The 56786-nt window shown below is 72.2% G+C and carries 51 protein-coding genes and 1 tRNA gene (2 of these 52 cut by a window edge); 12 read left to right on the top strand and 40 right to left on the bottom strand.

What is annotated here, in order from left to right:
* Nucleotides 1-63: the final stretch of an AIM24 family protein gene (locus tag ACIRYZ_RS12335; RefSeq protein ID WP_402942678.1), read on the top strand. The gene continues 738 nt to the left of window position 1, outside the view; 63 of the gene's 801 nt are visible here — the last part of the coding sequence; its start codon lies beyond the left edge, outside the window; the stop codon is at nt 61-63.
* A 40-nt stretch (nt 64-103) separates the two neighbouring features.
* Nucleotides 104-619 (top strand): MarR family winged helix-turn-helix transcriptional regulator, encoded by a 516-nt coding sequence (locus ACIRYZ_RS12330; protein WP_402942574.1) that lies wholly within the window; start codon nt 104-106, stop codon nt 617-619.
* A gap of 382 nt (nt 620-1001) precedes the next feature.
* Here ACIRYZ_RS12330 and meaB read toward each other — a convergent pair whose 3' ends face one another.
* Both meaB and ACIRYZ_RS12320 read right to left on the bottom strand, forming a co-directional pair.
* The gene (meaB, locus tag ACIRYZ_RS12325; protein WP_402942572.1) at nt 1002-1958 is read right to left on the bottom strand and encodes a methylmalonyl Co-A mutase-associated GTPase MeaB; all 957 of its coding nucleotides are present in this window, start codon (nt 1956-1958) and stop codon (nt 1002-1004) included.
* Between the two features lie 438 nt (nt 1959-2396).
* Nucleotides 2397-3590 (bottom strand): acetyl-CoA C-acetyltransferase, encoded by a 1194-nt coding sequence (locus tag ACIRYZ_RS12320; protein WP_402942569.1) that lies wholly within the window; start codon nt 3588-3590, stop codon nt 2397-2399.
* Between the two features lie 246 nt (nt 3591-3836).
* Here ACIRYZ_RS12320 and mce point away from each other — a divergent pair, with 246 nt between their 5' ends.
* The 3 genes from mce (at nt 3837) to ACIRYZ_RS12305 (ending at nt 10760) form a co-directional block, all read left to right on the top strand.
* Entirely contained in the window at nt 3837-4280 is a 444-nt protein-coding gene (gene mce, locus ACIRYZ_RS12315) for a methylmalonyl-CoA epimerase (RefSeq protein ID WP_387617270.1), read from the top strand.
* Nucleotides 4281-4820: 540 nt separating this feature from the next.
* The gene (locus tag ACIRYZ_RS12310; protein ID WP_402942566.1) at nt 4821-9713 is read left to right on the top strand and encodes a hypothetical protein; all 4893 of its coding nucleotides are present in this window, start codon (nt 4821-4823) and stop codon (nt 9711-9713) included.
* A 117-nt stretch (nt 9714-9830) separates the two neighbouring features.
* Nucleotides 9831-10760 (top strand): cellulose-binding protein, encoded by a 930-nt coding sequence (locus ACIRYZ_RS12305; protein WP_387617155.1) that lies wholly within the window; start codon nt 9831-9833, stop codon nt 10758-10760.
* 89 nt (nt 10761-10849) lie between these two features.
* On the opposite strand, the gene ACIRYZ_RS12300 is transcribed toward ACIRYZ_RS12305, so the two are convergent.
* Both ACIRYZ_RS12300 and ACIRYZ_RS12295 read right to left on the bottom strand, forming a co-directional pair.
* Nucleotides 10850-11161, bottom strand: a complete 312-nt coding sequence (locus ACIRYZ_RS12300; protein WP_387617157.1) for a hypothetical protein — start codon at nt 11159-11161, stop codon at nt 10850-10852.
* Complete coding sequence (locus ACIRYZ_RS12295) at nt 11158-11955, bottom strand: alpha/beta fold hydrolase (protein WP_402942563.1); 798 nt, start codon at nt 11953-11955, stop codon at nt 11158-11160. Before ACIRYZ_RS12295 ends, ACIRYZ_RS12300 begins: the two co-directional genes overlap by 4 nt.
* A 144-nt stretch (nt 11956-12099) precedes the next feature.
* Here ACIRYZ_RS12295 and ACIRYZ_RS12290 point away from each other — a divergent pair, with 144 nt between their 5' ends.
* Both ACIRYZ_RS12290 and ACIRYZ_RS12285 read left to right on the top strand, forming a co-directional pair.
* Nucleotides 12100-13104: an ABC transporter ATP-binding protein gene (locus ACIRYZ_RS12290; protein WP_402942560.1), complete on the top strand. Its 1005-nt coding sequence runs from the start codon at nt 12100-12102 to the stop codon at nt 13102-13104.
* A 1-nt stretch (nt 13105) separates the two neighbouring features.
* The gene (locus ACIRYZ_RS12285) at nt 13106-13873 is read left to right on the top strand and encodes an ABC transporter permease subunit (RefSeq protein ID WP_402942558.1); all 768 of its coding nucleotides are present in this window, start codon (nt 13106-13108) and stop codon (nt 13871-13873) included.
* 25 nt (nt 13874-13898) lie between these two features.
* On the opposite strand, the gene ACIRYZ_RS12280 is transcribed toward ACIRYZ_RS12285, so the two are convergent.
* Complete coding sequence (locus tag ACIRYZ_RS12280; protein WP_402942555.1) at nt 13899-14219, bottom strand: ATP/GTP-binding protein; 321 nt, start codon at nt 14217-14219, stop codon at nt 13899-13901.
* A 272-nt stretch (nt 14220-14491) separates the two neighbouring features.
* Here ACIRYZ_RS12280 and ACIRYZ_RS12275 point away from each other — a divergent pair, with 272 nt between their 5' ends.
* Nucleotides 14492-15802, top strand: coding sequence for an LLM class flavin-dependent oxidoreductase (locus ACIRYZ_RS12275; protein ID WP_402942552.1), 1311 nt, complete (start codon nt 14492-14494; stop codon nt 15800-15802).
* 64 nt (nt 15803-15866) lie between these two features.
* Here ACIRYZ_RS12275 and ACIRYZ_RS12270 read toward each other — a convergent pair whose 3' ends face one another.
* On the bottom strand, nt 15867-16259 hold the full coding sequence (locus tag ACIRYZ_RS12270) for an SCO5389 family protein (protein WP_350504362.1): 393 nt from the start codon (nt 16257-16259) through the stop codon (nt 15867-15869).
* A 480-nt stretch (nt 16260-16739) separates the two neighbouring features.
* Here ACIRYZ_RS12270 and nucS point away from each other — a divergent pair, with 480 nt between their 5' ends.
* Nucleotides 16740-17399, top strand: coding sequence for an endonuclease NucS (gene nucS, locus ACIRYZ_RS12265; RefSeq protein ID WP_393031579.1), 660 nt, complete (start codon nt 16740-16742; stop codon nt 17397-17399).
* 4 nt (nt 17400-17403) lie between these two features.
* Here the strand turns inward: nucS and ACIRYZ_RS12260 are convergent, their stop codons facing one another.
* The 5 genes from ACIRYZ_RS12260 to ACIRYZ_RS12240 form a co-directional block, all read right to left on the bottom strand.
* Entirely contained in the window at nt 17404-19740 is a 2337-nt protein-coding gene (locus tag ACIRYZ_RS12260) for an ATP-binding protein (protein WP_402942549.1), read from the bottom strand.
* Between the two features lie 163 nt (nt 19741-19903).
* A complete protein-coding gene (locus ACIRYZ_RS12255) occupies nt 19904-20221 on the bottom strand; it encodes an STAS domain-containing protein (RefSeq protein WP_380611563.1) in 318 nt (105 codons plus the stop codon).
* Nucleotides 20222-20602: 381 nt separating this feature from the next.
* Nucleotides 20603-21472 carry a 3-hydroxyacyl-CoA dehydrogenase family protein gene (locus ACIRYZ_RS12250; RefSeq protein WP_387617172.1) on the bottom strand — a complete coding sequence of 290 codons (870 nt, stop codon included), beginning with the start codon at nt 21470-21472 and terminating at the stop codon, nt 20603-20605.
* A gap of 235 nt (nt 21473-21707) precedes the next feature.
* Nucleotides 21708-22358 (bottom strand): response regulator, encoded by a 651-nt coding sequence (locus tag ACIRYZ_RS12245; RefSeq protein WP_387617174.1) that lies wholly within the window; start codon nt 22356-22358, stop codon nt 21708-21710.
* Nucleotides 22355-23557 (bottom strand): sensor histidine kinase, encoded by a 1203-nt coding sequence (locus ACIRYZ_RS12240; protein ID WP_402942545.1) that lies wholly within the window; start codon nt 23555-23557, stop codon nt 22355-22357. Before ACIRYZ_RS12240 ends, ACIRYZ_RS12245 begins: the two co-directional genes overlap by 4 nt.
* 157 nt (nt 23558-23714) lie before the next feature.
* Here ACIRYZ_RS12240 and ACIRYZ_RS12235 point away from each other — a divergent pair, with 157 nt between their 5' ends.
* On the top strand, nt 23715-24308 hold the full coding sequence (locus tag ACIRYZ_RS12235) for a hypothetical protein (RefSeq protein WP_402942542.1): 594 nt from the start codon (nt 23715-23717) through the stop codon (nt 24306-24308).
* Between the two features lie 3 nt (nt 24309-24311).
* On the opposite strand, the gene ACIRYZ_RS12230 is transcribed toward ACIRYZ_RS12235, so the two are convergent.
* The 26 genes from ACIRYZ_RS12230 to ACIRYZ_RS12105 all read right to left on the bottom strand — a co-directional run bounded on the left by ACIRYZ_RS12230 (nt 24312) and on the right by ACIRYZ_RS12105 (nt 52240).
* Nucleotides 24312-24884, bottom strand: a complete 573-nt coding sequence (locus tag ACIRYZ_RS12230) for a cob(I)yrinic acid a,c-diamide adenosyltransferase (RefSeq protein WP_393031564.1) — start codon at nt 24882-24884, stop codon at nt 24312-24314.
* A gap of 22 nt (nt 24885-24906) precedes the next feature.
* Complete coding sequence (locus ACIRYZ_RS12225; protein ID WP_030057523.1) at nt 24907-25407, bottom strand: DUF2550 domain-containing protein; 501 nt, start codon at nt 25405-25407, stop codon at nt 24907-24909.
* 148 nt (nt 25408-25555) lie between these two features.
* Nucleotides 25556-25939 carry a F0F1 ATP synthase subunit epsilon gene (locus tag ACIRYZ_RS12220; protein ID WP_316526266.1) on the bottom strand — a complete coding sequence of 128 codons (384 nt, stop codon included), beginning with the start codon at nt 25937-25939 and terminating at the stop codon, nt 25556-25558.
* A 184-nt stretch (nt 25940-26123) separates the two neighbouring features.
* A complete protein-coding gene (atpD, locus tag ACIRYZ_RS12215; protein WP_402942537.1) occupies nt 26124-27569 on the bottom strand; it encodes a F0F1 ATP synthase subunit beta in 1446 nt (481 codons plus the stop codon).
* A gap of 2 nt (nt 27570-27571) precedes the next feature.
* Nucleotides 27572-28486 (bottom strand): F0F1 ATP synthase subunit gamma, encoded by a 915-nt coding sequence (locus ACIRYZ_RS12210; RefSeq protein ID WP_402942535.1) that lies wholly within the window; start codon nt 28484-28486, stop codon nt 27572-27574.
* A gap of 32 nt (nt 28487-28518) precedes the next feature.
* Complete coding sequence (gene atpA / locus ACIRYZ_RS12205; protein WP_393031552.1) at nt 28519-30093, bottom strand: F0F1 ATP synthase subunit alpha; 1575 nt, start codon at nt 30091-30093, stop codon at nt 28519-28521.
* Between the two features lie 156 nt (nt 30094-30249).
* Entirely contained in the window at nt 30250-31065 is an 816-nt protein-coding gene (locus ACIRYZ_RS12200; protein ID WP_402942531.1) for a F0F1 ATP synthase subunit delta, read from the bottom strand.
* Nucleotides 31062-31619: a F0F1 ATP synthase subunit B gene (locus tag ACIRYZ_RS12195; protein ID WP_402942528.1), complete on the bottom strand. Its 558-nt coding sequence runs from the start codon at nt 31617-31619 to the stop codon at nt 31062-31064. Before ACIRYZ_RS12195 ends, ACIRYZ_RS12200 begins: the two co-directional genes overlap by 4 nt.
* Nucleotides 31620-31654: 35 nt before the next feature.
* Nucleotides 31655-31885, bottom strand: coding sequence for an ATP synthase F0 subunit C (gene atpE / locus ACIRYZ_RS12190; protein ID WP_402942525.1), 231 nt, complete (start codon nt 31883-31885; stop codon nt 31655-31657).
* Nucleotides 31886-31994: 109 nt separating this feature from the next.
* Nucleotides 31995-32810: a F0F1 ATP synthase subunit A gene (gene atpB / locus ACIRYZ_RS12185; protein ID WP_402942675.1), complete on the bottom strand. Its 816-nt coding sequence runs from the start codon at nt 32808-32810 to the stop codon at nt 31995-31997.
* Between the two features lie 300 nt (nt 32811-33110).
* Entirely contained in the window at nt 33111-33611 is a 501-nt protein-coding gene (locus tag ACIRYZ_RS12180) for a hypothetical protein (RefSeq protein ID WP_402942522.1), read from the bottom strand.
* 255 nt (nt 33612-33866) lie between these two features.
* A complete protein-coding gene (locus ACIRYZ_RS12175; protein ID WP_402942520.1) occupies nt 33867-35204 on the bottom strand; it encodes an MraY family glycosyltransferase in 1338 nt (445 codons plus the stop codon).
* A 207-nt stretch (nt 35205-35411) separates the two neighbouring features.
* Nucleotides 35412-36692, bottom strand: a complete 1281-nt coding sequence (glyA, locus tag ACIRYZ_RS12170) for a serine hydroxymethyltransferase (RefSeq protein ID WP_402942517.1) — start codon at nt 36690-36692, stop codon at nt 35412-35414.
* Nucleotides 36693-36786: 94 nt separating this feature from the next.
* The gene (locus ACIRYZ_RS12165; RefSeq protein ID WP_393025155.1) at nt 36787-37464 is read right to left on the bottom strand and encodes a protein-tyrosine-phosphatase; all 678 of its coding nucleotides are present in this window, start codon (nt 37462-37464) and stop codon (nt 36787-36789) included.
* Nucleotides 37461-38108 carry an L-threonylcarbamoyladenylate synthase gene (locus tag ACIRYZ_RS12160; protein ID WP_393025152.1) on the bottom strand — a complete coding sequence of 216 codons (648 nt, stop codon included), beginning with the start codon at nt 38106-38108 and terminating at the stop codon, nt 37461-37463. Before ACIRYZ_RS12160 ends, ACIRYZ_RS12165 begins: the two co-directional genes overlap by 4 nt.
* A 119-nt stretch (nt 38109-38227) precedes the next feature.
* Nucleotides 38228-39094, bottom strand: coding sequence for a peptide chain release factor N(5)-glutamine methyltransferase (prmC, locus tag ACIRYZ_RS12155; RefSeq protein ID WP_188302982.1), 867 nt, complete (start codon nt 39092-39094; stop codon nt 38228-38230).
* 63 nt (nt 39095-39157) lie between these two features.
* Nucleotides 39158-40234 carry a peptide chain release factor 1 gene (gene prfA, locus ACIRYZ_RS12150; RefSeq protein WP_402942512.1) on the bottom strand — a complete coding sequence of 359 codons (1077 nt, stop codon included), beginning with the start codon at nt 40232-40234 and terminating at the stop codon, nt 39158-39160.
* Nucleotides 40235-40376: 142 nt separating this feature from the next.
* Nucleotides 40377-40598 carry a 50S ribosomal protein L31 gene (rpmE, locus tag ACIRYZ_RS12145; protein ID WP_030235761.1) on the bottom strand — a complete coding sequence of 74 codons (222 nt, stop codon included), beginning with the start codon at nt 40596-40598 and terminating at the stop codon, nt 40377-40379.
* A gap of 148 nt (nt 40599-40746) precedes the next feature.
* Nucleotides 40747-41895, bottom strand: coding sequence for an LCP family protein (locus ACIRYZ_RS12140; RefSeq protein WP_402942509.1), 1149 nt, complete (start codon nt 41893-41895; stop codon nt 40747-40749).
* A 157-nt stretch (nt 41896-42052) separates the two neighbouring features.
* Nucleotides 42053-44140 carry a transcription termination factor Rho gene (gene rho / locus ACIRYZ_RS12135; RefSeq protein WP_402942506.1) on the bottom strand — a complete coding sequence of 696 codons (2088 nt, stop codon included), beginning with the start codon at nt 44138-44140 and terminating at the stop codon, nt 42053-42055.
* A gap of 579 nt (nt 44141-44719) precedes the next feature.
* The gene (gene thrB, locus ACIRYZ_RS12130; RefSeq protein WP_402942504.1) at nt 44720-45658 is read right to left on the bottom strand and encodes a homoserine kinase; all 939 of its coding nucleotides are present in this window, start codon (nt 45656-45658) and stop codon (nt 44720-44722) included.
* A gap of 368 nt (nt 45659-46026) precedes the next feature.
* Nucleotides 46027-47130 carry a threonine synthase gene (gene thrC / locus ACIRYZ_RS12125; protein WP_387617214.1) on the bottom strand — a complete coding sequence of 368 codons (1104 nt, stop codon included), beginning with the start codon at nt 47128-47130 and terminating at the stop codon, nt 46027-46029.
* Nucleotides 47131-47140: 10 nt separating this feature from the next.
* Nucleotides 47141-48433, bottom strand: a complete 1293-nt coding sequence (locus tag ACIRYZ_RS12120) for a homoserine dehydrogenase (protein WP_402942501.1) — start codon at nt 48431-48433, stop codon at nt 47141-47143.
* 137 nt (nt 48434-48570) lie between these two features.
* Entirely contained in the window at nt 48571-49962 is a 1392-nt protein-coding gene (lysA, locus tag ACIRYZ_RS12115) for a diaminopimelate decarboxylase (RefSeq protein ID WP_402942498.1), read from the bottom strand.
* 91 nt (nt 49963-50053) lie between these two features.
* Nucleotides 50054-51715, bottom strand: coding sequence for an arginine--tRNA ligase (gene argS / locus ACIRYZ_RS12110; RefSeq protein WP_402942496.1), 1662 nt, complete (start codon nt 51713-51715; stop codon nt 50054-50056).
* Nucleotides 51716-51820: 105 nt separating this feature from the next.
* Complete coding sequence (locus ACIRYZ_RS12105; protein ID WP_380611605.1) at nt 51821-52240, bottom strand: PleD family two-component system response regulator; 420 nt, start codon at nt 52238-52240, stop codon at nt 51821-51823.
* Nucleotides 52241-52411: 171 nt separating this feature from the next.
* On the opposite strand from ACIRYZ_RS12105, the gene ACIRYZ_RS12100 reads away from it, so the two are divergent.
* A tRNA-Arg gene (locus tag ACIRYZ_RS12100) sits at nt 52412-52483 on the top strand.
* A gap of 181 nt (nt 52484-52664) precedes the next feature.
* On the opposite strand, the gene ACIRYZ_RS12095 is transcribed toward ACIRYZ_RS12100, so the two are convergent.
* The 3 genes from ACIRYZ_RS12095 to ACIRYZ_RS12085 form a co-directional block, all read right to left on the bottom strand.
* Entirely contained in the window at nt 52665-53663 is a 999-nt protein-coding gene (locus tag ACIRYZ_RS12095) for a trypsin-like peptidase domain-containing protein (RefSeq protein WP_402942493.1), read from the bottom strand.
* A 104-nt stretch (nt 53664-53767) separates the two neighbouring features.
* Nucleotides 53768-54685: a carbohydrate kinase family protein gene (locus ACIRYZ_RS12090; RefSeq protein ID WP_402942490.1), complete on the bottom strand. Its 918-nt coding sequence runs from the start codon at nt 54683-54685 to the stop codon at nt 53768-53770.
* Nucleotides 54686-54877: 192 nt separating this feature from the next.
* Nucleotides 54878-56584, bottom strand: coding sequence for a DUF885 domain-containing protein (locus tag ACIRYZ_RS12085; RefSeq protein ID WP_402942487.1), 1707 nt, complete (start codon nt 56582-56584; stop codon nt 54878-54880).
* A 164-nt stretch (nt 56585-56748) separates the two neighbouring features.
* Here ACIRYZ_RS12085 and ACIRYZ_RS12080 point away from each other — a divergent pair, with 164 nt between their 5' ends.
* Nucleotides 56749-56786, top strand: partial view of a TetR/AcrR family transcriptional regulator gene (locus ACIRYZ_RS12080; RefSeq protein ID WP_402942485.1) — the 5' portion only. Its footprint extends 718 nt past the window's final position; 38 of the gene's 756 nt are visible here — the first part of the coding sequence; it begins with the start codon at nt 56749-56751; its stop codon lies beyond the right edge, outside the window.

Below are 56786 nucleotides of genomic sequence, written 5' to 3'. Positions count from 1 at the left end.
GGCAACCCCAACGTGCCCGGCCTCGGTAACCTGGGCGAACTCGGACGGCGTTTCGGCCTGTAAACTTGTACAAGATTGAACTAAATCGGCTATGCTGGGTCCCATGGATACGCACACGATCGACACTGCGGACACCCCTCCGCCTCAGCCCGGGGAGGAGACTCCCTGGCTGACCGCCAGGGAGCAGCGGATGTGGCGCGCCCATCTGGAGGTCGCCAAGCTGCTGGACTACCAGCTCAGCCGCGAACTCCAGCCCCACAACCTGGCCATCAACGACTACGAGATCCTGGTCGTCCTCTCCGAGGCCCCCGACCACCGGATGCGGATGACCGACCTCGCGACCGCCACCCTCCAGTCGAAGAGCCGGCTCTCCCACCAGATCACCCGGATGGAGAACGCCGGCCTGGTCCTGCGCCAGGAGTGCCCCGGCGACCGCCGCGGCCTCTACGCCCACCTCACCGAGCAGGGCTGGGAAACCATGCAGCGAGTCGCCCCGGACCACGTACGCAGCGTCCGGGCCCACTTCATCGACCGCTTCACCCCCGAGCAGCTCGACGCCATGTACGAGGCCCTCGCCCCCGTCGCCGAACACCTCCGCGGCCTCCGCGGCCGCTCGTAGGCCCTTCGACCCTCGGCCTCCCGCACAACGACCGGGAAACCACAGGCACGCACAGCCTTTTCTCCGCCCCGCCGCGATCACGATCACGGCGGGGCGGAACACGTTTCCGGGCCACCCTGGAACGGCCCGCGGGCCCGCCCCAAAGAGCTCTGGCCATCCCCCCCACCCACGGAAGATCTGTGCCTTGGTGATCAGACCACTACCCGGTCCTCTTCCTCTGTCCCTGAACTCAGGCTACGGGTGCAGGGTGGACCTCTTGGGGCGGCGGTTTTTGGCGGGCCCGTGTCCGAGGACACGGGCCCTGAGCAAGCCGGTTCAATCGCAGAATTCCCTCGCCGCTTCGACCCTGCCGAAGCCACGAGGGAAACGGCGGGGGGCGAACTCAGCCGGTGGTCAGGCCCGCGACCAGTTCGTCGGCCGCGCCGTACGGGTCCAGCTCGCCGGCGACGACGCGCTCGGCGAGGCCGGCCAGGTGGCGGTCGCCGGAGAGGTCGCCGATCCGGGCGCGCAGCTCGGCGAGTGCGATCGCCTCGATCTCCTGCGCCGCCCGCCGGCGACGACGCGCCGCCAGTTCGCCGTGCTCCTCCAGCCAGGCGCGGTGCTTCTCCAGCGCCTCGACCACCTCGTCCACGCCCTCGCCGCGGGCCGCGACGGTCTTGACGATCGGCGGGCGCCAGTCCCCCGCCTCGCGGGCCTCGCCGAGGCCCAGCATGTGGTTGAGCTCGCGGGCGGTGGCGTCGGCGCCGTCCCGGTCGGCCTTGTTGACCACGAAGAGGTCGCCGATCTCCAGGATGCCCGCCTTGGCGGCCTGGATGCCGTCGCCCATCCCGGGGGCCAGCAGCACCACGGCGGTGTCGGCCTGGGCGGCGATCTCCACCTCGGACTGGCCGACGCCCACGGTCTCGACCAGGATCACCTCGCAGCCGGCCGCGTCCAGCACCCGCAGCGCCTGCGGCGCCGCCCAGGAGAGCCCACCCAGGTGGCCGCGGGTGGCCATCGAGCGGATGAACACCTCGGGGTCGGTCGCGTGGTCCTGCATCCGGACCCGGTCACCCAGCAGCGCCCCGCCGGAGAACGGTGAGGACGGGTCGACGGCCAGCACCCCGACCCGCTTGCCGAGCCGCCGGTAGGCGGAGACCAGCGCCGAGGTGGTGGTGGACTTGCCGACCCCCGGCGAGCCGGTCAGGCCCACCGTGTAGGCCTGCCCGGTGTACGGCGCGAGCGCGGCCATCGCCTCCCGCAGCTGCGGGGCGGCGTTCTCGACCAGCGTGATCAGCCGGGCGACCGCCCGCGGCCGGCCCTCCCGGGCCTGCTCGACCAGCGTGGCGACATCGATCATTTAATGCCTCCGAGTAGACCCCCGACTTCGCCGGGGGGAGAGAATCGGACCTCCTGCAGAGCGGGTCCTGAACCGGCCTTCCGCCGACGAGGCGGAGCACCGTCCCCGCTCCAATGGGGGGGTTACTCGTCGTGACAGCTCGGCTACGCCGGGTCGGAAACGATAGCCAAGTTCCGGGTCGGCCTACCGCCGGGCTGGCGGGAAGTCAGGTCTGTGGAGCTGATGTAAGACCGATGGGCGGCACGCCGTCCCTCCGCTGGTAACCCCAGGTCGGCAACCGGCTGCGCAGCAGAAAGCCCGACCCGCGAGGGCCGGAATCCTCCGACGCCAGCCGGAGGAGGATGTCAAGGGGATCTCCTTGCGCAGATCCAAATCCCGATGCCGAAAGGGCTGCGGACCACTTGTGGCGGTCCGCAGCCCCGGAAGTCAGGTCAGCGATCAGGCCTTCGGCACGCGCACGATCAGCGCGTCGCCCTGGCCGCCGCCGCCGCACAGCGCGGCCGCGCCGACGCCGCCGCCGCGGCGCTGCAGCTCCAGCGCCAGGGTCAGCACCACGCGGGCGCCGGACATGCCGATCGGGTGGCCGAGTGCGATCGCGCCACCGTTGACGTTGACGATGTCGGAGGAGACGCCCAGGTCCTTCATCGACTGGTGGGCGACGGCCGCGAAGGCCTCGTTGATCTCGATCAGGTCGAGGTCGGAGACCTCCAGACCCTCCTTGGACAGCGCGTGCTGGATCGCGTTGGACGGCTGCGACTGCAGCGAGTTGTCCGGGCCGGCCACGTTGCCGTGGGCGCCGATCTCGGCGATCCAGGTCAGGCCCAGCTCCTCGGCCTTGGCCTTGCTCATCACGACCACGGCGGCGGCGCCGTCGGAGATCTGCGAGGAGGTGCCGGCGGTGATCGTGCCGTCCTTGGCGAAGGCCGGGCGCAGCTTGGCCAGGCCCTCGACGGTGGTGTCGGCGCGGATGCCCTCGTCCTGGCTGAACAGCACCGGCTCGCCCTTGCGCTGCGGGATGGCGACCGGGACGATCTCGGCGTCGAAGACGCCGTCGGCCTGCGCCTTGGCGGCCCGCTGGTGGGAGGCGGCGGCGATCTCGTCCTGCACCTCGCGGGCGATGCCCAGGCGGGTGTTGTGCTTCTCGGTGGACTCGCCCATCGGGATGTTCTCGTAGGCGTCGGTCAGGCCGTCGTAGGCCATCGCGTCGAGCATCTCGATCGCGCCGTACTTGAAGCCCTCGCGGGACTTCGGCAGCAGGTGCGGGGCGTTGGTCATCGACTCCTGGCCGCCGGCCACGATGACGTCGAACTCGCCGGCGCGGATCAGCTGGTCGGCCAACGCGATGGCGTCCAGGCCGGAGAGGCAGACCTTGTTGATGGTCAGCGCCGGGACGTTCATCGGGATGCCGGCCTTGACGGCGGCCTGGCGGGCGGGGATCTGGCCGGCGCCTGCCTGCAGCACCTGGCCCATGATCACGTACTGGACCTGCTCACCCGTGATCCCGGCCCGCTCCAGCGCGCCCTTGATCGCGAAGCCGCCGAGCTCGGCGCCGGAGAAGCCCTTGAGGGAACCGAGCAAGCGTCCCATCGGGGTCCGCGCACCGGCAACGATCACAGAGGTGGTGTTGGTCATGGGACGGGCCCCTTCGCACGTCGTGGCCAGGTGAGGATGCGCTCAATGTACTGACCTGTTTTCCGCCCGTCACCGGAGCGACGGTGTGATCGAGCGCACTGGCACCATCCAGTCAACACCGTGTCAACGCACTCCGGGTGAACCCTGCGCCGTGTGAGCAGGCTCGCACGTCCGGCACTGGCGCCCCTGAAGGGCCGTACGCTGCACTGGGTGCCACCTTCTTCCCTACCGGCCCCGGAGGTCGCCGTGCTGACCCGTATCGACCACATCGGCATCGCCTGCCGTGACCTCGACAAGACGGTCGAGTTCTACCGCGCCACCTACGGCTTCGAGGTGTTCCACAGCGAGGTCAACGAGGAGCAGGGCGTCCGCGAGGCCATGCTCCGGATCAACGGGACGGACGACGGCGGCGCCTCGTACCTCCAGCTGCTGGAGCCCACCCGGCCGGACTCCACCGTGGCCAAGTGGCTGGAGAAGAACGGCGAGGGCGTGCACCACATCGCCTTCGGCACCGCCGACGTGGACGGCGACGCCGAGGCCATCCGGGGCAAGGGCGTCCGGGTCCTGTACGACCAGCCGCGGATCGGCTCGATGGGCTCGCGGATCACCTTCCTGCACCCCAAGGACTGCGGCGGCGTGCTGACCGAGCTGGTCACCTCGGCCGAGCCGGGTGCGCAGGAAGGGCACTGAGACCCCCGGCGGCGCCACCCGGAACCCCTGGTGGCGCCGCCTCAAACCCCCGGCGGCGCCGCCCGCGCGGGGCGGCAGCACGGCGCCGGACCCTAGCGACCCGTCAGTAACCTGGTCCGACAGCCGGAAAACCCCCACGCGGCCATTCCCCCGCAGTGCGCTCCCACTACAATGCCCAGGTGCGCGAAGACTCCGGGGCACGGAGGCGACGGGCACGGCCGATGACAGGCCTGTCCGCCCTCCGGTGGTCGGCCCGTCGCAGGGGAGTCCAGTACGCGGGCACGGCTGAACAGTCGCAAGACGGATCTGTCACCATTCTCCACAGGCAAGAGTTCGCCCAGGAGTCCACCCGGACGGGGGAACGCGGTACGCCCGCGCTCCCGCACCGAGGATTCCGACGATCGCGGCGGACGGCCCCGGCTTGGCGGGGGTTCGTCCGGTGACCGCGGATGCAAGGACCAGTCGGACCGGCGCCCCGGACACGGGAGCCCGGAACCGGCCGGGTCGAGGACGCGACCAGGAGATGGATGGGACCGCGGAGTGCGGGGCAACGACCGCTACGAGGTTGACGATCACCTCTCCCAGTTCGAGGCCGAGATGGGTCGGACTCGGAAGGAGCGGGACAAAGCAGTCGAGCATGCCGAGGACCTCGCCTACCAGGTGGAGGTGCTCCGGGCCAAGCTGCACGAATCCCGTCGCATGCTCGCCCAGCCGCGCGCCTTCGACGCCGTCTCCGGCCAGGCCGAGCAGATGCTCCGCACCGCCGAGATGCAGGCCCAGCAGCTGCGCGCCGACGCCGAGCGTCAGCTGCGCGACTCCCAGGCCGCGACCCAGCGGATCATGGCCGAGGCCGCCGAGCGCACCGCCCGGCTGGAGGCTGAGCTCACCGCCCGCCGCCGCCAGCTGGAGGACGAGCTCGCCGATCTGCGCCGCTCCGCCGAGCAGCACCTGAACGGCTGGGCCGAGCAGACCCGGACCGGCTCCGAGCAGGAGGCCCAGCGCCTGCTCCAGGAGGCCCGCGCCGAGGCCGAGCGGATGGTCGCCGCCGCCCGTGCCGAGGCAGCCGCACTCTCCGACCAGGCCCGCGCCCAGACCGCCGCCGATGTGGACGCCGCCCGCGGCGAGGCCCAGGCCGCCGCCGAGGCCGCCCTGCAGCGGGCCCAGAGCGACGCCGAGCGCCTGCTGCGCGCCGCCTCCGAGCAGGCCCAGCAGGCCGGTGCCCAGGCCGCCGCCGACGTGGATGCCGCCCGCGGCCAGGCCCAGCAGGAGCTGGCCGCCGCCCATGTCGCCGCCGAGCAGCAGCTGGCCGTCGCCCACGCCGAGATCGGCCGGCTCAAGGAGCAGGCCACCGCCGAGCAGGCCCGCGCGGAGCAGCAGCTCGCCGCCGCGAAGGCCGAGATAGAGCGGCTGCGCGCCGAGGCGATCGCCGAGGCCGAGCGCACTCGCCGGGAGGCCGCCGAGCTGCGCGCCCAGGCCGAGCAGGCCGCCGAGCAGCTCCAGGCCGACGCCGAGGCCGCCGCCGAGCGCAAGGTCGCCGACGGCGAGGCCGCCAACGAGCAGCGCTCGCAGACCGCCCGGGCCGAGGTGGCCCGGATGGTCGCCCAGGCCACCACCGAGGCCTCCGTGATCCGGGCCGAGGCCGAGGCCGTCCGGACCGAGGCCGCCACCAAGCAGGCCCAGGCGGACGCCGCCAAGGCCGCCGCCGCCGAGGAGGGCGAGCGGCTGCGGGCCACCGCCGAGTCGGTCGCCGCCCAGCTGAAGGCCGAGGCCGAGGCCGCGATCGCCGAGCTGCGCGCCCGGGCCGAACGGGACGTGGCCGAGCTGCGGGCGCAGGCCGAGGCCGACGCCCAGCGGCTGCGCGGCGAGGCCGAGGAGGAAGGCCGGGCGGCCGGCGCCAAGGACGCCACCGTCCACCTCGCCAAGGCCGCCAAGACCGCCGAGGAGGTGCTCGGCCAGGCCAACCAGGACGCCGAGGTCACCCGCGGCGAGGCCGCCGCCGAGGCCGAGCGGATCCGCGCCGAGGCCCGTGCCGAGGCGCAGCGGCTGCGTGAGCAGGCCCAGGCCGCCGTCGAGCAGGCCCAGAACGCCGCCCTGGACGACGCCGCCGCGATCCGCGAGCGGATCGAGCAGATGCAGGACGAGGCGGCCCGGCTGCGGGCCGAGGCCGAGGAGCTGCGCGCCCAGGCCGCCGCCGAGGCCGACCGGGCCCGCAGCGAGGCCCGCCGCCAGGCGGTGCTGCAGATCGAGGAGTCGGCGAAGAGCGCCGAGGAACTGCTCACGAGGGCCAAGGCCGACGCGGACGAGCTGCGCGCCGGCGCCGCCGGGGAGATCGAGCGGCTGCGCGAGCAGGCCCAGGAGCAGGCCGCCGAGACCCAGGGGCGGGCCGAGCAGACCTTGACCCGGGCCCGCGCCGAGGCCGAGAAGATCACCACGGCCGCCGAGCAGCAGGGCCAGGACGCCCTGGCCGCCGCCAAGGCCGCGGCCGCCGAGAACCGGGTCGCCGCCGAGCGCGAGACCGCCGAACTCCGGCGCGACGCCGCCGAGTTCGACCGGCGGGTGCGCACCGAGGCGAGCGCCGCCGCGGAGGCGCTGACCGCCGACGCCCAGGCCGAGGCGAACGCCGTCCGGAGCGCTGCGGTCGCCGACGCCGAGCGGGTGCGCAGCGAGGCCGACACCGAGGCCGCCCGTACCCGGGCCGAGGCCGAGGCCGCCGCCGAAGCGCTGCGCGAGGAGAGCCTGCGCGAGCACGAGGCCGCTTCCACCGGACTGCAGCGCGAGCGCGAGGAGACCGCCGAGCAGCTGGCCGCCGCCCGCTCCGTCCGCGAGCAGGCCGAGCAGGCCGCCGCCGAGCTGACCGAGCGCACCGCGCAGGAGACCGCCGAGGTCCGCGCCGCGGCCGAGCAGCACGTCGCCGAGATCCGCGGGGCCGCCGACCAGTACGCGGCCCAGCAGCGCGAGAGCGCCGACCGCGAGACGGCCGAGCTGCGCTCCCTGACGCGCCAGCAGACCACCGAGCAGCGCGAGAGCGCCGAGGCCTACGCCGACCGCGTCCGCACCGAGGCCGAGCAGCACGCCGGCGAGCTCGCCGAGCGCACCGCCGCCGAGACGACCGGGCAGCGCGAGGCGGCCGACCGGTACGCCGCCGAGCAGCGCGAGGGCGCCGACCGGTACGCGGCCGCCCAGCGCGCCGAGGCCGAGCAGGCCGCCGCCGAGCTGCGCGCCCTCGCCCAGCAGGAGACCACCGAGCAGCGCGAGAGCGCCGAGGCTTACGCCGACCGCGTCCGCACCGAGGCCGAGCAGTACGCCGGTGAGCAGCGCGCCGAGGCCGAGCAGTACGCGACCGACCGCCGCGCCGAGGCCGACGAGCTGCTGGAACAGGCCCGTACCGCCGCCGAGCAGCGCCGCGCCGAGGCCGCCCAGGACGCCAAGGCCACCCGCGAGAAGGCCGCCGCCGAACTGGCGCTGGCCAACGAGCAGGCCGAGACGGTCCGGGCCGAGGCGGGCCGCGAGCTGTCCGAGGCCCGCGCCACCGCCGACGGCATCCGCGCCGAGGCCACCGCCGTCCTGGAGCAGGCCGCGGCCGACGGCGAGGACGTGGTCGCCGCCGCCCGGGCCGAGGGCGCCGAGCTGGTCGCCGCCGCCGAGGACGAGGCCGCCGAGGTCCGCCAGTCGGTGGCCGGCCTGCACGAGGCCGCCGCCGAGCAGATCGCCGCGCTGCGCGCCACCGCCGAGCAGGAGGCCGCCGAGACCCGCGACCGGGCCGAGCAGGACGCGGCCGAGGTCCGCGCGCTCGCCGACCGGGAGACCACCGAGCAGCGCACGGCCGCCGAGGAGTACGCGACCGAGCAGCGCGAGGCGGCCGACCTCTACGCCGCCGAGGTCCGCGCGCTCGCCGAGCGCGAGACCGCCGAGCAGCGCGAGGCGGCCGACCAGTACGCCACCGAGCAGCGCGAGCTGGCCGACCGGGAGACCGCCGACCTGCGCGCCCGCACCGAGGCCGAGACCACCGCCCTGCGCGAGCAGACCGAGCTGGAGCTCGCCGCCGAGCGCGAGGCCGCCGAGGCCGACCTGGGCCGCCGCCGCGCCGAGGCCCAGGCCTACGACGAGCAGCTGCGCGCCGACGCCGAGGCCGAGCTGCGCGCCGCCCAGGAGACCGCCGAACAGCTGCGCGCGGACGCCGACGCGCAGGCCGCCCGGACGGTGGCCGACGCCGAGGCCCAGGGCGCCCGTACGGTCGCCGACGCCGAGGAGCTGGCCGCCGGGCTGCGCGCGGAGGCCGAGGAGTACGCCCTCGCCACCCGCGCCCTGGCCGACGAGTACGACAGCGCCGCCCACGCCCGCGCCGACGCCTACGACGCGGAGACCCGGGAGGCCGCCGAGCAGTTCGACAAGGCCACCCGCGACCACGCCAAGTCCGTCCTGGAGAAGGCCTTCGCGGACGCCGAGGCGCTCGGGGAGGACGCCCAGACCACCGCGCTGGCCACCACCGCCGCCGCCGAGGAGCAGGCGGACGCGATGGTCGCCGCCGCCCGCAAGGAGGCGGACCGCCTGGTCGCGGCCGGCGAGGCGGCCCGTCAGGCCGAGGTCGAGAAGGGCCGCTCCGACGCCGACGCGCTGCTCGCCGAGGCCCGCCGGGACGCCACCGCCATCCGCGAGCGCGCGGAGGAGCTGCGCGAGCGCACCGACGCCGAGGTCGAGGCGCTGCACGAGCGTGCCCGCAAGGAGAACGCGGCGGCCATGAAGTCGGCCGGCGAGCGGGTGGACGCCCTGGTGACGGCCGCCCAGGAACAGCTGACCGAGGCCGAGGAGCAGGCGGTGGCCACCGTCGCCGAGGCCGAGGAGCGCGCAGCCGCCCTGGTCGCGGCCGCCGAGGAGCGGGCCGGCGAGCTGACCTCGGAGGCCTCCGCGGAGGCCAGCAAGGTCCGGCTCTCCGCCGTCCGCAAGGCCGAGGGCCTGCTCAAGGAGGCGGAGACCAAGCTCGCCAGCTCCACCGACCGCGCCGAGGCGCTGATCGAGAAGGCCGAGGCCAAGCTGCAGTCGGCCGAGACCGAGGCCGAGGAGCAGCTGGAGGGCGCTGCCGCCGAGGCGGAGAAGCGACTGCGGGACGCCGACCGCACCGCCGACGAGCAGATCGAGCTGGCGAAGGCGGAGGCCGAGCGGCTGGTCGCCGAGGCGAAGGCGGAGGCCAAGCGGGTCACCGACGAGGGCCGGCGCGAGCTGGACGAGTTGGTGCGCCGCCGCAAGGACATCAACACCGAGATCTCCAGGGTCCAGGACGTCCTGTCCGCGCTGGAGGCCTTCGAGGCGCCGTCACCGGTCGCCCAGGCCAACGGGGGAAGCAACAACAAGAAGGACGGGGGCGCCAAGGCCGGTGCCGGAGTTGGCTCCCCCCGGTCGGGTGGCAATCGCTCCAAGAACGCACCACCCGATTGAGCGGACATTGGCGGTCATTGTCCGTGAGAGAACGGCATTTCGCCGTCGACACTCCGGTACCGTGTCAGGATTCCCTCAACCACCTCAGCGGTTTGACGACAGGAAGCCCAGAGTCCCATGAGCGACAGTCACTCCCCTCACGGCTTCGACCTGGTGCGCCGTGGGTACGAGCGCGCCCAGGTCGACGAGCGGATCACCAAGCTGGTGGCCGACCGTGACAGTGCCTTGACCCGGATCAGCGCGCTGGAGAAGCGCATCGAGGAGCTCCACCTGGAGACCCAGACCGCCCAGGCGGCGGTCGCCGATGCGGAGCCGTCCTACGCCGGCCTCGGCGCCCGGGTCGAGAAGATCCTGCGGCTCGCCGAGGAGGAGGCCAAGGACCTGCGCGACGAGGCGCACCGCGCCTCCGAGCAGCACCGCGAGCTGGCCGAGGCCGCCGCCCAGCAGGTCCGCACCGAGGCCGAGAACTACGCCAAGGACCGCAAGGCCAAGGCGGAGGACGAGGGCCTGCGGATCGTCGACAAGGCCAAGAGCGACTCCGCCCAGCTGCGCGCCGAGGCCAACAAGGACGCCCAGAACAAGCGCGAGGAGGCGGACGCCCTCTTCGAGGAGACCCGCACCAAGGCCGCTCAGGCCGCGCTGGAGTTCGAGACCAACCTCGCCAAGCGCCGCGAGCAGTCCGAGCGCGACCTGGCCGCCCGTCAGGCCAAGGCCGAGAAGCGCCTGGCCGAGATCGAGCACCGGGCCGAGCAGCTGCGCCTGGAGGCCGAGAAGCTGCGCACCGACGCCGAGCGCCGGGCCCGCCAGACCGTCGAGACGGCCCAGCGCCAGTCCGAGGACATCGTGGCGGACGCCAACGCCAAGGCGGACCGCATCCGCAGCGAGTCCGAGCGCGAGCTGGCGGCGCTGACCAACCGTCGCGACAGCATCAACGCCCAGCTGACCAACGTCCGCGAGATGCTGGCGACGCTGACCGGCGCGGCCGTGGCCGCCGCCTCGCTGCCGAACGACGACACCATGGGCGTGCCCGCCCAGCAGTCGCGCTGACGAGCGGCGCCCCGCCCCCGTGCGCGGACCAGCACAGCCGACAGGCCCTCACCCGTGCGAGTGAGGGCCTGTCGGCTTTCCCGCCGTCACTACCTCGGGTAGGCCCCGTCGGGCCGCTGGTGCCCGCTGCTGAGCTGGTTGCCCTCGTCGTCCGAGACGGTGCCGAACCAGGAGGTGCACCAGACCGACACCGAGTCGGGCCAGTACTGCACCTCGAACGGGTGCCCGGGCCCGTAGTCGCCGTACGAGGTGACGATGAAGGTCTCCCCCGGGCGCAGCCAGTAGTCCTCGCCGAGCGGCTCCAGGGTGAGTTCGACCAGCCCCTCGCCGCGGTTGGTCACCGGCATCCGGCCGGTCACCTCCAGTGCGGAGAAGTCCCAGCCCGCCGCGTCAGGGGTCATCCGGCGGCCACCCGGGCGAGCAGCCGGCGGACGGCGGCGTCGAACGCCCCGGGGGCCTCCAGGGCGCTCAGATGGCCCACCCCGGGGACGACGGTCAGCTCCGCGTCCGGGCGGGCCTGCAGCATCCGTTCGGCCTCGTCCGGGGCCACCAGGGCGTCCTGGGCGCCCGCGACGACCGAGAGCGGCACCCGCAGCCCTGCCAGGACCTCCAGGGCGTCCGGGCGGGCCGCCATGGCCCGCTGGGCCCAGGCGACGGAGGCCGGCGGCGCGGCGGCGACCATCGACTGGACCCGCTCCACCAGGTGCTGCGAGTCGGGCCCGAGCTGCCCGGCCGCCACGTTCTCCTCCAGCAGCAGCTGGACGCTGTTCCGGGCGGTGACGGCGGCGGCGATCCGCTCCCGGTTGGCCCGGGCGGCGTCGGTGTCGGCGGTGGCACGGGTGTTGGCCAGCAGCAGCCCGGCCAGCCGGTCCGGGTGGCGGCGGGCGAAGGCCAGCGCCACGTAGCCGCCCATGGAGAGCCCGCCGACCACCGCGCGGTCGATCCCGGCCGCGTCCAGCAGCAGCGCGAGGTCGTCGGCGACCGGGTCCAGCGAGGGTTCGTCGGAGCCCAGTTCGGTGCCGCCGAAACCCCGCTGGTCGGGGGCGAGCACCCGGACCTCGTCCCCGGTCAGGCCGGGCAGCGCGTCCAGCTGGGTGGACCACATCGAGGCGTTCAACGGAAAGGCGTGCAGCAGCACGAGAGGGGTTCCGGTCCCGCTCTCACGGACCGACACTGCGGAGGGGAGCTGACTCACGCGCCCACCTCGTTGATTCGCTCGCTTCGCTGACTCATGCGCCCACCGTATTCCGACGCGCCCGGCGGGCCCACTCAGCGGGCCCCACTCAACGGGCCACAGCATCCGCTTTGCCCTAGCCTGACAAGGAGTAAGGGAGCGCGAATGATCGAGTTGCACGACCTGACGAAACGTTACGGCAAGACGCTCGCGGTGGACCGGCTCAGCTTCCAGGTCCCCCAGGGGGTGGTCACCGGCTTCCTCGGCCCCAACGGCGCCGGCAAGTCCACCACCATGCGCATGATCCTCGACCTCGATCGCCCGACCGGCGGCCGGGTCACCATCGACGGCAGGCACTACGGGCAGCTCAGCGAGCCGCTCAAGTACATCGGCGCACTGCTGGAGGCCAAGGCCGTCCACCCTGGCCGCACCGCCCGCGACCACCTGCTCTGGCTCGCCCAGAGCAACCGGATCCCCGCGCGCCGGGTGGACGAGGTGCTCGCCCTGGTCGGCCTCACCCCGGTCGCCCGCAAGCGGGCCCGCGGCTTCTCGCTCGGCATGGGCCAGCGCCTGGGCATCGCCTCCGCCCTGCTCGGCGACCCGGAGATCGTCATGTTCGACGAGCCGGTCAACGGCCTGGACCCGGAGGGCATCCTCTGGATCCGCAACCTGATGAAGCGCCTGGCCGGAGAGGGCCGCACGGTCTTCGTCTCCTCCCACCTGATGAGCGAGATGGCCGTCACCGCCGACCACCTGGTGGTCATCGGCAAGGGCCGGCTGCTCGCCGACCTGACGATGCCGGAGTTCATCCGGCGCAACTCCCGCTCCGCCGTACGGATGCGCAGCCCGCAGCCCGAGCGCCTGCTCGACGTGCTCGCCGCGGCCGGCCTGCGGCACGAGCCGGGCCCGGACGGCTCCTACGAGGTGGTCGACGGCGACATCGCAAACCTCGGCGAACTGGTCGCGGCGCACGGCGTGGTGCTGCACGAGCTCAGCCCGCAGCAGGCCTCGCTGGAGGAGGCGTTCATGCAGATGACGGCGGACGCGGTGGAGTACCACGCGGGCGACGGCCCGGGCCGGGACGCGGCCGGCGCGCCCGGCCCCTGGGGCGCCGGCTGGAAGGCGGACGGCAAGCGGCCGGCCGCCGCGGTGCGGCAGGAGGAGAACTGAGATGACGTCCTTCCCGGCGATCCTGCGCTCCGAGTGGACGAAGATCCGCAGCGTCCGCTCCACCGTCTGGACCCTCGCGCTGACCTTCGTGGTCACCGTGGGCATCGGCGCGCTGCTCTCCCTGCTCACCAACAGCAACTTCACCGAGTTCCGGCGCCACGAGCAGGCCACCTTCGACGCCACCGGGACGGCCTTCTCCGGCATCATGCTCGGCGAGCTGGCCATCATCGTCTTCGGCGTGCTGGCGATCGGCAACGAGTACAGCAGCGGCATGATCCGGGCCACCCTGGCCGCCGTCCCGCAGCGCGGCACCCTGCTCACCGGCAAGGCGACGGTGCTCGGCGCACTGGCCCTGACGGTCTCGCTGGTGACCGCCTTCGTCACCTTCTTCGTCGGCCAGTCGCTGCTCGGCACGCACTCCACCACCCTCGCCGAGCCGCACGTGCTGCGCGCGGTGTTCGGCGCCGCGCTGTACCTGACGATGCTCTGCCTGTTCTCGGCCGGCGTCACCGCCATGCTGCACAACCAGACGCTCGCCCTCGGCGTGCTGGTGCCGTTCTTCTTCCTGCTCTCGCCGATCCTCTCGGCGGTACCGAAGGTCAAGACCCTGGCCCACTACTTCCCGGACTACGCGGGCTCGCGGATGCTGCTGGTGTACGAGCAGAACGGCCAGCCGTACGGGCCGTGGGCGGGCTTCGTGATCTGCCTGGCCTGGACCGCCGCGGCCCTGGTCGGCGGCGCACTGGTGCTCAAGAACCGCGACGCGTGAGGGAGTTCGGCACCCGGGGGGGCGGTCAGTAGCGCGGAGCGCCGCGGCCTCGCAGGACGTTGGCGGCCCGGCGCTCACGCGCCCCCCAGCACGCGCGGTGCCAGTGCCGCCGGTCGTCCACCCCGGCGCCGTGCATCGGCCAGGCCACCACGTGGCCCACCCCGGACGGGATCTCCTGGTCGCAGCCCGGGCAGCGGTAGTGCCGGCCCGAGGTGCCGGCGACCGTCTGGACCACCCAGTCCTCGCCCTGGTAGTGCTCTGTGCGGCGCAGCGATCCGCCGCGCGGGGCAGTCGGTTCGGCGCTCTCGCGGGGGGCGGCGATATTGATCCGGTTGCGGCGGGGCACGGCGGACTGCCTCTCTTCCGGGGCTCGAAGTCGTTCCAGCCTATGGCCTGCCCCTCGGGCCCGGCAGGGGCCCGGGAGACGGGCCCGGTGGTGCCCGACCTCTTTGAACGGCCTCTATCACGGGTTCGGCCGGCGGTCCGGCGTTTTTGCCGAGATCCACCCGACCATCGGCGAAATTCAGGGTTCCGCGTGCCATTGGCACATGACATCGGATACCCACGAAGGGAACAGGCGGGGCTCGCAGACCCTGCGTGCACCCGAGGAGGCCCCCGATGACCAAGACCAGCCCCCGCGCCGAGACCCGTCGGCCCGTCGGCGTCCGGCCGCCCGCCCCGGGCCCGGTGCTGACCACCGTGCCGTCGCTGACCGCCGTCGCGGGCGAACCGCTGACCGCCGCGCAGCTCACCGGCGCGCTGCCGCCGGACACCGCCCCGGTCCGGGTCGGCGCGTTCCTGCTGTCCGCGCAGTTCCCCGGGCAGACCCACGGCGAGGCGCTGGAGCGCACCGTCCGGGCCGCCGTCGAGGCCGAACGCGCGGGCCTGGACAGCGTCTGGCTGGCCGAGCACCACTTCGTCCCGTACGGGGTCTGCCCGAACGCCGCGACACTGGCCGCGCTGCTGCTCGGCCGCACCCGCCGGATCGGCGTCGGCACCGCCGTCAGCGTGCTCTCCACCAGCCACCCGGTGGCGCTCGGCGAGCAGGCCGCGCTGCTCCACCTCACCTCCGGCGGACGCTTCACGCTCGGGGTCGGCCGCGGCGGGCCGTGGATCGACCTGGACGTCTTCGGCAGCGGCGTGGACGCCTTCGAGAAGGGCTTCCCGGAGCGGCTGGACCTGCTGCTGCGCTGGCTGCGCGGCTCCCGGGTGGGCGCGGACGGCCCGCAGTTCTCCTTCCCCGAGGTGCCGGTGGTGCCGCAGGCCACCGAGTCGCTGCGGCGCCCGGGCCTGGGCAGCTGGCTCGGCTTGGACGAGCCCTCCCGCCCGGTGCGCTTCCCGCGCCAGCGCCAGGACATCGACGGACCCGGCGAGGAACTCACCACCGCCGGACGGCCGGTGGCCGGCCCGCCCGTGGTGGTCGCCTGCACCTCGCCCAACGGGGTCCGGCTGGCCGCCGAGCGCGGCCTGCCGATGCTGCTCGGCATGCACTCCGGCGACGACGACAAGCTGCGGATGCTGGAGCTCTACCGTGCCGCCTGGCTGGCCGCCGGGCGCGGCGAGGAGCAGCTGCGCCGGATCAGCCGCCAGCACGTCGCGGCCGGGGTGGCCCAGGTGGACGACCGCGCCTCGCAGGCCCGGGCCACCCTGCTGAACGCGATGCCCGGCTGGTTCGAGTACGGGCTGGGCGCGCACCGCACCGTGGACGGCCGCGAGCGGAAGATGCGCGACCCGCACCAGTACACCGAACTCCTCTGCGACCTGCACGCGGTGGGCACCCCGAAGCAGTGCGCCGACCGGCTGCTGGCCACCGCCGAGCGCACCGGCGTCCGGCGGTTCGCCCTGCTCGCGGAGGGCAGCGGCGACCGCGAGGCGACCCTGCACAACATCGCCCGGCTCGGCTCCGAGGTGTTGCCGCAGCTCACCTGAGACCGGGCCTGGCCGCCGCCCCTCCCCCCGCACCGGGGGACGGGGGCGGCCGGCACCGCCGGGCTCAGCAGTCCCGCAGCTCCTCGGACTGGTTGAGCAGCTGCTCCCGGACGGAGGTGAAGCGGTCGTAGCGCGCCTCGTTGGCCTCCGACGGCACGAACACCGCCACCCGGTGACAGTTCTGGAACGCCAGCCGCACCCCGAAGTGGCGCTGCAGGGCGCCCCGGATGGCATCGCTGGCCAGGGCGCGCAGCAGCTGGCCGCGGGCCTGCTCGCTGGGCGGCGGTACCTGGTTGTCGGCGAAGTCGGTGCCGTCGACCTTCGCCTGGGCGACCAGCGAGCTGATCAGGTCCCAGGCGTACGGCAGCGAGACGCGGACGCAGTCGACGAATTCCCGCTCGTCGACCTCGCCCCGCTCAGCCTTCTCCAGCAGGGCCGGTGAGACGTCGAGCGACATGGATTCTCCTCTCACGGTCCACCCGCGCGGCGCCCGGGTGGTCATGCGTAGTCCAAGCTCACAGTGAGGGTGGGCGAAATCGCAGGTGATGTCCGGAACACCGTGGGACGGGCGTTTCCGGCACCGTTTGCGAAGGCGGAGGCGCCACGGGACGTGACGTCCCGGACACCGACCGCGTCAGAACAGCGTGGCAGTCAACGGCGGAGCAGGCTGGTCGTTCCTGGGGATTGCTCCACAAATACGCGATGGTGCACCAGAATGGCCAGATCCTGTCGGATCGTTCATCTGAAGTCTCCATCCCCGTTGACGCAAGCCCGCAGCCGTGCCGTCACACACCGTAGCGGCCTGATGGCGTGGGCGCCAGAGCGCGACGGACGGTGGCGGGACCGCCGAACCTCCATGTTCGCGGGGTTCGCGGTTTCTTCACCCGGTCGTCGCGGAATCGCATCAACTGGCCCCGGTGGGCTAGCGTGGTCGACCGTGCGTCTCGTAATTGCCCGCTGCTCAGTCGACTATGCCGGTCGGCTCTCCGCCCATCTGCCCTCCGCCACCAGGCTCATCCTGGTCAAGGCCGACGGCAGCGTCAGCATCCACGCCGACGACCGCGCCTACAAGCCGCTCAACTGGATGTCCCCGCCGTGCGCCCTCAAGGAGGCCGACGGGGTCTGGACGGTGGTGAACAAGGCCGGCGAGAAGCTCATCATCACGCTGGAGGAGGTGCTGCACGACTCCTCCCACGAGCTCGGGGTGGACCCCGGCCTGATCAAGGACGGCGTCGAGGCGCACCTCCAGGAGCTGCTCGCGGACCGGATGGAGGTGCTCGGCACCGGCTGGTCGCTGATCCGCCGCGAGTACCCGACCGCGATCGGCCCGGTCGACATCCTCTGCCGCGACGCCGACGGCGCCACGGTGGCCGTCGAGATCAAGCGCCGCGGCGAGATCGACGGCGTCGAACAGCTCACCCGCTACCTCGAACTCCTCAACCGGGACCCGCTGTTGGCCCCGGTCAAGGGCGTCTTCGCCGCGCAGGAGATCAAGCCCCAGGCCCGCGTCCTGGCCACTGACCGGGGCATCGGCTGCGTGGTGCTGGACTACGACGAGCTGCGCGGCATCGACGACGACAAGCTCAAGCTGTTCTGATCGCTCAGCTGGTCGAGGTCGACGACGGGCTGGCGGTACTGGTCCCGGTGGCCGACCCGGACGGTGTCTGACCAGGGGCCGACGAGGACGGGGTCACCGTCGGCTTCGGTGACGGCGAGGTGTTGGTGCCGCCACCGGGCTGAGTACCGCCACCGCCGGTCCCCCCACCGGTGCCGCCGCCGGCCGAACCGCCCTGCGGCTGCCCCGGCTGCTGCACCGGCGGCTGTGGCTGCCCCGGTGCGGGCTGCTGCGGTTGCGGCTGCTGTGGGGCACCCGACCCGGTGGCCCCCGGCGAGGAGCTCGGCTTCCTGGTCGGCGAGGCGCTCGGCGAGTGCGACGCGCTGCCGCTGGCCGAGGGCTCCGGGCTGGTCTCCGTCGCCGCCGGGCTGCTCGGCTCGGTCCCGCCCGTACCGGCCGTCCCCGGGCTGCTGCTGGCGGACGGCAGCGGCATCGGCGCGTTACCGGTGGCGCCGACGTCGTCCAGGCGCCCGTGCGGGTCGTTCCCCTTGTGCTCGTCGGGCCCGGTGATGCTCATCGCCACCGCCGTGCCGAGCACCCCGAAGGTGAGCACGGCCGCGGAGGCCACCACCACCCGGCGCCGCTTCCCGGCCCGGGCCTTCAGGCCGGCCGGCACCCGGGCGGCGATCTTGCGGATCACCGGCCCGCGGCCCGGTGCCGCCGCGACCGCGGCGGCGGGCAGCTGCCGGCCGTCGGCACGCAGCAGGTCGAGCATCCGGCGCGCCGCAGCGACCCCGCGCTGCTCCCCGGCGGAGGCCCGCAGGGTGAGCGCGGTCTCCAGCTCGGCGATCGCCCGGGACGGCTGCTGGACGCAGATCGCGTACACGCCCAGCTCGTGGTGGAACCAGGCCTGGTCGACCGCCGCGCCGGTGCGCCGGGCCGCCTCCAGACCCAGCTGCAGCACCCGCTCCCAGGCGCCCCAGCGCAGCGCCAGCGCCAGCGCGGGCGCCGCCGCCCGGGCCAGCCGGACCACCGCCTCGTGCCGGCCGGAGTTCCGGTCGGCCAGCAGCACGCCGATGACCACCTCGGCCTCGGCGGCGATCTGCTCCAGCGAGACCGAGCTGTGCCCGACCCACCAGGCGAAGTGCTGGGCGGCGCCGTCCACGCAGCCGCGGGCCGGCCAGTGCGGGGCGAGCAGGTCCAGCGCCCCGGCGGTGAGCCGGTGGTGCCCGCCGATGGACACCGCCAGCCCGGCGTCGGAGAGTTCGGCCAGCGCGCTCTCGCCCTGGCCGACGTCGATCAGCGCGGGCAGGTGCGGCGCGGTGGGGCACTCGCCACCGAGCGCCACGGCGAGCCGCAGCACGGCCTGCGCGGGCTCGCTCAGGCCCTCGGCGAGCCGGACGGCGGGCGAGGCGGTCTCGGCGACCGAGGGCAGCGGGACGGTGCGGCGCAGCGCGTTCTCGCGCACCGCCGGGTCGGGGTCGTGGACGGGCTCGTCGACCGCGCCGAAGACGTCCAGCCGGTCGTCCTCGGCGGCGACCAGCGCGTCCACCGAGACGTCCCGCTGGCGCAGCAGCGCGGCGGCCTGCACGAAGCGCAGCGGCAGGCCCTCGGACTCGAACCAGAGGTCGACCGCCCAGGCCTTCTCGGCCACGTCCAGGGGCCGTCCGGCGAGCCGGGCGGCGAGGGTGAGGCAGGCGGAGCGGGAGAGCCCGGCGACGGCGTGGTCCCGCATGCGGGAGTCGCCCGGCAGCGGCGGGCTGTCCGGGGCGACCGAGATCAGGAAGGCGCAGCCGGGGGCGGCGGCGAGCAGCTCCTCCAGCTCGGCGCCGGTCGGCTCGGCCTCGTCGATCACGACGACGGCGCGGATCCCGGCGAGGTGGGCGGCCAGCTGGCCGGGGTCGGGCCGGTGGCCGGGGGCGTGGTGGGTGGCCGCGAAGAGGTCCTGGAGCAGGTCGGCGGCGGTGCGGCGGTGTCCGCACAGCTGGACGACGCCGCCGGGGGCGAGGTCGGCCGCGGCCTCGGCGACGGCCGACAGCAGGGTGCTGCGGCCCGAGCCGGCCTGGCCGACCAGGCGTATCGAGCGGCCCTCGGCGAGCAGGCCGAGCAGTTCGGCGATGTCGGCCTCGCGATCGAGCAGCGGCAGGTCGGTGGGCCCGGCGCCGAGGGCGAGCGGGCCGACGGCGCGGCCGACGCCGCCGACCGGGCCGCGGGCGGGCTCGCTGCGTTCGATCCGGCGCGGGCGGGGGCGCCACTCCTCCGGGCAGGGCCTGGCCTCGGAGCCGTCCGGGGCTCCGACGCCGACCAGCAGGCCGCCGGAGACCAGCTCTCCGCCGCGGGTGCGGACGGCCTCCTGCCGGAATTCCCCGGTTGGCTGTGCCACGTTCTGCTCCGCATCGTGCTCGGCCGCCGGCGCCCCGCGCCGGGCGGCACACGTTTCGGTCGCGGCCGCGGGCTGGCCCCGGGCGGCCGTCTTCTGACGGGCAGACTCTCGCACATCCGGGCCCGCCCGCGCAGTGCGGTCGGGTGCGGGGCAGGTGTGGCGGCTAGAGGACGTGCGCCTCGGCGACGCCGCCGTCGACGGCCAGGATGCGGTGCAGCTTGGTCGCCACCAGGAGCCGCTGGAGCTGTGCGGGGACGGAGCGCAGCACGAGCCGGCGGCCGATCCGGCCGGCCCGCCGGTGGGTGCCCATGATCACGCCGAGGCCGGTGGCGTCCCAGAACTCCAGTCGGCCGAGGTCGAGCACGAGGTCGCCGAGGCCGCCGTCCACGGCCTGGTGCAGCCGGGCCCGCGCGTCGGCGGCGGTGCGCACGTCGAGGCGGCCTTCGATGGCCAGCGCCGTGTGGTCGCCGGTGATGCGCATGCTCTCCTCCTTCGCCTGGGTGGCCTGGTCGGGTTGGCCCGCCCCGGCCGCGACGGGCTCGGCAGCGGGGTGGCCGCTGAATCGGGGTGGGACTTCCCGGGCGGAACGCCGGTGACGGCTCGACTCGCACCCGGACCCGGTCGGAATGCCGGGTTCCCTCATCTGACGGTGGAGCAACGCCGCAGGTTGCTGCTTTTCGCCCTGATCTGAAGCAACTTCACTCGTCCGAGGGAATATACGCAGGAACTCTCCACACCTACGCTCGATTACCGCCCAAATCACCCGTCTGCGGCACCCGGCGTGAGGAAACTCACCCCCCGGCACAGCGGGCCGTACGATGCTCCGATCGCACGGCCCGCCAGGTCGTTCAGCCTTGTCGGCTCACTTGCCTTCGTACGGGTAGAAGCCGCGGCCGCTCTTGCGGCCGAGGTCGCCGGCGGTGACCATGCGGGCCATGATCTCCGGGGCGGCGAACTTCTCGTCCTGGGTCTCGGTGTAGATGTTGCGGGCGGCGTGCAGCAGGATGTCCACGCCGGTCAGGTCGGCGGTCTGCAGCGGGCCCATCGCGTGGCCGAAGCCGAGCCGGCAGGCGGTGTCGATGTCCTCGGCGGTGGCCACGCCCGACTCGTACAGCTTGGCGGCCTCGACGACCAGCGCGGTGATCAGGCGGGTGGTGATGAAGCCGGCCACGTCGCGGTTGACCACCACGACCTCCTTGCCGACGCCCTCGGCGTAGGCGCGGGCGACGGCCAGCGTCTCGTCGCTGGTCTTGTAGCCGCGGACCAGCTCGACCAGCTTCATCATCGGGACCGGCGAGAAGAAGTGCACCCCGACGACCGACTCCGGGCGCTCGGTGGCGGCGGCGATCCGGGTGATCGGGATGGCGGAGGTGTTGGAGGCCAGCACGGCGCCGTCCTTGGCGAGCTTGTCCAGCTCGCGGAAGACGGCCTCCTTGACGTCCAGCTGCTCGAACACGGCCTCGACCACGATGTCGGCCTCGGCGACGGCGCCCAGGTCGGTGGTGGTGGTGATCCGGCCCAGCGCGGCCTCGGCGTCCTCGGCGCTCAGCTTGCCCTTGGCGACGAACTTCTCGTACGAGGCACGGATGCCGGCGAGACCGCGCTGCAGCGCCTCCTCGGTGACGTCCCGCAGCACCACCGGGTGGCCGGCCTGCGCGGACACCTGGGCGATGCCGGCGCCCATCAGGCCGGCACCGATCACGGCGATCTGCTTGCTGGACGCATTGCTCATGGCTGGGTCTCCCGATGCCGTCGCCGCCCCGCGGGCGGGCCCTGAAGGCGGCTCAGGGCAGGGGTCGCCGCCCGAGAGAGCCGCATCGCTCAATTCCGGGACTCTAGTGCCCGAACCGTCCGCGCAGTAGCAATCGGGAGTGTGATCTGCAACCGACCTGGTCAGTCGCTCAGGACGTCGGTCAGACGGTCCGGACGGTCCGGACGGTCCAGACGGCTCAGACGGCTCAGATGGTTCAGATGGTCAGACCGAGATCCTGGGCCAGGATCGCCGCCTGCACCCGGCTGCGCAGCCGCAGCTTCGCCAGGATCCGGCTGACGTGGGTCTTGGTGGTCGCCTCCGCCATCTCCAGCCGGCTCGCGATCTCCCCGTTGGACAGCCCCGACCCGATGCAGGCCAGCACCTCCCGCTCACGTGCGGTCAGCCCGGCCACCGCCGCCCTCGCCTCGGGCCCGACCTGCCGCTCCGGGCGGGCGAAGACGCCGATCAGCCGTCTGGTCACCGAGGGCGCCAGCATGCCGTCCCCGCGGGCCACCGTGCGGATGCCCTCGATCAGGGTGTCCGCCTCCAGGTCCTTGAGCAGGAACCCGGCCGCGCCGGCCCGCAGTGCGCCGTAGACGTACTCGTCCAGGTCGAAGGTGGTCAGCACGAGCACCTGGGCGGCCCCGGCGGCGACCACCTGCCGGGTCGCCGAGACGCCGTCCAGCCGGGGCATCTGCACATCCATCAGCACCACGTCCGGCCGCAGCTCCAGCGCCAGCCGGACCGCCTCCTCGCCGTCGGCGGCCTGCCCGACCACCTCGAACCCGGGCTCGGCCCGCAGGATCATCACCAGTGCGGCCCGTACCGCCGCCTGGTCCTCGGCCACCAGCACCCGGATCGTCATGCCCGTCCCTCGCTCTCCCGGCCGCGCGGCAGCACCGCGCGCACGCTCCACCCACCGTCCCCCGGCCCGGCCTCGAAGCTGCCGCCGAGCAGCCCGGCCCGCTCCGCCATGCCCACCAGTCCCGCCCGGGCTCCGGGCAGTTCGCGGCCCGGCCCGCCCCGGTACGGGCTGTCGACGGCGATCCGCAGCTCCTCGGGCCCGAACTCCAGCCGCAGGGTGACCAGCCCGGGCCCGGCGTGCTTGAGCACGTTGGTCAGCGACTCCTGGACGATCCGGTACGCGGCCAGCCCGACCGGCACCGGGACCTCGCCGCGTTCGCCGTCCTCGGTCAGCTCGAACTCCAGCCCCACGTCCTGCCCGGCCGCCCGGGCCTTCGCCAGCAGGGCGTCCACGGCGGCCAGGTCGGGCGCCGCGTAGGACTCGTCGGCCTCTCCCCCGCCGCTGTCCCGGAGCAGTCCGATCATGCGACGCATTTCGGCCAATCCTTGGACGCTGTTCTCCCGGATCACGGCCAGCACCTCCACCAGCGGGTCGTCCTCGGCCAGTTGTCGCCGCCTGGCCACCGACTGCGCGCCGGTGGCGTGGATCGCGATCGCCGACAGGTGGTTGGCCACCACGTCGTGCAACTCCCGTGCCATCCTCGCCCGTTCGGCGCCGACCGCCTCGCGCCGGTCCATCTCCGAGAGCAGCGCGGTCTGTTCGGCCCGCAGCCGCTCGGTATCCGCCTCCCGCCGGTGCTTGCGCACCACGTCGCCGGTCCACACCGGCGCCAGGAAGAGCAGCGAGCTGACCACCACGATCAGCAGCCCGGCCGAGGTACCCCCGTAGTACAGCGCGAGACCGGAGAGCACCAGCACGGTGGACCCGTTGGTCAGGTGCAGCACCTTCGACATCCGCCGGGTGCCGTAGACCACCGCCGCGTACAGCAGATCGGTGTACATGATCAGCGTCGCCAGCAGACTGCCGGTGAGCAGGCACAGCGCGCAGGCCAGCCCACCCACCGTCACCGCGAGCACCGGCCGGGTCCGTCGGACCAGCTCCAGCCCGGCCATCACCACCAACGTCAGCAGCACCGACCAGAGCGGATTGCGCTCCGGCCGGTCGTACACCCTGAAGACGATCAGCAGCGCGCCGCCGAGCAGTCCGGCCAGGGCGATCAGCCGGTCCAGCCGGCGCGGGGGGACGGACGGTACGAGCACACCCCCATCTCACCATCCCCGGAGCTCGCACCGGCTCCCGTCCACGGAGGAGGCCGCTACATCGAAAGATGCAGCCCCGGACGGCACCGCGCGACGACGACACCACCGCTCCCGCGCACGAGGCTGGAGACACCGCTGACACGACCGGGAGCAGAACGTGATCGTCACCCTCATCGTCGCGGCCGAGATCTCCTGGTGGATCGTGCTCGGCCTCGCGCTCTCCGCCCGCTACCTGCTGCGCCTGCGCCGCACCAGCACCGCGCTGCTGATCGGCCTGCCGGTGGTGGACCTCGCCCTGTACGCGCTCACCGTGCTCAACCTGCGCGGCGGCGCCGAGGCGAGCTGGATGCACGCCCTCGCCGCGAGCTACGCCGGCTTCTCGGTCGGCTACGGCCCCTCGCTGGTCCGCTGGGCCGACCGGCACTTCCTGCACCGCTTCGCCGGCGGCCCCAAGCCGCTGCCCTCGCCGAAGTACGGCCCGGAGCGGACCAGGTACGAGTGGCAGCTGGCCGGCCGCACCGTCGTGTCCGCCGTGATCACCCTGGGTCTGATCACCCTGCTCGTCCCGCTCTCCGCGGGCTCCGCCCACTTCGGCACCTTCGGCCAGTGGTACTGGAAGCTGGGCATCGCGGCAGTCGTGAACGTGATCGTGGCCGGCTGCTTCTCGATCTGGCCCAAGGAGCCGCCGGCCGGCGTGCGGGTCGAGAACGGCCGGGTCGTGGTGGAGCAGGCTCCGGCCGAGCGGGTCTAGGGCCTAGCGGTTCTCCCCCGGCACCCAGAGCACGTCGCCGCGCTCCTTGTTGGCCACCCGGGCCAGGATGAACAGCAGGTCGGAGAGCCGGTTGAGGTACTTCGCGGTCAGCGGGTTGACCGAGTCCCCGTACTCCGCGATCGCCGCCCAGGTGGAGCGCTCGGCCCGCCGCACCACCGTGCAGGCCAGGTGCAGGTAGGCCGCGCCGGGCGTGCCACCGGGCAGGATGAAGCTGCGCAGCTTCTCCACCTGGGCCAGGTAGTGGTCGCAGTCCCCCTCCAGCCGGTCGATGTAGGACTGCAGAACCCGCAGCGGCGGGTACTTCGGGTCCTCGACCACGGGGGTGGACAGGTCGGCGCCGACGTCGAACAGGTCGTTCTGGACCCGGGTGAGCACGGCCACCACGTCCTCGGCCAGCGAACCGGCCGCCACCGCCACCCCGATCGCCGCGTTCGCCTCGTTGGCGTCGGCGTACGCCATCAGCCGCGGGTCGGTCTTGGTGGTCCGGCTCATGTCACCGAGCGCGGTGGTGCCGTCGTCCCCGGTACGGGTGTAGATGCGCGTCAGATTGACCATGCGGCCACCCTAGCCCGACAGGTTAGGCGACGTTAACCCTCTGGCCGGGCGGGGCCGCCTCCAGCCAGGCCAGGAAGCCGGTGAGCGCGTCCTCGCTCATCGCCAGCTCCAGCGGCGCCCCGTTGTGCAGGCAGCGCAGCACCACCGAGCCGGAGAGCAGCGCCAGCTCCTCCTGGCCCTCCGGGTAGCGCCGGCCGAGCACCTCGATCTCCCGGCGCGGCAGCACCTTGCGCGGGCGCGGCGCGTACGAGAAGACCCGGAACCATTCGATCGAATCGCCGCTGTACCGGCCGATACCAAAAACCCACCCCTTGCCGTCGGTCGGGGGGACCGGGGCTGAGGTGGGTTTGCCGTTCTCGTCGAGGTCGGGCTGCGTCGAGGCGTCGGCGGGCATTTTGAGCCGGTAGCTGCAGTCGAACGTGCCGCCGACCCGCTGGATCAGGCGGCGGCGCACGGCGAAGGCCATCAGGCCGATCACTCCCAACGCCACGACCGCCGCACACACCACAAGCGCGAGGACCATGCTCACCTACCTCCTCGCTACCCGCGTTCCCCGTTACGGTCGTATGAAGCGACCGCGCTGACCTACCAACTACGACGACAGTCCCGGGGTCACGCTCGCGCGTCCCCGGGACCGTCGGTCGACCCCGCTAAGCCGGGGTCCGGCACACTCAGGCGTGGACCTTGAGGCCGCGCGCCGCGAACAGACGGACCTCGGCGCGCCGCTCGGCGTGCTCGTCCAGGTCCGACTTGGCCTTCTCCAGTGCGCGCTCGGCACGCGCGACGTCGATCTCGTCCGCCAGCTCGGCGATCTCCGCGAGCAGAGACAGCTTGTTGTCGGCGAAGGAGATGAAGCCGCCGTGCACAGCGGCGATCACGGTCCCGCCGTCCACCGTGCGGATGGTGACCGGGCCGGTCTCCAGCACGCTCAGCACCGGGGTGTGGCCCGGCATGATGCCGGTGTCACCGGAGGCCGTACGGGCGACGACGATGGTGGCCGCACCGGACCACACCTTGCGGTCGGCTGCGACCAGCTCGACGTGCAGCTCAGCCAACGTGGGCTCCTAGGCTCATGCAACGCCCGATTACTCGGGAGTTTCGGTAAGAATAACGGCCCCGCGCCCCCGGCATGAAACCGGCGGCACGGATTTGACCGGAATCACAGCCGATGCGACGCGAGGGGTGGACCCCAGGCTCGGGGGCCACCCCTCACGGTCACTCAGCTGCTACCGGCCGCGATTACTTCTTCGCCAGCTCGGCGGCGTTCTTTTCGAGGTCCTCGATGCCACCGCACATGAAGAAGGCCTGCTCCGGGACGGAGTCGTACTTGCCGTCCGCGATCGCGTTGAAGGCCTCGATGGTCTCCGACAGCGGCACGGTCGAGCCCTCGACACCGGTGAACTGCTTCGCCACGTAGGTGTTCTGCGAGAGGAAGCGCTCGATGCGACGCGCACGGTGCACCGTGATCTTGTCCTCTTCGGACAGCTCGTCGATGCCGAGGATCGCGATGATGTCCTGGAGGTCCTTGTACTTCTGCAGGATCCCCTTGGTACGCAGAGCCGTGTCGTAGTGGTTCTGCGCGATGTACCGCGGGTCGAGGATGCGGGACGTGGAGTCCAGCGGGTCGACGGCCGGGTAGATGCCCTTCTCCGAGATCGGGCGCGACAGAACGGTGGTCGCGTCCAGGTGGGCGAAGGTGGTGGCCGGGGCCGGGTCGGTCAGGTCGTCCGCGGGGACGTAGATCGCCTGCATCGAGGTGATCGAGTGACCGCGGGTCGAGGTGATGCGCTCCTGCAGGAGGCCCATCTCGTCGGCCAGGTTCGGCTGGTAGCCCACCGCGGAGGGCATGCGGCCGAGCAGGGTCGACACCTCGGAACCGGCCTGGGTGAACCGGAAGATGTTGTCGATGAAGAGGAGCACGTCCTGCTTCTCGACGTCACGGAAGTACTCCGCCATGGTCAGCGCGGACAGCGCGACGCGCAGACGGGTGCCCGGCGGCTCGTCCATCTGGCCGAAGACCAGCGCGGTCTTGTCCAGAACGCCCGAGTCGACCATCTCGTCGATGAGGTCGTTGCCCTCACGGGTGCGCTCGCCGACACCGGCGAACACCGACACACCACCGAAGTTCTCGGCGACGCGGTAGATCATCTCCTGGATCAGAACGGTCTTGCCGACACCGGCACCACCGAACAGACCGATCTTGCCACCCTGGACGTACGGGGTGAGGAGGTCGATGACCTTGATGCCGGTCTCGAACATCTCGGTCTTGGACTCGAGGTCCTTGAACTCCGGGGCCTTGCGGTGGATCGGCCAGCGGACCTCGACCTGCTTGTCGAACTCCGCCTGGTCCACGTTCAGCACGTCGCCGAGGGCGTTGAAGACCTTGCCCTTGGTGATCTGGCCGACCGGCACGGAGATGGCCGCGCCGGTGTCGGTGACCTGCGAACCACGGACCAGGCCGTCGGTCGGCTGCATCGAGATGCCGCGGACCATGCCGTCGCCGAGGTGCTGGGCGACCTCGAGGGTCAGGGTCTTCTTGCCGGTGCCGTCGGGGTTGTCCACCTCGACGTGCAGGGCGTTGTACATGTTCGGAATCGCGTCGACGGGGAACTCCACGTCGACGACCGGGCCGATGACCCGCGCGACGCGGCCCGTCGCCGTGGTCGGCTCAACAGTGGTGGTCATACTCATTCGCTCCCGCGGCTCGCGTCAGCGAGCGCGTTGGCGCCACCGACGATCTCGCTGATTTCCTGGGTGATCTCGGCCTGGCGGGCCGAGTTGGCAAGCCGCGTGAGCGACTTGATGAGCTCGCCGGCGTTGTCCGTCGCGCTCTTCATCGCGCGGCGGCGGGCGGCGTGCTCGGAAGCGGCCGACTGCAGCAGCGCGTTGTAGATCCGGCTCTCGACGTACCGCGGCAGGAGCGCGTCCAGGACGCCCTCCGCCGACGGCTCGAAGTCGTACAGCGGGAAGATCTCCGACTTGGCCGGCGGCTGGTCGCTGAGCTGGACCTCGTCCAGCTTCAGCGGCAGCAGCCGCGCCTCCACCGCGTTCTGCGTCAGCATGGACACGAACTCGGTCGAGATCAGGTGGAGCTCGTCCACACCGCCGGTCTCGGCCTTGAAGGCCTCGATCAGGTCGGCCGCCACGATCTTCGCGTCACCGTAGGTCGGCTTGTCCGAGAATCCCGTCCACGAGTCCGCGATGGTCTGACCGCGGAACGTGTAGTACGAGACACCCTTGCGGCCGATGATGTACGTCACCACGTCCTTGCCCTCGCCGCGCAGGCGCTCGGTGAGCGTCTGCGCCGCCTTGATGGCGTTGGTCGAGTAACCGCCCGCCAGGCCGCGGTCCGCCGTGATCAGCAGGACGGCGGCGCGCTTGGCGTCCGGGTTCTCGGTGGTGAGCGGGTGCTTGGCGTTGGACCGGGTGGCCACCGCCGTCACCGCCCGGGTGAGCTCATCGGCGTACGGAGTGGAGGCGGCCACCGCGCGCTGCGCCTTGACGATGCGCGACGCGGAGATCATCTCCATCGCCTTGGTGATCTTCTTCGTCGCGGTGACAGAGCGGATCCGGCGCTTGTAGACCCGAAGCTGTGCTCCCATGGGTCGTTACGTCCTTTCCCTCGTTACCGGACTCAGGCCTGCTCGGAGAGCAGCTTGCCGTCAGCGGTCTGGTAACCCTGCTTGAAGGCCTCGATCGCCGTGGTCAGCGCGTCGACGGTGCCGTCGGCGAGCAGGCCGGTCTCGACGATGCCGGCGAGCAGGTCCTTGTGCTGCAGGCGCACGTGGTCCAGGAACTCGCGCTCGAAGCGGCGGATCTCGGCGACCGGGACGTCGTCCAGCTTGCCGGTGGTGCCGGCCCAGATGGAGACGACCTGCTCCTCGACCGGGAACGGCTGGTACTGACCCTGCTTCAGCAGCTCGACCATGCGCGCACCGCGCTCCAGCTGGGCCTTGGAGGCCGCGTCCAGGTCGGAACCGAAGGCGGCGAAGGCCTCCAGCTCGCGGTACTGGGCGAGGTCCAGACGCAGACGGCCGGCGACCGAGCGCATGGCCTTGATCTGGGCGGAGCCACCGACGCGGGAGACCGAGATACCGACGTTCACGGCCGGGCGGATGCCGGCGTTGAACAGGTCGGACTCCAGGAAGCACTGGCCGTCGGTGATGGAGATGACGTTGGTCGGGATGTACGCCGAGACGTCGTTGGCCTTGGTCTCGATGATCGGCAGACCGGTCATCGAGCCGCCGCCCAGGGCGTCGTTCAGCTTCGCGCAGCGCTCCAGCAGGCGGGAGTGCAGGTAGAAGACGTCACCCGGGTAGGCCTCGCGGCCCGGCGGGCGGCGCAGCAGCAGGGAGACGGAGCGGTAGGCCTCGGCCTGCTTCGACAGGTCGTCGAAGATGATCAGGACGTGCTTGCCGTCGTACATCCACTCCTGGCCGATGGCCGAACCGGTGTACGGGGCGAGGTACTTGAAGCCGGCCGGGTCGGAGGCGGGAGCGGCCACGATGGTGGTGTACTCCAGCGCGCCGGCCTCCTCCAGGGCGCCGCGGACGGACGCGATGGTGGAGCCCTTCTGGCCCACGGCGACGTAGATGCAGCGGACCTGCTTCTCCGGGTCGCCCGAGCGCCAGTTGTCGCGCTGGTTGATGATCGTGTCGACGGCCACCGCGGTCTTGCCGGTCTGGCGGTCACCGATGATCAGCTGGCGCTGGCCGCGGCCGATCGGGGTCATCGCGTCGATGGCCTTGATGCCGGTCTGCAGCGGCTGCTTGACCGACTTGCGGGCCATGACGCCGGGGGCCTGCAGCTCCAGGGCGCGACGGCCGCTGGCCGCGATCTCGCCCAGGCCGTCGATCGGGTTGCCCAGCGGGTCCACGACGCGGCCGAGGTAGCCGTCGCCGACAGGGACCGAGAGGACCTCGCCCGTGCGGCGCACGGTCTGGCCCTCTTCGATGCCGCCGAACTCACCCAGGACGACGACACCGATCTCACGGGTGTCGAGGTTCAGCGCGAGGCCGAGCGTGCCGTCTTCGAACTTCAGCAGCTCGTTCGCCATGACCGAGGGCAGGCCCTCGACATGCGCGATGCCGTCCGCCGCGTCAGTGACCGTGCCGACCTCTTCCACAGAGGCGGCGTCCGGCTGGTACGACTGGACAAAGTCGGCCAGCGCGTCCCGGATCTCCTCCGGACGGATCGTAAGCTCCGCCATCAGGCTTCCCTGCTCTCCTAGTTTGCGATCCTCGGCCCGCCATTGAGGGCCGCAAGTACTCGACTCTCGGCCGGGTCGTATGAACCGGCCGTACGATTTGCCGGCTCCTTGGGGAACCGGTTTCCCGACCGAGGGTCGGATGTGCTGCTTGGGTACTCAGCCTTCGAGCGACTGGCGAGCGCCTTCGAGGCGGCTCGACACGGTGCCGTCGACGATCTCGTCGCCGATCTGCACCCGGACACCGCCGACGACCTCGGGGTCGATGTCGATGTTCAGGTGGATCTGACGGCCGTACATCCGGCCCAGAGCACCGGACAGGCGCTCCTTCTGGGTGTCCGACAGCGGCACCGCGCTGGTGACCAGGGCCACCACGCGGCCGCGGCGCGCGGCAGCGACCTTCGAGTAGGACTCGAGGCCCTGCTCCAGGCTACGGCCACGCGGCATGTTGACGAGGGCGGTGATCAGCCGGACGGTGCCGGCGTTGGCGCGGCCGCCGAGCAGCTTCTTGATCAGCTCGGCCTTGGCGACGGCGCCTGCCTTCGGCTCGGTCAGCGCGGCGCGCAGCTCGTGCGAGCCGCTCACCACCCGGCCGAAGCGGAACAGCTCGTCCTCGACGTCGTCCAGGACGCCGGCCTTGTCCGCGGCGATGATCTCGGCGTACGCGGCGAGCTCCTCGGTCGCGTCCACCAGGTCACGCGAGCCCGACCAGCGGGAGCGGACCAGACCGGAGACCAGGTCGACGGCCTCGCCGGAGACCTGACCGGTCAGCAGCGAGATGACCAGCTGAGCCTTGTCCTGGCCCGACCGGGACGGGTCGGTCAGGACGCGGCGCAGCGAGACCTCGCGGTCCAGTACGGCCGTGACGGCGGTGAGCTCCTCGGCGAGCTTGGCCGCGTCCACCGAGGTGGAGTCGGTCAGGCTCTCCAGGTTCTGCCGACCGGCGGCAAGAGCCTCGCGGCTGGCGCCGATCACTTGGCCGCACCCTGAGCAACGGCGGCCTTGGCCTCCAGCTCGTCCAGGAAGCGGTCGATCACGCCGCTCTGCCGGGCGTTGTCCTCAAGGGACTCGCCGACGATGCGGGAAGCCAGCTGGGTGGCCAGCGAACCCACGTCCTGGCGCAGGGCGGCAGTCGCCTGCTTCTTGTCGGCCTCGATCTGGGCGTGGCCGGCGGCGACGATGGCCTCGCGCTGACGCTGGCCCTCCTCGCGCATCTCGGCGAGCTGGGAGGCGCCCTGCTCGCGAGCCTGCTCGACGATGCGGGCAGCCTCGTGACGGGCCTCGGCGAGCTCGGCCCGGTACTGCTCAAGCAGGGCCTGGGCCTCGGCCTGAGCGGTCTCGGCGCGCTCCATGCCGCCTTCGATGGCGTCCCGGCGCTCCGACAGCACCTTCTCGATGCTGGGGAGGATCTTCTTGCCGAGCAGACCGAAGACGATGAAGAAGCAGAGCAGGCCGACGATGACCTCGGGCCACGCGGGGATGAGGGGGTTCATCTTCTCCCCCTCTGCCGCGATGAACGCGAGCGACATATCTGGACCTTTCGTCGGAAGCGACTAGCGCAGGGTCACTTGGTGCCGAAGACGAACGGCATGACGATGCCGATCAGCGCGAGCGCCTCGGTCACGGCCAGACCGATGAACATGTTGGTGCGGACCAGGCCGGCAGCCTCGGGCTGGCGGGCCATGGCCTGGACGGAGTTACCGAAGATGAGGCCCAGGCCGATGCCGGGGCCGATGGCGGCGAGGCCGTAGCCCAGGGAGGCGACGGAACCGGAGACCTCAGCGAGGTTCTGCATCTCAATCTGTCCTTATGCGTGGTGGGACCGGTGGTGGTTGGCCACCGGGAGTCTTGGTCGGGAGGTTGCCCGCGCGGGCCGGCGCCGACGGTGCGGCGCCGGTTCGGCGTCAGTGCGCTTCTTCGAGCGCTCCGCCGATGTAGGTGCTGGCGAGAAGAACGAAGATGTACGCCTGCAGGAACTGGATCAGCAGCTCGAAGGCCGTCAGGCCGAGCGCCACGGTGAACGAGGCGCCGGCGTACAGCGCACCGATGGTCGGAGTGAGCAGGTACCAGGAGGCGACCGAGAACATCACGATCAGCAGGTGGCCGGCGAACATGTTCGCGAAGAGTCGCACCGCGAGGGTGAAGGGCCGCAGGAAGATGTTCGAGACGAACTCGATCGGCACCAGGATGAACATGACCCAGCCGGGCACGCCCGACGGCCAGCAGAGGTTCTTGAGACCACCGACGAAGCCGTGCTTCTTGAACGTCAGCGTCATGTAGGTGACCCAGACGACCAAGGCCAGGCCGGCAGGGAAGCCGATGGCGGAGGCGGCCGGGAACTGAACGAACGGGATGATCGACATCACGTTCAGCACCCAGATGAAGAAGAAGAACGACACCATCATCGGGACGTACTTCTGTCCCCGCTTGCCGATGGAGTCGAGCACGATGCTTCGCTTGACGAACTCGTAACCGATCTCGGCGACCAGCTGCAGCTTGCCCGGCACGAGCTTCGGCTTCGCGAAAGCAGCCCAGAAGAAGCCGATCACCAGCAGTGCGACGACCACCGACAGCAGCATCGGCTTGTTGAACTCGACGCTGCCGATCGTGAAGATCGGCTTGAACTGGAAATCGTTCAGGCCGGGCGCCGGGAAGCCGCAGCCGGAGAACAGGTGGCAGTTGGCCTCAGAGGCAACCTGCGTGAGCCTGTCAGCACTCACCACGGACTCCTTCGTCGTGACACATAGTTACGGCAACCTCGGTGTGTCGGCGCGGCGCTCGGCCACGGTGCGGCACTTTGACTGGATTCTTGTCTCGCGAACCGGCGAGGGCGGGGGCGGCGCAGAAGCGCGGCCCTGCACGGCCGGCGATGTGGAGACGGGTGGGGTCTGGAGCGCCATCCGTCCCGATCAGTAGAACGATCCAGCCGCATGCCACACCCCGTGGCTGCCCCGGACGATAGCAGTCCGCCGACCGGGCACCGGACACCACCCCCTCCCCGAAGGAGGGAGACGACAGCGTCACGGTTGACGCTCCGGACGGTCCCCCTGGCCGGAGGAGCCGGTCTCCACGTAGAAGATCTTGGCTTTCATCCCGACGCGGACCACCGCGACCGTCCAGGCCAGCGTGCATCCCAGCACGGTGAGCCCGAAGACCTGGGTGTTGAACGCGGTCGTCCCCTTGAAGACCGCCAGCACGATCCCCACCAGCAGAATCTGACCCATGTAGACCGACATGGCCACTGGCAGCAGAAGCTGGGGGTTTCCTCGGCTCAGGCGATCAACGGCGGCCTGGCCGACACTGAAGAAGGCGATGACCAGCAGGACTGCGAACAGCGCGCCGTACAACCCCTTGACTCCTACGACCGCAGTCGAGATCGCCATCGCGGCAATTCCGGCGCACGCAGTAGGGATTGCGGCGCCGCGGATGATCCGGGCGTCATGGGACGGCATGTCGTCAACTCCGGCGGCATGTCGGGTCAAAGGGCAGTGGAACGGCGCAAGTTCCTGACGAGTGTTCACATCAAGGACTGGGGCCGATGGCCTGCACGGATCCGAGTCCTCAATCGCAACAAGAGGGTACTCGACCACGTCTCAGGCTCCTCGTGAACGATATCACAAGCTATTTGATGTGGTCTTTACCCTGCCGGTGTGCTCCTCGCCACACCAACGGCCCAACAGTGCCACCCAAACGGGCGAACGGTCACAAGGCAGTCAACACGCCTCGCGGAGCGGCTCGTTGAGCATCCGGGCCGCCACTCCGGCGGCCCGGGAACCTCAGCCCCTGCTGCGGCCGGTGCGCCCGCCGACCGCGCTGGACCCGTCACCGAAGCTCCTCAGCAGTTCCTCGTCCGTGGCCGAGCGATCGCCGCGCAGGGCCTGCGCCGCGTCCGTCCCCGCCGGAACCGGGCCGGACGCCGCCCTCGCCGCTGCGGGCGCGCCCGGGGCCAGGCGCCGGTACCGCGGCGGGACGAAGGACTGCACCGCCCGGGGGGCGCGCGGCCGGAACCGCGGGGTCAGCAGCACCACCAGGCCGACCAGGCAGAGCCCGGCGAGGGTCAGCACCACGGTGCGGCCGGTGTTGGTCACCGAGAACGCCACCGTGCCGAAGGCGATCAGCGCGGCCCAGAAGTACATGATCAGTACGGCGCGGCTGTGCGAGTGCCCGACCTGGAGCAGTCGGTGGTGCAGGTGGCGCTTGTCGGCGGCGAACGGGGACTGGCCGGCCCAGGTGCGGCGCACCACCGCGAGCAGCAGGTCGGCCAGCGGCAGCGCGATGACCGTCAGCGGCAGCAGCAGCGGGATGTAGATCGGCACCAGCTCGTGCACGGTGGCGGTCTGCGAACCGGTCTCGCTGTTGATCAGGTCCGGGTCGACCCGGCCGGTGATCGAGATCGCGGCGACGGCCAGCATCAGACCCAGCATCATCGAGCCGGAGTCGCCCATGAAGATCCGCGCGGGGTGCATGTTGTGCGCCAGGAAGCCCAGGCACATGCCGATCAGCAGCACGCTGAACAGCACGGCGGGGGCCGCGTCGGTGATCGCGTAGCCGTACCAGAGCCGGTAGCTGTACAGGAAGAACGCCATCGCGGCGATGCAGACCATGCCGCCCGCCAGGCCGTCCAGACCGTCGATGAAGTTCACCGCGTTGACCATGACGACGACCAGGGTGACCGAGATGACCATGCCCTGGGTCGGGCTCACCGCGACCGCGCCCACCCCGGGCACCGGAAGGGTGATCACCGTGACGCCCTGCCAGACCATCACACCGGCGGCGATCATCTGACCGCCGAGCTTCACCAGCGCGTCCACGCCCCACTTGTCGTCGAGCACGCCCAGCAGCCACATGATCCCGGCGCCGGACAGCAGCGCGCGGATGTCGCTGCCCTGGGAGAACACCTTGCTCAGGTTGTCCAGCTGCGAGGCGACCAGGATGCCCGCGCACAGCCCGCCGAACATGGCGATCCCGCCGAGGCGCGGGGTGGGTTCGCGGTGCACGTCACGGGCGCGGACCGGGGGCATCGCGCCGGCCGCGATGGCGAACTTCCGGACCGGGCCGGTCAGCAGGTAGGTGACGGCGGCGGTGCAGAACAGCACCAGCAGATACTCACGCACCACTGGCCTCCTGCATCACTGTCGAACGGGGAGATACCGAAGGTACTCCCCTGCCTTCCCGGGGTTCGAGGTGCGTCGCCACGGCACACACCTTATTGAGTCGGACGCCCATGATGTGCATCGCGGTTCGCCCTCCCGGGTAGAAGAACCGGATACTCCCGGACGACACCTCGTGATCAGTTCGCCCGCCGTTGCCCGCTCGGGCCTTCAGCGGGGTTCCGCGAAGACCGCCGCCAGCTCCCGGACCCGCCGCGCGACCGGCGCGATCGCCTCCCCGGCGAGCAGTCGCGCGATCAGCCCGGCGATGCCGGACAGCTCCGCCTCGCCCATCCCCTGGCTGGTCACCGTGCCCGTGCCCAGCCTGATCCCGGAGGCCTCGGCGGCCGGCGCCGGGTCGTACGGCAGCGCGCACTTGCCGAGCAGCAGCCCGGCCGCCGCGCAGCGCCGCTCGGCCTCCGCGCCGGTCACCCCGAGCGGGCTCACGTCGGCGGTCACCAGGTGGGTGTCGGTACCGCCCGTCAGGGGGCGCATTCCGGCCTCTGCGAGCCCCGCGGCCAGTGCCCGAGCCCCGGCCACCGCCCGCCGCGCGTAGGCCCGGTACGCAGGCGTCGCGGCCTCCGCGAGGGCGACCGCCTTGCCGGCCACCTCGTTCATCGCCGCACCGCCCTGGCTGAACGGGAACACCGCCCGGTCCACCCGCTCGGCCAGCTCCGCGGTGGACAGCAGCAGGCCCCCGCGCGGGCCGCGCAGCAGCTTGTGGGTGGCCGCCACCGTCACGTCCGCGTACGGCACCGGGGAGGGCGCCTCCCGGGCCGCGATGAGGCCGGTGATCTGCGCGGCGGAGGCGATCAGGTAGGCGTCCACCTCGTCGGCGATCTCCCGGAAGGCCGCCCAGTCCGGGTGCCGGGGGTAGGAGATCGAGCCCGCCACGATGGCCTTGGGGCGGTGCAGCCGGGCCAGGTCGCGCACCTGGTCGAGGTCGATCAGGCCGTCGCTCTCGCGCACGCCGTAGCCGGTGAAGGCGAACCAGCGGCCGGAGAAGTTCGACCGCGAGCCGCAGCTGAGGTGGCCGCCGTGCTCCAGCGACATCGCCAGCACCCCGTCACCGGGCCGCAGCAGCGCCGCGTAGGCCGCCAGCATCGCCGAAGTCGCCGACCGGGGTTGGACGTTGGCGTGCGGGGCGGCGAACAGGTCACGGGCCCGGTCGATCGCCAGCAGCTCCGCGGCGTCCGCCAGCGCGCAGCCGGTGTGGTGCCGGCGGCCCGGGTAGCCCTCGGCGTACTTGTCGATCAGCGGCCCGGTCAGCGCCGCCAGGACGGCGGGGCTGGTCAGGTTCTCCCCCGCCAGCAGCTGGATGGTCTCGGCCCGCCGCTCGGCCTCGGCGGCCAGCAGGTCGGCGATCTGCGGATCCGCCCGGTGCAGCGCCTCGGACGCCCACGGGCGCCCCCTCGTCGCGGTCGAGCCGGTAGCGGCATCGGTGACGGTCATGGCAGGGCTCCCGGGCGCGGCATGGACGGTCTACTCAGCGTAGGACCGCCTGCGCCACCCGGCGCGGCGACGCGGGGCCGTTCGGAGCCAAGGCTCAGCGCGGCGCCGGAATGCCGGTGAGCGCGGTGACCACCGGGTCGACCGCGTGGAATATCTCCTCGCCGCAGTTGCGGAACATGCCGATCGGAGCCCCGTACGGGTCCTCCAGCTCGTCCGACTCCGGGGTGGCGGCCAGCAGCCAGCCGCGCAGCGCGGCGGCCGCCCGGACCAGCGCGCGGGCCCGCTCGGTGACGTCGGCACCGCGGCGGGGGTCGGGCAGGGTGCCCGGGTCGATCGTCCGCACCAGGCGGGTGAACTCCTTCAGCGTGAAGGTGCGCAGCCCCGCCTCGTGGCCCATCGAGATCACCTGGGCGCGGTGGTCCAGGGTCGCGGTGAGCACCAGGTCGGCCTCCACCACGTGCGCGTCGAGCAGCTCGCGGCCGGTGAAGCCGCCGCTGTCGGCGCCGTACTCGTCGAGCACGGTCGCGGCGTGGTCCTCCATCGGCGCGCCCACGTGGCCCCAGGTGCCGGCGCTCTCCACGAGCATGCGGCCGGCCACCCGGGGGCTGAGCCGGGTGTCCAGCTCACGCCGGGTGAGCCGCTCGGCGATCGGCGAGCGGCAGATGTTCCCGGTGCAGACGAACAGGATCCGGAAGTGGTCCAGCGGCCTGGGGCCCACGGCCAGGTACGGCGCTATGCCGGGCCCGTCATGGAGCGAGGCGGTGGGTGTCAACTTCCGGCCTCCAGGTCGGGGACGACCTCCCTCAGCTGCTCGATGCTGATCGCGCCGGCCCGCAACAGGACCGGCACCTTGCCGGTGACGTCGACGATGGACGAGGCGGTGGCGTGGTCGGCCTGCCCGCCGTCCAGGTAGACCGAGATCGCGTCGCCGAGCTGGGCCTGCGCCTCGTCGCAGGTCGCCGGGGACGGCCCGCCGGTCTTGTTGGCGCTGGAGACGGCCAGCGGGCCGGTGTTGTTCAGCAGCTCGATGGCGACCGGGTGCAGCGGCATCCGGACCGCGACGGTGCCGCGGGTCTCGCCGAGGTCCCAGCGCAGCGAGGGCTGGTGCCGGGCGACCAGGGTGAGCCCGCCGGGCCAGAAGGCGTCGACCAGCTCCCAGGCCTGCTCGGAGAAGTCGGTGACCAGGCCGTGCAGGGTGGTCGGCGAGCCGACCAGGACGGGCGAGGGCATGTTGCGGCCGCGGCCCTTGGCGGCCAGCAGCTCGCCGACGGCCTCCGGGGAGAAGGCGTCCGCACCGACCCCGTACAGGGTGTCGGTGGGCAGCACGACGAGTTCGCCGCGGCGGATGGCCGAGGCGGCCTCGCGCAGGCCGGTGGCGCGGTCCCCGGCGTCGGCACAGTCGTAGCGGCGGCTCATCGGTGCGGTCCCCTTCCGGAATTGCTCATCACGGCGTTCACAGCGCGGCTTTACGAGCGGTCGTACTGCGTTTGATGTTCACGACCCGACCCTTCGGGCGGTCGTACCGTGCTCGACGTTCACGACCCGACCCTTCGGGCGGTCGTGAAGCGCGGCCGGTTGTTCAGGTCACGGTGGTCGGCGGTGTCCGTCCAGCCGCGTTCCTCGTTGAAGATCCACGGCACCTGGCCGCCCTGCTGGTCGGCGTGCTCGATCACCACCGCGCCGCCCGGGCGCAGCAGCCGGGCGGCCACCCGCTCGATGCCGCGGATGGTGTCCAGGCCGTCCTCGCCCGAGAACAGCGACATCTGCGGGTCGTGGTCGCGGGCCTCCGGCGCGACGTACTCCCACTCGGTGAGCGGGATGTACGGCGGGTTGGAGATGACCAGGTCGAAGCGGCCGTCCCAGGAACGGTCGTCCTCGAAGGCCTTGGTGGCGTCCCCGGCGTGCAGGGTGACCCGCGCGCGGTCCGGGCTGGCCTCGATGTTGCGCCGGGTGTACTCCAGCGCGCCCTCGTCCAGTTCGAAGGCGTGCACGGTCGAGCGCGGCAGCTCCTGGGCCAGGGCGAGCGCGATGGCGCCGGAGCCGGAGCACAGGTCGACCACCAGCGGCTCGGCGACGTCCATGTCGCGCACCGCGTCTATCGCCCACTCGACGACCGTCTCGGTCTCCGGCCGGGGCACGAACACCCCGGGGCCGACCTCCAGTTCGAGGTAGCGGAAGAACGCCCGCCCGGTGATGTGCTGGAGCGGCTCGCGCGCCTCGCGGCGCGAGACCGCCTCCCAGTAGCGGGCGTCGAAGTCGGCGTCCTTCACCGTGTGCAGTTGGCTGCGCTTGACGTTGTGGACGTAGGCGGCGAGTTCCTCCGCGTCGAAGCGCGGCGACGGCACGCCGGCCGCGGCCAACCGCTGGGTGGCCTGCGCCACCTCGGCGAGCAGCAGGTTCATCCGTACGACCTCTTGTTTCTGCGCTCCGGCTTCAGGCTTGCGTCGGGCTGGGGCGCGCCGGTCTCAGTTCTCTTGGGCCGCGGCGAGCTTGGCCGCCGCGTCCTTGTCGACGCAGGACTGGATCACCGCGTTCAGGTCGCCGTCCAGGACCTGGTCCAGGTTGTACGCCTTGAACCCCGTGCGGTGGTCCGAGATGCGGTTCTCGGGGTAGTTGTACGTCCGGATCCGCTCGGAGCGGTCCACCGTACGGACCTGGCTGCGACGCGCGTCCGAGGCCTCGCGCTCGGCCTCCTCCTGCGCGGCGGCCAGCAGCCGCGAACGCAGGATGCGCATCGCCTGCTCCTTGTTCTGCAGCTGGCTCTTCTCGTTCTGGCAGGACGCCACGATACCGGTCGGCAGGTGGGTGATCCGGACCGCGGAGTCGGTGGTGTTGACCGACTGGCCGCCGGGGCCGGAGGAGCGGTAGACGTCGATGCGCAGGTCGTTGGCGAGGATCTCGACCTCGACCTCCTCCGCCTCGGGGGTGACCAGCACGCCCGCCGCGGAGGTGTGGATGCGGCCCTGGGACTCGGTGGCGGGGACGCGCTGCACGCGGTGCACGCCGCCCTCGTACTTCAGCCGGGCCCAGACGCCCTGGCCGGCCTCGGTGTTGCCCTTGGTCTTGACGGCCACCGAGACGTCCTTGTAGCCGCCGAGGTCGGACTCGTTGGAGTCGATGACCTCGGTCTTCCAGCCGATCCGCTCCGCGTAGCGCAGGTACATCCGGAGCAGGTCGCCGGCGAACAGCGCGGACTCCTCGCCGCCCTCGCCCGCCTTGATCTCCAGGATGACGTCCTTGTCGTCGCTCGGGTCGCGCGGCACCAGCAGCAGCCGCAGCTCCTCGGTCAGTTCGTCGCGACGCTGCTCGGAGTCCTTCACCTCGGAAATGAACTCGGGCTCTTCGGCCGCGAGTTCGCGCGCGGCCTCGATGTCCTCGCCGGCCTGCCGCCACTCCCGGTAGACCCGGGTGATCGGGGTCAGCTCGGCGTACCGCTTGGCCAGCTTGCGGGCGTTCGCCTGGTCGGAGTGGACGGACGGATCGGCCAGCCTCTTTTCGAGGTCGGCGTGCTCGACGAGGAGCTCTTCGACTGCCTCGAACATGGGGTGGCCTTCTTCCCGGGGCTAGAACGTGTGAGGTGGTGGAGGCGGGGCGTGCGGAACGCGTGGGGGGACGCGAACGGCGCCGGTCCCCAGCGCCCCCGGAACGAGTACGGGGACGCCGGGAACCGGCGCCGAGGGAGCGCTAGGCCTTCGCGCTGTGCTGCTTGCCGAAGCGGGCCTCGAAGCGGGCCACGCGGCCACCGGTGTCGAGGATCTTCTGCTTGCCGGTGTAGAACGGGTGGCACTGCGAGCAGACCTCGGCGCGGATCTCGCCGCTGGTCTCGGTCGAGCGGGTGGTGAACTCGGCGCCGCAGGTGCAGGTCACGCGGGTGACCACGTACTCCGGGTGAACGTTGGACTTCAAGGGGTTCTCCTAGGTTTCGGGAGGGCACCGGGTCGGCGGCTGAGTGCCGCTCGTGAACCGGGACCGACGGACCAGTCTGCCAGGACCGGCCGCACCTTCCAAAACCGGGGCCTGTTCCGGGATATTCCGGGCGGCCGCCCGGGCACCGTCAGCGTCGCGCCGTGGCCGTCGCGGCGGGCTTCGGAACGGCCTTCGGGACGCCCGTCGGGGAGGCCGTCGGGGAGGCCGTGGGGGAGGCCGTGGGAGCCGCCTGGGCGGGGTTCTGCGACTGGGTCGAGACAACCCCCTGCGGGACGGGCTGGTCGGCCTTGAGCGCCGCCCAGAGCTGCTGGGACTGCGGCTGCTGCGGGACCACCCGGTTGGGGTCGCCGGGGGCGCCCTCCACCGGCAGGGTGACCATGGTGAGCTGGTCCGGACCGATCCCCTTGAGCTCCTGAACCAGCCCCACCAGGGAGTTCACCGAGCCCAGCGCGGAGTCGGTGGTGACGCTCCTGGTCATGGTGTCGCCGATCGACCACAGCTTGACCGGGTTGGAGAACAGCCCGATCCCGCCGGCCTGCTGGAGCAGCGACTTGACCATCTGCTTCTGCAGTTCGATCCGGCCGAGGTCGCTGCCGTCGCCGACGCCGTGCCGGGTGCGGACGAAGGCCAGCGCCTGCTGCCCGTCGAGGTGGTGCTCGCCGGCCGGCAGGTCGAGCCCGCTGTCCTTGTCGTGGATGGCCACCGTGGTGGTCACGGTGGCCCCGCCTATCGCGTCCACGACCCGGGCGAAGCCGGCGAAGTCGACCTGCAGGTAGTGGTCCATCCGCAGCCCGGTCAGCTGCTCGGTGGTCTTCACCGCGCAGGCCGCGCCGCCGGCCTCGAAGGCGCTGTTGTACATCGCCCGCCTGGCGGCCGGGACGGCCTTGCCGTTCGCGTCGGTGCAGTCCGGGCGGTCGACCAGGGTGTCGCGCGGGATGGAGACGACGGAGGCCCGCGCGTGGTCCTGGCTGATGTGCACCACCATCGCGGTGTCGGAGCGGGCGGTGTCGCCGGTGCCCCCGCCGGCCAGGGCGCCGTTCTCGCCGGCCCGGGAGTCGGAGCCCAGCACCAGGATGTTGAAGGAGCCGTCGGTGGCCGCCGGGGGGCGGGCGTCACCGAGACGGCCGTTGATGTCGACGCTCTTGATGTTCCCGTCGAGCTTCAGGTACGCGTACCCGGCCGCCCCGCCCCCGAGGACGACGAGTGCGGCGGACGCGCAGGCGGCCACCCGCAGGACCTTGCGGCGGCGACTCGGGACCCTCTTGTGCTCGGCCATACGGACCAGAGTAAAACGGACAAGATGATTGAATAGCCCCAAGTTGTCGCAACTCTGGAACAAAGCCTCCGACCTACCGGTCGGTGCGCCAACGCACGGAACCCCGGACCGCTCGCGCGATCCGGGGTTCCGTGCTTGGACAGCCGTGCGGCTACGGTCAGTCGCCCGAGCCGGGGGTGGTCTTGGCGATCTGCATCAGGAACTCGGCGTTGCTCTTGGTCTGCTTCATCTTGTCCAGGAGCAGCTCGATCGCCTGCTGCGAGTCGAGCGCGTGCAGCACCCGGCGCAGCTTCCAGACGATGGCCAACTCCTCGCTGCCGAGCAGGATCTCCTCCTTGCGGGTGCTGGAGGCGTCCACGTCGACGGCCGGGAAGATGCGCTTGTCCGAGAGCTTGCGGTCGAGCTTGAGCTCCATGTTGCCGGTGCCCTTGAACTCCTCGAAGATCACCTCGTCCATGCGCGAGCCGGTCTCGACCAGCGCGGTGGCCAGGATGGTCAGCGAGCCGCCGTTCTCGATGTTGCGCGCGGCACCGAAGAACTTCTTCGGCGGGTACAGCGCGGTCGAGTCGACACCACCGGACAGGATGCGGCCGGAGGCCGGCGCCGCCAGGTTGTAGGCGCGGCCCAGGCGGGTGATCGAGTCCAGCAGGATGACCACGTCGTGGCCCAGCTCCACCAGGCGCTTGGCGCGCTCGATGGCCAGCTCGGCGACGGTGGTGTGGTCCTCGGCCGGGCGGTCGAAGGTCGAGGAGATGACCTCGCCCTTCACCGACCGCTGCATGTCGGTGACCTCTTCCGGACGCTCGTCGACCAGGACGACCATCAGGTGGCACTCGGGGTTGTTGTGGGTGATCGCGTTGGCGACCGCCTGCAGCACCATGGTCTTGCCGGTCTTCGGCGGCGCGACGATCAGACCGCGCTGGCCCTTGCCGATCGGCGACACGAGGTCGATGATCCGGGTGGTCAGCACGCCCGGGTCGGTCTCCAGGCGCAGCCGCTCCTGCGGGTAGAGCGGGGTGAGCTTGTTGAACTCGGGGCGGCCGCGGCCGGTCTCCGGGTCCATGCCGTTGACGGAGTCCAGCCGCACCATGGCGTTGAACTTCTCGCGGCGCTCGCCCTCGCGCGGCTGGCGCACCGCACCGGTGATGGCGTCGCCCTTGCGCAGGCCGTTCTTGCGGACCTGGGCGAGCGAGACGTAGACGTCGTTCTGGCCCGGCAGGTAGCCGGAGGTGCGCACGAACGCGTAGTTGTCGAGGATGTCGAGGATGCCCGCGACCGGGATCAGGACGTCGTCCTCGCCGACCTGCGGCTCGACCACGCCGGCCTCGAAACCCTCGCGGCCACGACGGCCACGGCGGTCGCGGTAGCGGCCGCGACGGCCACGGCGGCCCTCGCCGAACTCGTCGTCGTCGTAGCCGCCCTGCTGGACCTGCGGCTGCTGCTGAGCCTGCTGGCCACCCTGCTGGCGGGGCTGCTGGCCGTCGGCCTGGCCCTGCTGCTGACCCTGCTGGGGCTGGCGGTCGGCGCGCTCGCGGCGGTTGCGGCGGTCGCGGCGCGAGTCGCGGCCCTCGCCGTCCTGTCCGGCCTGAGCCTCTCCGGCGTCCTGACGCTCGGTGCGCTCGCCGCCGTCGCGGCGGTCACGGCGCTCGCGGCGGTCGCGACGGGTCTCGCGACCGTCCTCACGGCCCTCGAAGCCGCGGGTCTCGGCCGGACGCTCGGCCTGCTTGGGCTCGGCCACCGCGACGGTGGCGGAGTCGGCGGCGGCCTCGGCGGCGGTCGGCGCGGTCGGGGCACCGGCGGCGGCGGTGGCCCGGCGGCGGGTGCGCTCGGTACGGGCGGGCGCGGCGGTCTCGGCGGCGGCCTGGACCGGGATCTCGATCTGGGCCTGCGGCTCGGCGGCCGGCGCCTCGGCGGCGGCGGCCTTGCTGCGACGGGCCGGCTTCTGGGCCGGGGCCTCGGCGTCCGCCTTGGCGGCGGTGCGCTTGGCGGCCGGGGCGCCACCAGCGGCGAGCAGCGGGTCCCCGCCGCTCTTCTCCTTGATGGTCTCGATCAGCTGGCTCTTGCGCATGCGTCCGGTACCGGTGATGCCCAGGTCCGCGGCGAGCTTCTGCAGCTCGGCGAGGACCATGCCGTCCAGGCCCGCGGCGGCACTGCGGCGGCGGCGTGCCGGGGCAGCGGGGGCGGCGGCGGCGTCCGACGCCTCGGCGTCCGGGCGCGCGCCCATCAGATCGGTGGAGTCGCTCACTAAGGGTCCTTCCCTGGAGCGGACGTCGGCCTGTCTGGCTCGGCGACCGGTTGTGCTGTCCTGACCAACGCTCGACTGCGTCGGTCCGAGGCGGTGATCCCTCGAATGGCGGGAGCCCGTCGAGGGAGAGCTGCGAGGTGCGGTGCATGAAGCACGGTGGTGCTGAGGTGGCGCGTGGGCCGGTCGTGTGTCGACCTCCCCTGAGGGCGTTGCCCCCACGCTGCCTGCGAATCCCGGGCCCCCGTCGCGTGACGGTGACCCGCGCTCCGCCCGTCCTGGCCTCGAGGTTGGAGGCCGCGGGTGGGAGTCAGGTGCCGTCACGGCTTCGGGATGCGGCCGCATGTCGCGCAGGCAGGCTGCGTACGCGCTGCGGTGGGCTCCCGGAGAATCGTCGCCCCGGACATCGCCACGACTCCACGGCCGTGGAGTGCTGGGATCGGGACGCGGCGCACCGAGCCCCGGAGGGCACATGGTGCAGCAATGAGATTAACACTACCGACCCCCTCAGACATTCCCCGACCTCGGGCCTGCCAATCGTGTCCGGACGGCCCGGCTCGACGCCGGGCCCGACGTGGCTGCTCAGACGCCCAGCGGGAGCACGGTGGCCCCGGTCCGGTCGACGCCGAGCCGGTGTGCGGCGAACGCCGGGTTCCCGCCGTGGCCGTGGTGGCCGGCGAAGGAGAGCACCTTGTCGACGCCCGCCTCGTCGGTGAGCGCCAGCACGGTCGGGCCCGCCCCGGAGATGACCGCGGGGACGCCCTCCGCGCGCAGCGCGCCGACCAGCGCGGCGCTGTCCGGCATGGCGGTGGCGCGGTAGTCCTGGTGCAGCCGGTCCTCGGTGGCCGCGAGCAGCAGCTCGGGCCGCCTGGTCAGCGCCTCCACCATGAGCGCGGAGCGGCCGGCGTTGACGGCGGCGTCGGCCAGCGGGACGGTCTTCGGCAGCAGGCCGCGGGCGGTCTCGGTGAGCACCTCGGCGGCCGGGACGAACACCACCGGGACGACCTGCTCCGAGGGCTCCATGGCGACCGCCTTGGCCGACTCCTCGTCGGTCCAGGCGATGGTGAAGTTGCCGCGCAGGCAGGCCGCGACGTTGTCCGGGTGGCCCTCCAGCTCGGAGGCGAGGGCCAGCAGCGCGTCGTCGTCCAGCGCGGACGGGCCGCCGATGGTGACGGCCCGGGCTGCCACGATGCCGGCGCAGATGGCGGCCGAGGAGGAGCCCAGGCCGCGGCCGTGCGGTATCCGGTTGGCGCAGACCACTTCGAGGCCGCGCGGCTGGCCGCCGAGCCGGTCGAAGGCGGCCCGCATCGAGCGGATCAGCAGGTGGCGCTCGTCCCGGGGCAGCGTCTCGGCACCCTCGCCGGCGATGTCGACGGTCAGGCCCGAGTCGGCGACCCGGACGACCACGTCGTCGTACAGGCCCAGCGCGAGTCCGAAGGCGTCGAAGCCCGGACCGAGGTTGGCGCTGGTCGCGGGAACCCGGACCCGGACGGCGGCGGCACGGAACGCAGGACCGGCCATGCGGTGGACTCTCCTGGGGAAATCGGGCGAGCGCGGAGCGCGTCGTCGGTGCAAGGGTGGGAAAAGGGCCGAGGGCCCCACGGGGCGGGCGGCCACAGTCGTCGGCGCGGCCCGTACCAGGACGGGCCCGGGGCATGTGCCACACGGCCGAAGCCAGAGTATCGAAGAGAGGTTCCCCAGTGGTACACCCCGTGGGCCTTCGATCTGGTGTGTTGCCGGTTCTGGCCGGAATGCGCACTCCTCCCCGTCGAAGAGAGGGGCGGAATCGGACCGGAATGCGATACGGAATTGACACCAAAGAGTCAGTGGAGAACTTCGACGGGCCAACCCCCGAAAGAGTCGGCCCGTCGAAGCGTCAGGCCCCGTTGTCAGTCGAGCAGTCCGAGCCGCTGGGCCGCGGCCTCCGGGTCGACCGGGACGATCTGCGGCTGCGGCGCGCCGGCCACCGCCCAGTCCGGGTCCTTGAGGCCGTTGCCGGTCACGGTGCAGACGATCCGCTGGCCCGGGTCGACCAGGCCGGCCTCCGCCTTCGCCAGCAGACCGGCCACCGAGGCGGCCGAGGCGGGCTCCACGAAGACGCCCTCCTGTGCGGCCAACAGCCGGTAGGCGGAAAGGATCTGACGATCCGTCACCTTGTCGATGAGGCCGCCGGACTCGTCCCGGGCGGCGAGCGCGTAGTCCCAGGAGGCCGGGTTGCCGATCCGGATCGCGGTCGCGATCGTCTGCGGCTTGAGGACGGGCGCGCCGTCCACGATCGGGGCCGAGCCGGCGGCCTGGAAGCCCCACATCCGCGGGGTGCGGGAGGACATCCCGTCGGTCGCGTACTCGCGGTAGCCCTTCCAGTAGGCGGTGATGTTGCCCGCGTTGCCGACCGGCAGGACGTGGATGTCCGGGGCGTCGCCGAGCATGTCGACGATCTCGAAGGCCGCCGTCTTCTGGCCCTCGATCCGCACCGGGTTCACCGAGTTGACCAGGGCGACCGGGTACTTCTCGGACAGTTCGCGCGCCAGGGTCAGGCAGTCGTCGAAGTTCCCGTCGACCTGCAGGATCCTGGCGCCGTGCACCAGCGCCTGGCCCATCTTGCCGAGGGCGATCTTGCCCTGCGGGACGAGCACGGCGGAGACCATCCCGGCCCGCACCGCGTACGCGGCGGCGGAGGCCGAGGTGTTGCCGGTGGACGCGCAGATGACCGCCTGCGCGCCCTCCTCCTTGGCCTTGGAGATGGCCATCGTCATCCCGCGGTCCTTGAAGGAGCCGGTCGGGTTGGCGCCCTCGACCTTGAGGTAGACCTCGCAGCCGGTGCGCTCGGAGAGCACCTGGGCGGGGACCAGGGGCGTACCGCCCTCCAGCAGGGTGACCACCGGGGTGGCCGCGGTGACCGGCAGGCGGTCCCGGTACTCCTCGATCAGCCCGCGCCACTGGTGGGTGTGGGTGTGGGTGCTTCTGGCCGCGTTCTCGGCAACGCCGCTCATCATCTGTTCCTTACTCCCCTTCGACCCGCATGATGCTGGCCACGTCCCGCACGCTGTCCAGCGCGCGGAGCTTGTCGACCGTCGCCGACAGTGCGGCGTCGGTGGCACGGTGGGTGACCACGACGAGCGAGGCGTCGCCGTCGCGGCCCTGCTGGCGCACGGTGTCGATGGACACGCCGTGCTCGGCGAACACGGACGCGACCTGGGCGAGCACGCCCGCACGGTCGTCGACGTCCAGACTGACGTGGTAGCGGGTGACCACCTCGTCCATCGGCTTGGCCGGCAGCTGGGTGTACACGGAGTCACCGGGACCGGGGGCGCCGGCCAGCTTGTTGCGGCAGACCGCGACCAGGTCGCCGAGCACCGCGGAGGCGGTCGGCGAGCCGCCCGCGCCCGGGCCGTAGAACATCAGCCGGCCGGCTGCCTCGGCCTCGACGAACACCGCGTTGTACGCCTCGCGGACCGAGGCCAGCGGGTGCGACAGCGGGATCATCGCCGGGTGGACCCGCGCGGTGACGGACTCGCCGTGGGCCGCCCGCTCGCAGATCGCGAGCAGCTTGACCACGCAGCCCATCTCCTTGGCGGAGGCGATGTCGGCGGCGGTCACCTCGGTGATGCCCTCGCGGTACACGTCCGCGGCGGTGACCTTGGTGTGGAAGGCGATGCCGGCCAGGATCGCGGCCTTGGCGGCGGCGTCGAAGCCCTCCACGTCGGCCGTCGGGTCAGCCTCGGCGTAGCCGAGCGCGGTGGCCTCCTCCAGCGCCTCCGAGTAGCCGGCGCCGGTGGTGTCCATCTTGTCGAGGATGAAGTTGGTGGTGCCGTTGACGATCCCCAGCACCCGGTTGACCTTGTCCCCCGCGAGGGACTCGCGCAGCGGACGCAGCAGCGGGATCGCGCCCGCCACCGCGGCCTCGTAGTACAGGTCCACCCCGGCCTCGGCGGCCGCGGCGTGCAGCTCGGTGCCGTCCCTGGCGAGCAGCGCCTTGTTGGCGCTGACCACCGAGGCGCCCCGCTTGAACGCGGACAGGATCAGCGATTTGGACGGCTCGATGCCGCCCACCACCTCGACCACCACATCGATGTCGCCCCGGTTGACCAGGGCCTCGGCGTCGGTGGTGATCAGGTGCTCGGGCAGCCCGGGGCGGACCCGGCCGGCCCGGCGGACCGCGATCCCGGCGAGCTCGACCGGGGCACCGATGCGAGCGGCGAGGTCGTCGGCCGTCGTCGTCATGATGCGCGCCACCTCGGAGCCCACCACACCACAACCCAGCAACGCCACCTTCAGCGGGCGCGTACGCATCATCCGACTCCGCTCTGCATTCATCGTGCTTCGGTATTTCCGGCGGTTTTTCGGGGCCACCGGGAACTTCGGTCCGTACCAGTCTCGGGGACTTTCCGCACGGATCTACGGTCGTTCCATGATCTGAGACGAGAATTTCGTCATCCGATATCCAGGCGCAGGAGATCCTCCTCCGTCTCGCGTCGGACGATCACCCGGGCCGCACCGTCCTTGACGGCGACCACGGGGGGCCTCAGGGCGTGGTTGTAGTTGCTCGCCATCGAGCGGCAGTAGGCGCCGGTGGCGGGCACCGCGATCAGGTCGCCCGGGGTCAGGTCGGCCGGCAGGAAGGCGTCCCGCACCACGATGTCGCCGGACTCGCAGTGCTTGCCGACCACCCGGACCAGCATCGGCTCGGCCCCGCTGGTGCGCGACACCAGGGCCACCGAGTACTCGGCGTCGTACAGCGCGGTGCGGATGTTGTCGGACATCCCGCCGTCCACGCTGACGTAGGTGCGCAGGCCCTCCAGCGGCTTGACCGTGCCGACCTCGTACAGGGTGAACGCGGTCGGGCCGACGATCGCCCGGCCCGGCTCCACGCTCAGCCGGGGGGTGTCGAGGTTCGCGGCGGCGCACTCGCGGCGGACGATCTCGGCCAGCGCGGCCGCGATCTCGGCCGGCTCGCGCGGGTCGTCCTCGCTGGTGTACGCGATGCCGAGGCCGCCGCCGAGGTCGATCTCGGGCAGCTCGACGCCGTGCTCGTCGCGGATCTCCGCCAGCAGGCCGACCACCCGGCGGGCGGCCACCTCGAAGCCGGCCGTGTCGAAGATCTGCGAGCCGATGTGCGAGTGGATGCCGCGCAGCTCCAGGCTGTCGTGGCCGAGCACCCGGCGCACCGCCTCGGCGGCCGCTCCCCCGTTCAGGGACAGGCCGAACTTCTGGTCCTCGTGCGCCGTGGCGATGAACTCGTGGGTGTGCGCCTCGACGCCGACGGTGATCCGGATCAGCACCTGCTGGCGCACACCCTGGCGGGCGGCGATCGCGGCCAGGCGCTCGATCTCCTCGTAGGAGTCGACCACGATGTGCCCGACGCCGGTCTTCACCGCGTGTTCGAGCTCGTCCACCGACTTGTTGTTGCCGTGCAGCGCGATGCGCTCCGGCGGCATCCCGGCGGCCAGCGCGACCGCCAGCTCGCCGACGCTGCACACGTCGAGGTTGAGGCCCTCCTCGTGCAGCCAGCGCACGATCGCCTTGGAGAGGAAGGCCTTTCCGGCGTAGTAGACGTCCGCGTCGGCGCCGAAGGCGTCCCGCCAGGCGCGGGCCCGGGTCCGGAAGTCCTCCTCGTCCAGCACGTAGGCCGGGGTGCCGAACTCGGCCGCCAGCTGCTTGACGTCGATCCCGCCGACGGTGGCCACGCCCTCGGCGTCGCGGGTGACGGTCCGCGACCAGACCTTGGGGTCCAGCGCGTTCAGGTCGGCCGGCGGGGCCTGGTAGTGGCCATCGGGCAGCACGTCGCCGTGGCGAGGGCCTGCGGGGTGTGCGGAACGGCTCATTGTCCGGGTTTCCTTCGAGACCTATGGCGAGGGGCGGCGACGGTCCCCGTTGACCGTCAGCCGCCCCCCGCTGTGCGCTTGGGGGTGGTGCCTACATCCGCTCGGGCGCCGTCACGCCCAGGAGCGTGAGGCCGTTGGCCATGACCGTGCGCGTGGCCTCGACCAGCCAGAGCCGGGCACGGTGCGTGTCGGAGAGCTCCTCGTCGCCCTTGGGCAGGAACATGCAGTTCTCGTACAGGCGGTGGTACTTGCCCGCGAGGTCCTCCAGGTAGCGCGCGACCCGGTGCGGCTCGCGCAGCTCGCCGGCGGTGGCGAGGATGCGCGGGAACTCGCCGAGGGCGCCGAGGATGTCGTTCTCCCACTCGGTGGCGAGCAGTTCGGGTTTGAACTGCTCGACCGTGCCCTTGTCCACGCCCAGCTCGGCGGCCTTGCGCGCCACGCCGCACATCCGGGTGTGGGCGTACTGGACGTAGAAGACCGGGTTCTCGTTGGACTGGCTGGTCAGCAGGTTGATGTCCAGCGTGATCGTCGAGTCCGTGGAGGAGCGCGCCAGGGTGTAGCGGGCGGCGTCCACGCCGATCCACTCGACCACGTCGTCGATCGTGATGATGTTGCCGGCCCGCTTGGACATGCGGACCTCTTCGCCGTCGCGAAGCATCTTCACGAACTGGCCGATCTTCACCTCGATGTTGCGGTCCATGTCGTCGCCCGCGCAGGCCGAGATGGCCTTGAGGCGGTTGACGTAGCCGTGGTGGTCGGCGCCCAGCATGTAGAGCGCGACCTCGGCGCCGCGGTCCCGCTTGGACAGGTAGTAGGCGGCGTCGGCGGCGAAGTAGGTCTTGTCACCGTCGGCCTTGATCAGGACGCGGTCCTTGTCGTCGCCGAAGTCGGTGGTGCGCAGGAAGACCGCGCCGTCCTGCTCGAAGACGTGGCCCTGCTCGCGCAGCCGGTCGATGGCCTTCTCCACGGCGCCGGAGTCGTGCAGCGTCTTCTCCGAGAACCACACGTCGAAGTGGGTGCCGAACTCGTCCATCGAGCGCTTGATCTCGGCGACCATGAGCTTGAGGCCCTCGGTGCGGAAGACCTGCAGCTGCTCGGCCTCGGGCAGGTCGAGCACGCCCGGGATCGCGCCGGTGAGCGTCTTGGCGATGTCGACGATGTACTCGCCGACGTAGCCGCCCTCGGGCACCTCGCGGCCGTTCGCGGCGGCCTGCAGCGAGGCGGCGAACTTGGTGATCTGCACGCCGGCGTCGTTGAGGTAGTACTCGGTGGTGACGTCGGCACCGGAGGCCCGCAGCACGCGCGCCAGCGAGTCGCCGACGGCCGCCCAGCGGACGCCGCCGATGTGGATCGGGCCGGTCGGGTTGGCGGAGACGAACTCCAGGTTGATCTTCAGGCCCTTGAGGGCCTCGTTGCGGCCGTAGGCCCCGCCCGCCTCGACGATGGTGCGGGCGAGCGCACCGGCGGTGGCAGCGTCCAGGGTGATGTTCAGGAAGCCCGGACCGGCGATGTCGACCTTGGCGACGCCGGTGATCCCTCGCAGGCGCTCGGCCAGAGCCTCGGCAACGGCTCGCGGCGGCTTGCCGGCCGCCTTGGCGAGCTGGAGGGCCACGTTCGTCGCGTAGTCGCCGTGGTCCCGGTTCTTGGGCCGCTCGACCGTCACGTGCTCGGGCACGGCGACGGCCAGCTCGCCCGCCTCGACGGCGGAACTCACTGCGGCCTGGATTGCCTGGGAAAGGTCTGCGGGGGTCACGACGCCAAGCGTAGGCGAGACGGGGTGTCCGCCCGCCACTCGGTTTACCGGTTGAGACGCCCTGACTGCCGGTTGAGACGCCGCCGCGCCGTTGCGCCAGGGATGTCAGCCGCGATCCGTGCGATCTGTTCGCTCAGGGCGAAACCCTTCGGGCTGCCCGGTGAGTCGCATCAGACGCCGGACCAGGGCCACCAGGTCGGCCGGGTCGAAGGGCTTGCCGAGGTAGCCGTCCACGCCGACGGTCTCCCCCAGGTCCAGATCCGCCGGGGTGCAGGCGCTCACGATCGCGATCGGCAGCCGGCGGGTGTCCGGGGTCGCCCGCAGTCGGGCCGCGGTCCGCAGGCCGTCCAGCCGGGGCATCATCACGTCCAGGGTCACCACGTCGGGCTTCACCCGGCGGATCACCTCCAGGCACTCGGCGCCGTCGGCGGCGGTCACCACCTCGAAGCCTTCGAGCTCCAGGTTGACCCTGATCAGCTGGCGGATCACCTCGCTGTCGTCCACCACGAGGACCCGCCCGGACACTCCCGACACCTCACCGAGGGTATCGGCGGCCCCGCCGCCCCGTCCGGCCTTTGGACACTTCCGCCCACCGGGCCCGCCCGACGATCTTTCCGGAAACCCGTGCACGGACCGCGACCGAAGCCTGGTAGTGTTCATTCCGTCGGAACGCGGAAGCGGCCGACAGGCCAACAGGCCCCCGTAGCTCAGGGGATAGAGCACCGCCCTCCGGAGGCGGGTGCGTAGGTTCGAATCCTACCGGGGGCACTTCGCAGTAAGTGCAACTGAGGCCCAGATCAGTGGAGTTGATCCACGGATCTGGGCCTTCGTCATGTTCGGGGACCAGTGGGAACCGGAGAGGACCGGCGATGGCGGGGTCGGGTCCTCACGCGCGCGGGCACCGGCGGGGGCGCGGGCCGTTCCGCTCCCCCGCGCGCCGGCCGGGCGCTCAGGACGCGGCGGACTCGGCCTGGGCGTACAGGTCCGCGATGGTGTGGTCGAAGTAGGCGCTGTACGAGGTGTCGTCGCTGTCGCCGCCCTGCTGGTAGCCGCCGATGGCGCCGACCACGTCACCGGTGGCGGCGTCGATCCACGGGCCGCCGCTGGTGCCGGCCGGGTAGGACGGGCACTGGATGACGCGCTCGTAGGCGCTCTGCTGGGCGGTCGTGTTGGTGCACAGGCTCGGCGTCTCGGCGTCGGCCGGGTAGCCGTAGAGGTGGACGGTGGCGCCGAACGGCTCGCCGGCGCCCAGGCGGTTGCCGCCGACCACGTCCTCGACCTTGCGGCCGTTGCTGGGGGCGGTCTCCAGGATCGCGAAGTCCTCGTCCACGTCGCCCTTCTGGGACCAGCCGCTGGCGGTGTGGACCGCGGTCACCTGCCAGGTGCCGTACGGGGCGGAGCCGTCACGGTAGCCGGGGGCGAAGACCACGCCGTCGGTGCTGGTGATGCAGTGCGCGGCGGTCAGCAGCAGGTTGCCGGTCGCGCTGTGCAGCACGCTGGCGGTGCAGAAATGGTTGCCGGCCCCCACCGAACCGCTGAACAGCGCGCCCACGGTGGCGGCCTCCTTGTCGTCGGCGGGGGCGGCGGCGGTGGTGCCGAGGGCGGCGCCGTGGGTGTCGGGGGTGGCCGACGGGGTGACCGTCGGGGTGGCGGCGGGGCTGTCGGCGGGGTTCGGCGCGGCGCTGGGGGTCGGACTGTCGCTCGGCGTGCTGGCCGAGGCCTGGGCGGGCGGGGCGGGCTCGCCCGCGGTGGCGCTCGGGCTGGCGGTCGGCATCGGCGCGGCGGCCCGGACGCTGCGGGCCGCCTTCCCGGCGACCGTCGCGTCGGACAGGTTCAGCCCGTGCGCCCCGGTCACCACCGCGGCCACCACCACGGCGGACAGCCCGGCGAACAACGAGGGGGCGAGCAGACGGTGGCGGCGCGACCTCTTGCGGCGGTGCTGACCCATGTCCGTCTCTCCTGCCGTAGTCGGTGGCGGCGTGCGCTCAACGACTATGACGTCTCAGCCTGGAAAGGTTGTTACCGCGGGCTTGGAGGTCGATGAGAAATCGGTCACCGGAGCAGCAGGGTATCGAGTTCGGTCGCGGTGATGAAGTCGGTGTGCGTACCGGCGGTGGTGCAGGCGAAGGCGCCGGCCACCGAGCCGGCTCGCGCGCAGTCCAGCGGCGGGTGGCCGCGGAACCAGGCGTACAGGAAGCCGGCGACGAAGGCGTCCCCGGCGCCGTTGGTGTCGACCACCGGGCGGCCCGGGTCGACGGCGGGCAGGTGGCGCAGGACGCCGTCCTCGCGGGTGAGCAGGTGGCAGCCCTCGGCGCCCGCGGTGGCGGTGACCACCGCGGCCCGGCCCTCGGCGAGGATCGCGCGCATCACCTCCTCGTACCGGCCGCGGCAGCCGGCCACCGAGAGGAACACCAGGTCGGAGTTGAGGGCGTAGTCGCGGTGGTGCGGGTCTGCGCCGTCCCAGTCGTGCAGGTCGGTGGAGGTGGTGCGGCCGAGCCGGTGGAGGTCGCCGTACATGTCCCGGTTGACGCCGGTGATCGAGAGGTGGACGTGCCGGCTGCGCTCGGCGTACGGGAGGTGGAACTCGCGCGGCAGCCGCAGGTCGGCGGGGTGGCGGCCGTCGAAGAAGGAGAACCGGCGGCCGGCCGTGTCCACCAGGTTGACCCCGCGCGGGGTGCCGTGCGGGCTCACCAGGTGCGCGAAGTGCAGGCCGTGGCGCCGGTAGTGGGCGCGGACCAGGTCGCCCTGCGGGTCGTCGCCGAGGAAGTCCAGGAAGGCGGTGCGCAGGCCGAGCCGGTGGGCGCCGAGGGCGACGCCGTTGCCGGTGTGGCCGACGTAGTCGCGCACCGGCTCGACGAACCGGGAGTCGCCGGGCGGGATCTCCAGCCGTTCGACCCGGACGATGGTGTCCACTCCGGCGCCGCCGACGACGAGCAGGTCGAACTCGGCCGGCGTGGTGTCGGGCAGCATGGCGGCGCCTCCTTGGTCCCTGGACGGTCGCCAGGAGTCAAGCAGGCGCCGGAGGTTGACTGCAAGGCCTTGCTGCAAGCTTTCAATCGGATCGCCGTCGGTCGTACCGGTCCGGACCGGGACCCGGGACTCGCGACCGAGTCCCGGGGCCCCGCTCCCTACGGCTCCGTACGGCCCGGCTCCGTACGGCTCCTACAGCGCCGACAGCTCCGCGACCAGGTCGTCCAGGCCCAGCGAGCCCTGCGAGAGCGCCGCCATGTGCCAGGCCTTGAGGTCGAACTCCTCGCCGCGCGCCTCGTGCGCCGCCTTCGCCGCCGCCCGGCCGCGCAGCCAGGCGCGCTCGCCGAGCTTGTAGCCGATCGCCTGACCGGGCATGCCCAGGTAGCGGACCAGCTCGCTGTCCAGGAAGTCGGCGGACAGGCCGCAGTACAGCCCGAAGAACTCGCGGGCGTGCTCCGGGCTCACCGGCTCGCCCGGCTTGTACGGGGAGTCCGCCGGGAAGTCCAGGCCGAGGTGCATGCCGATGTCGATGATGACCCGCAGCGCCCGCATCATCTGGGCGTTGAGGTAGCCGAGGCGGTGGCCCGGGTCGGTGAGGTAGCCGAGCTCGTCCATCAGGCGCTCGGCGTACAGCGCCCAGCCCTCCAGGTTGGCGCTGACCCCGCCGAGGCTCACCTGGTAGGTGGAGAGCCGGTCGGCGACGTAGTTCCACTGCGCGAGCTGCAGGTGGTGGCCCGGGACGCCCTCGTGGTACCAGGTGGAGACCAGGTCCCAGACCGGGAAGCGCTCCCTGCCGAGCAGCGGCAGCCAGGTCCGCCCGGGGCGGCTGAAGTCCAGCGAGGGCGCGGTGTAGTACGGCGCGGCGGCGCTGCCGGCCGGGGCGATCCGCGACTCGACCCGGGTGACCGGCTCGGCCAGGTCGAAGTGGGTGCCCTGGAGGTCCCGGACCGCCTGGTCCATCAGGCCCTGCAGGAACTCCCGGGTCGACTCGGCGCCCTCCATGGCCGGGCCGTCCGCCTCCAGCCACTTCATCGCCGCCATCGGGTCGGCGCCCGGACGGACCTTCCCGGCCTCGACCGTCATCTGCGCGTACAGGTCGTGGAACTCGCCCCAGGCCCAGGCGTAGGCCTCGTCCAGGTCCAGGTCGGCGCCGGTCCAGTAGCGCACCCAGCGGGCGTAGCGCTCGCGGCCGACCGGGTCCGGGGTCTCGGCGGCGGCCGGGGCGTACACGTCGCGCATCCAGTCGCGCAGCGCGGCCAGCGCCTCGGCGGCGGCCACCGCGTGGGCGGACAGCTCGGCGTGCACGGCCTGGGGCGCGTCCTGGACGAACTGCCCGAACCAGCCGCCGGGCACCTCCCCGTCCAGCCACTCGCCGAACTGCCCGATCACCGTCGCCACCTGGCGGGGACCGGAGAGCAGGCCGCGCTCGACACCCTCGGCCAGGGTCTGCCGGTACTGCTCCAGCGCCAGCGGGAGGCGGGCCAGCCGTCGGCCGACCACCCGCCACTCGGCCTCGGTACCGGTGGGCATCAGGGTGAAGGTATCCCGGGTGTTGTGCACCGGGGACCCCAGGTTGCGCACCGCACGGAAGTTCTCGCCCGCGTCGTGGACGGCGAGTTCGGCGCTCAGCCGCTCGCGCAGCAGTCGGGCGCAGCGACGCTCGGCCTCGTCCTCGGCGGCGCCGGCCCGCTCGGCCTCGTCCAGCCGGGCCAGGGTGCGGCGACCGAGGTCGGCGATCGCCTCGGTGCCGGCCGGGGAGAGGTCGAGCAGTCGGTCGTCCTCGGGGTCGAGGCCGAGGTACACCGCGGTCAGCGGGTCGAGGTCGGCCAGGGCGCGGACGTAGTCGTCGGCGATGCGGCGCGGGGTGTCGCCGTCGGAGGTGAGCAGTTCTTCAGCCATTCGGACATCATCGCGTTGCCCGGGCCGATTGCAAGCCCCTGCCGCGGACCTGTTGACCTGCACCCGCCCGGGATTTGACGGATGGTGGGCACCGCAAACGCCCGTTCGGAAAGATCCGTGCCCGACAGGTCCCGATCCGTCCGACGCCCATTACGCTGGCCGCCATGGAAGCCCGCCCCACCACGGCAGCCGACCCGGCCCC

Origin of the sequence: Kitasatospora sp. NPDC101155, assembly GCF_044768305.1 — a bacterium.
In the GTDB taxonomy this organism is placed as follows: domain Bacteria; phylum Actinomycetota; class Actinomycetes; order Streptomycetales; family Streptomycetaceae; genus Kitasatospora.
This window is presented reverse-complemented; position numbering and strand designations above follow the sequence as displayed.

What these genes read in the sequence shown, in the direction of transcription:
- ACIRYZ_RS12305 (WP_387617155.1), top strand. Translation starts at nt 9,831, where the DNA reads ATGAGCGACAGTCACTCCCCTCACGGCTTCGACCTGGTGCGCCGTGGG.
- atpD (WP_402942537.1), bottom strand. Translation starts at nt 27,569, where the DNA reads ATGACCACCACTGTTGAGCCGACCACGGCGACGGGCCGCGTCGCGCGG.
- ACIRYZ_RS12225 (WP_030057523.1), bottom strand. Translation starts at nt 25,407, where the DNA reads ATGGTCCTCGCGCTTGTGGTGTGTGCGGCGGTCGTGGCGTTGGGAGTG.
- ACIRYZ_RS12285 (WP_402942558.1), top strand. Translation starts at nt 13,106, where the DNA reads ATGACGTCCTTCCCGGCGATCCTGCGCTCCGAGTGGACGAAGATCCGC.
- atpE (WP_402942525.1), bottom strand. Translation starts at nt 31,885, where the DNA reads ATGCAGAACCTCGCTGAGGTCTCCGGTTCCGTCGCCTCCCTGGGCTAC.
- lysA (WP_402942498.1), bottom strand. Translation starts at nt 49,962, where the DNA reads ATGAGCCGTTCCGCACACCCCGCAGGCCCTCGCCACGGCGACGTGCTG.
- ACIRYZ_RS12120 (WP_402942501.1), bottom strand. Translation starts at nt 48,433, where the DNA reads ATGATGCGTACGCGCCCGCTGAAGGTGGCGTTGCTGGGTTGTGGTGTG.
- ACIRYZ_RS12320 (WP_402942569.1), bottom strand. Translation starts at nt 3,590, where the DNA reads ATGACCAACACCACCTCTGTGATCGTTGCCGGTGCGCGGACCCCGATG.
- ACIRYZ_RS12270 (WP_350504362.1), bottom strand. Translation starts at nt 16,259, where the DNA reads ATGTCGCTCGACGTCTCACCGGCCCTGCTGGAGAAGGCTGAGCGGGGC.
- prmC (WP_188302982.1), bottom strand. Translation starts at nt 39,094, where the DNA reads ATGAACCTGCTGCTCGCCGAGGTGGCGCAGGCCACCCAGCGGTTGGCC.
- ACIRYZ_RS12300 (WP_387617157.1), bottom strand. Translation starts at nt 11,161, where the DNA reads ATGACCCCTGACGCGGCGGGCTGGGACTTCTCCGCACTGGAGGTGACC.
- glyA (WP_402942517.1), bottom strand. Translation starts at nt 36,692, where the DNA reads ATGACCGTCACCGATGCCGCTACCGGCTCGACCGCGACGAGGGGGCGC.
- ACIRYZ_RS12160 (WP_393025152.1), bottom strand. Translation starts at nt 38,108, where the DNA reads ATGAGCCGCCGCTACGACTGTGCCGACGCCGGGGACCGCGCCACCGGC.
- ACIRYZ_RS12095 (WP_402942493.1), bottom strand. Translation starts at nt 53,663, where the DNA reads ATGGGTCAGCACCGCCGCAAGAGGTCGCGCCGCCACCGTCTGCTCGCC.
- ACIRYZ_RS12230 (WP_393031564.1), bottom strand. Translation starts at nt 24,884, where the DNA reads ATGGTCAATCTGACGCGCATCTACACCCGTACCGGGGACGACGGCACC.
- ACIRYZ_RS12090 (WP_402942490.1), bottom strand. Translation starts at nt 54,685, where the DNA reads ATGCTGCCCGACACCACGCCGGCCGAGTTCGACCTGCTCGTCGTCGGC.
- meaB (WP_402942572.1), bottom strand. Translation starts at nt 1,958, where the DNA reads ATGATCGATGTCGCCACGCTGGTCGAGCAGGCCCGGGAGGGCCGGCCG.
- atpA (WP_393031552.1), bottom strand. Translation starts at nt 30,093, where the DNA reads ATGGCGGAGCTTACGATCCGTCCGGAGGAGATCCGGGACGCGCTGGCC.
- ACIRYZ_RS12275 (WP_402942552.1), top strand. Translation starts at nt 14,492, where the DNA reads ATGACCAAGACCAGCCCCCGCGCCGAGACCCGTCGGCCCGTCGGCGTC.
- ACIRYZ_RS12250 (WP_387617172.1), bottom strand. Translation starts at nt 21,472, where the DNA reads ATGAGCAATGCGTCCAGCAAGCAGATCGCCGTGATCGGTGCCGGCCTG.
- ACIRYZ_RS12140 (WP_402942509.1), bottom strand. Translation starts at nt 41,895, where the DNA reads ATGGCCGAGCACAAGAGGGTCCCGAGTCGCCGCCGCAAGGTCCTGCGG.
- prfA (WP_402942512.1), bottom strand. Translation starts at nt 40,234, where the DNA reads ATGTTCGAGGCAGTCGAAGAGCTCCTCGTCGAGCACGCCGACCTCGAA.
- thrB (WP_402942504.1), bottom strand. Translation starts at nt 45,658, where the DNA reads ATGGCCGGTCCTGCGTTCCGTGCCGCCGCCGTCCGGGTCCGGGTTCCC.
- ACIRYZ_RS12195 (WP_402942528.1), bottom strand. Translation starts at nt 31,619, where the DNA reads ATGTCGCTCGCGTTCATCGCGGCAGAGGGGGAGAAGATGAACCCCCTC.
- ACIRYZ_RS12290 (WP_402942560.1), top strand. Translation starts at nt 12,100, where the DNA reads ATGATCGAGTTGCACGACCTGACGAAACGTTACGGCAAGACGCTCGCG.
- ACIRYZ_RS12210 (WP_402942535.1), bottom strand. Translation starts at nt 28,486, where the DNA reads ATGGGAGCACAGCTTCGGGTCTACAAGCGCCGGATCCGCTCTGTCACC.
- ACIRYZ_RS12085 (WP_402942487.1), bottom strand. Translation starts at nt 56,584, where the DNA reads ATGGCTGAAGAACTGCTCACCTCCGACGGCGACACCCCGCGCCGCATC.
- ACIRYZ_RS12255 (WP_380611563.1), bottom strand. Translation starts at nt 20,221, where the DNA reads ATGCGCATCACCGGCGACCACACGGCGCTGGCCATCGAAGGCCGCCTC.
- ACIRYZ_RS12330 (WP_402942574.1), top strand. Translation starts at nt 104, where the DNA reads ATGGATACGCACACGATCGACACTGCGGACACCCCTCCGCCTCAGCCC.
- ACIRYZ_RS12245 (WP_387617174.1), bottom strand. Translation starts at nt 22,358, where the DNA reads ATGACGATCCGGGTGCTGGTGGCCGAGGACCAGGCGGCGGTACGGGCC.
- thrC (WP_387617214.1), bottom strand. Translation starts at nt 47,130, where the DNA reads ATGAGCGGCGTTGCCGAGAACGCGGCCAGAAGCACCCACACCCACACC.